The organism is Alteromonas antoniana, assembly GCF_019249295.1.
Lineage (GTDB): Bacteria > Pseudomonadota > Gammaproteobacteria > Enterobacterales > Alteromonadaceae > Alteromonas > Alteromonas antoniana.
Window position 1 is genome coordinate 1 of sequence record NZ_JAESDH010000028.1, and the last position, 54,129, is coordinate 54,129.

At 49.7% G+C, this 54,129-nt stretch carries 43 protein-coding genes; 11 read left to right on the plus strand and 32 right to left on the minus strand.

Annotation, left to right across the window (positions count from 1 at the left end):
* Nucleotides 1–491: 491 nt before the first annotated feature.
* From JKP77_RS18580 to JKP77_RS18610, 7 genes are all read right to left on the minus strand, one after another.
* Entirely contained in the window at nt 492–959 is a 468-nt protein-coding gene (locus JKP77_RS18580; protein WP_218312667.1) for a hypothetical protein, read from the minus strand.
* A 274-nt stretch (nt 960–1,233) separates the two neighbouring features.
* The gene (locus JKP77_RS18585) at nt 1,234–1,842 is read right to left on the minus strand and encodes an EF-hand domain-containing protein (protein WP_218312668.1); all 609 of its coding nucleotides are present in this window, start codon (nt 1,840–1,842) and stop codon (nt 1,234–1,236) included.
* Between the two features lie 598 nt (nt 1,843–2,440).
* Nucleotides 2,441–2,614: a hypothetical protein gene (locus tag JKP77_RS18590; RefSeq protein WP_218312669.1), complete on the minus strand. Its 174-nt coding sequence runs from the start codon at nt 2,612–2,614 to the stop codon at nt 2,441–2,443.
* A 27-nt stretch (nt 2,615–2,641) separates the two neighbouring features.
* Complete coding sequence (locus tag JKP77_RS18595; protein ID WP_218312670.1) at nt 2,642–3,508, minus strand: carbon-nitrogen hydrolase family protein; 867 nt, start codon at nt 3,506–3,508, stop codon at nt 2,642–2,644.
* Nucleotides 3,509–3,735: 227 nt separating this feature from the next.
* Nucleotides 3,736–4,206, minus strand: coding sequence for a SixA phosphatase family protein (locus JKP77_RS18600; protein ID WP_218312671.1), 471 nt, complete (start codon nt 4,204–4,206; stop codon nt 3,736–3,738).
* A 49-nt stretch (nt 4,207–4,255) separates the two neighbouring features.
* Nucleotides 4,256–6,604: a DNA polymerase II gene (locus tag JKP77_RS18605; RefSeq protein WP_218312706.1), complete on the minus strand. Its 2,349-nt coding sequence runs from the start codon at nt 6,602–6,604 to the stop codon at nt 4,256–4,258.
* A gap of 18 nt (nt 6,605–6,622) precedes the next feature.
* Complete coding sequence (locus tag JKP77_RS18610) at nt 6,623–8,527, minus strand: sensor domain-containing diguanylate cyclase (protein ID WP_218312672.1); 1,905 nt, start codon at nt 8,525–8,527, stop codon at nt 6,623–6,625.
* A gap of 183 nt (nt 8,528–8,710) precedes the next feature.
* Here JKP77_RS18610 and JKP77_RS18615 point away from each other — a divergent pair, with 183 nt between their 5' ends.
* Together JKP77_RS18615 and JKP77_RS18620 are read left to right on the plus strand one after the other, a co-directional pair.
* The gene (locus JKP77_RS18615; protein ID WP_218312673.1) at nt 8,711–9,775 is read left to right on the plus strand and encodes an MBL fold metallo-hydrolase; all 1,065 of its coding nucleotides are present in this window, start codon (nt 8,711–8,713) and stop codon (nt 9,773–9,775) included.
* Nucleotides 9,776–9,958: 183 nt separating this feature from the next.
* Nucleotides 9,959–10,990, plus strand: a complete 1,032-nt coding sequence (locus JKP77_RS18620; RefSeq protein WP_218312674.1) for a patatin-like phospholipase family protein — start codon at nt 9,959–9,961, stop codon at nt 10,988–10,990.
* Nucleotides 10,991–11,035: 45 nt separating this feature from the next.
* On the opposite strand, the gene JKP77_RS18625 is transcribed toward JKP77_RS18620, so the two are convergent.
* The 11 genes from JKP77_RS18625 to JKP77_RS18675 all read right to left on the minus strand — a co-directional run bounded on the left by JKP77_RS18625 (nt 11,036) and on the right by JKP77_RS18675 (nt 23,011).
* A complete protein-coding gene (locus JKP77_RS18625; RefSeq protein WP_218312675.1) occupies nt 11,036–12,145 on the minus strand; it encodes a HupE/UreJ family protein in 1,110 nt (369 codons plus the stop codon).
* Between the two features lie 20 nt (nt 12,146–12,165).
* Nucleotides 12,166–13,242, minus strand: a complete 1,077-nt coding sequence (locus tag JKP77_RS18630) for a hypothetical protein (RefSeq protein WP_218312676.1) — start codon at nt 13,240–13,242, stop codon at nt 12,166–12,168.
* Between the two features lie 95 nt (nt 13,243–13,337).
* A complete protein-coding gene (locus tag JKP77_RS18635) occupies nt 13,338–13,838 on the minus strand; it encodes an Ig-like domain-containing protein (RefSeq protein WP_338024897.1) in 501 nt (166 codons plus the stop codon).
* 6 nt (nt 13,839–13,844) lie between these two features.
* Nucleotides 13,845–15,425: a DUF4331 domain-containing protein gene (locus JKP77_RS18640; protein ID WP_218312677.1), complete on the minus strand. Its 1,581-nt coding sequence runs from the start codon at nt 15,423–15,425 to the stop codon at nt 13,845–13,847.
* A 201-nt stretch (nt 15,426–15,626) separates the two neighbouring features.
* Nucleotides 15,627–16,328, minus strand: a complete 702-nt coding sequence (locus JKP77_RS18645) for an anti-sigma factor (protein WP_218312678.1) — start codon at nt 16,326–16,328, stop codon at nt 15,627–15,629.
* Complete coding sequence (locus JKP77_RS18650; protein WP_218312679.1) at nt 16,325–16,858, minus strand: sigma-70 family RNA polymerase sigma factor; 534 nt, start codon at nt 16,856–16,858, stop codon at nt 16,325–16,327. The genes JKP77_RS18645 and JKP77_RS18650 overlap by 4 nt, the downstream gene beginning before the upstream one ends.
* A gap of 146 nt (nt 16,859–17,004) precedes the next feature.
* Complete coding sequence (locus JKP77_RS18655; RefSeq protein ID WP_218312680.1) at nt 17,005–18,315, minus strand: ATP-binding protein; 1,311 nt, start codon at nt 18,313–18,315, stop codon at nt 17,005–17,007.
* Nucleotides 18,315–18,899: a chemotaxis protein CheX gene (locus JKP77_RS18660; RefSeq protein WP_218312681.1), complete on the minus strand. Its 585-nt coding sequence runs from the start codon at nt 18,897–18,899 to the stop codon at nt 18,315–18,317. Before JKP77_RS18660 ends, JKP77_RS18655 begins: the two co-directional genes overlap by 1 nt.
* Complete coding sequence (locus JKP77_RS18665) at nt 18,896–19,261, minus strand: response regulator (protein ID WP_218312682.1); 366 nt, start codon at nt 19,259–19,261, stop codon at nt 18,896–18,898. The genes JKP77_RS18660 and JKP77_RS18665 overlap by 4 nt, the downstream gene beginning before the upstream one ends.
* An 871-nt stretch (nt 19,262–20,132) precedes the next feature.
* Nucleotides 20,133–20,837, minus strand: a complete 705-nt coding sequence (locus JKP77_RS18670) for an endonuclease/exonuclease/phosphatase family protein (protein ID WP_218312683.1) — start codon at nt 20,835–20,837, stop codon at nt 20,133–20,135.
* Nucleotides 20,825–23,011 carry a VTT domain-containing protein gene (locus JKP77_RS18675; RefSeq protein WP_218312684.1) on the minus strand — a complete coding sequence of 729 codons (2,187 nt, stop codon included), beginning with the start codon at nt 23,009–23,011 and terminating at the stop codon, nt 20,825–20,827. Before JKP77_RS18675 ends, JKP77_RS18670 begins: the two co-directional genes overlap by 13 nt.
* 460 nt (nt 23,012–23,471) lie before the next feature.
* Between JKP77_RS18675 and JKP77_RS18680 the strand changes: the two genes are divergently transcribed.
* The gene (locus JKP77_RS18680) at nt 23,472–25,151 is read left to right on the plus strand and encodes a PAS domain S-box protein (protein ID WP_420840078.1); all 1,680 of its coding nucleotides are present in this window, start codon (nt 23,472–23,474) and stop codon (nt 25,149–25,151) included.
* Nucleotides 25,152–25,214: 63 nt separating this feature from the next.
* On the opposite strand, the gene JKP77_RS18685 is transcribed toward JKP77_RS18680, so the two are convergent.
* The 4 genes from JKP77_RS18685 to JKP77_RS18700 form a co-directional block, all read right to left on the minus strand.
* The gene (locus JKP77_RS18685; RefSeq protein WP_218312685.1) at nt 25,215–26,387 is read right to left on the minus strand and encodes a GGDEF domain-containing protein; all 1,173 of its coding nucleotides are present in this window, start codon (nt 26,385–26,387) and stop codon (nt 25,215–25,217) included.
* Between the two features lie 284 nt (nt 26,388–26,671).
* Nucleotides 26,672–28,516 carry a monovalent cation:proton antiporter-2 (CPA2) family protein gene (locus JKP77_RS18690; RefSeq protein WP_218312686.1) on the minus strand — a complete coding sequence of 615 codons (1,845 nt, stop codon included), beginning with the start codon at nt 28,514–28,516 and terminating at the stop codon, nt 26,672–26,674.
* Between the two features lie 141 nt (nt 28,517–28,657).
* Nucleotides 28,658–29,236 (minus strand): porin family protein, encoded by a 579-nt coding sequence (locus JKP77_RS18695; protein WP_218312687.1) that lies wholly within the window; start codon nt 29,234–29,236, stop codon nt 28,658–28,660.
* Between the two features lie 263 nt (nt 29,237–29,499).
* Nucleotides 29,500–31,560, minus strand: a complete 2,061-nt coding sequence (locus JKP77_RS18700; protein ID WP_218312688.1) for a TonB-dependent siderophore receptor — start codon at nt 31,558–31,560, stop codon at nt 29,500–29,502.
* A 225-nt stretch (nt 31,561–31,785) separates the two neighbouring features.
* Here JKP77_RS18700 and JKP77_RS18705 point away from each other — a divergent pair, with 225 nt between their 5' ends.
* From JKP77_RS18705 to katG, 3 genes are all read left to right on the plus strand, one after another.
* Nucleotides 31,786–32,946, plus strand: a complete 1,161-nt coding sequence (locus tag JKP77_RS18705; RefSeq protein WP_218312689.1) for a PepSY-associated TM helix domain-containing protein — start codon at nt 31,786–31,788, stop codon at nt 32,944–32,946.
* The gene (locus tag JKP77_RS18710) at nt 32,946–33,395 is read left to right on the plus strand and encodes a hypothetical protein (protein WP_218312690.1); all 450 of its coding nucleotides are present in this window, start codon (nt 32,946–32,948) and stop codon (nt 33,393–33,395) included. The genes JKP77_RS18705 and JKP77_RS18710 overlap by 1 nt, the downstream gene beginning before the upstream one ends.
* 652 nt (nt 33,396–34,047) lie before the next feature.
* A complete protein-coding gene (gene katG / locus JKP77_RS18715) occupies nt 34,048–36,348 on the plus strand; it encodes a catalase/peroxidase HPI (RefSeq protein ID WP_218312691.1) in 2,301 nt (766 codons plus the stop codon).
* A gap of 163 nt (nt 36,349–36,511) precedes the next feature.
* On the opposite strand, the gene JKP77_RS22700 is transcribed toward katG, so the two are convergent.
* The 7 genes from JKP77_RS22700 to JKP77_RS18750 form a co-directional block, all read right to left on the minus strand.
* Nucleotides 36,512–37,657, minus strand: coding sequence for a GGDEF domain-containing protein (locus JKP77_RS22700; RefSeq protein ID WP_218312692.1), 1,146 nt, complete (start codon nt 37,655–37,657; stop codon nt 36,512–36,514).
* 315 nt (nt 37,658–37,972) lie between these two features.
* Nucleotides 37,973–39,793: a DUF885 domain-containing protein gene (locus JKP77_RS18725; RefSeq protein WP_338024898.1), complete on the minus strand. Its 1,821-nt coding sequence runs from the start codon at nt 39,791–39,793 to the stop codon at nt 37,973–37,975.
* Nucleotides 39,794–40,056: 263 nt separating this feature from the next.
* Entirely contained in the window at nt 40,057–41,385 is a 1,329-nt protein-coding gene (locus JKP77_RS18730; RefSeq protein ID WP_218312693.1) for a mechanosensitive ion channel family protein, read from the minus strand.
* Between the two features lie 273 nt (nt 41,386–41,658).
* Nucleotides 41,659–42,897 carry an ATP-binding protein gene (locus tag JKP77_RS22705; RefSeq protein ID WP_218312694.1) on the minus strand — a complete coding sequence of 413 codons (1,239 nt, stop codon included), beginning with the start codon at nt 42,895–42,897 and terminating at the stop codon, nt 41,659–41,661.
* Nucleotides 42,894–43,610 (minus strand): winged helix-turn-helix domain-containing protein, encoded by a 717-nt coding sequence (locus JKP77_RS18740; protein WP_218312695.1) that lies wholly within the window; start codon nt 43,608–43,610, stop codon nt 42,894–42,896. The genes JKP77_RS22705 and JKP77_RS18740 overlap by 4 nt, the downstream gene beginning before the upstream one ends.
* 1 nt (nt 43,611) lies before the next feature.
* Nucleotides 43,612–43,980 carry a DUF3019 domain-containing protein gene (locus JKP77_RS18745; protein WP_218312696.1) on the minus strand — a complete coding sequence of 123 codons (369 nt, stop codon included), beginning with the start codon at nt 43,978–43,980 and terminating at the stop codon, nt 43,612–43,614.
* Between the two features lie 14 nt (nt 43,981–43,994).
* Nucleotides 43,995–44,939, minus strand: coding sequence for a MipA/OmpV family protein (locus JKP77_RS18750; protein WP_218312697.1), 945 nt, complete (start codon nt 44,937–44,939; stop codon nt 43,995–43,997).
* Between the two features lie 104 nt (nt 44,940–45,043).
* Here JKP77_RS18750 and JKP77_RS18755 point away from each other — a divergent pair, with 104 nt between their 5' ends.
* Both JKP77_RS18755 and JKP77_RS18760 read left to right on the plus strand, forming a co-directional pair.
* Complete coding sequence (locus JKP77_RS18755; protein ID WP_218312698.1) at nt 45,044–45,376, plus strand: hypothetical protein; 333 nt, start codon at nt 45,044–45,046, stop codon at nt 45,374–45,376.
* 352 nt (nt 45,377–45,728) lie between these two features.
* Nucleotides 45,729–46,805: a hypothetical protein gene (locus JKP77_RS18760; RefSeq protein WP_218312699.1), complete on the plus strand. Its 1,077-nt coding sequence runs from the start codon at nt 45,729–45,731 to the stop codon at nt 46,803–46,805.
* Here the strand turns inward: JKP77_RS18760 and JKP77_RS18765 are convergent.
* From JKP77_RS18765 to JKP77_RS18775, 3 genes are all read right to left on the minus strand, one after another.
* Nucleotides 46,768–47,757, minus strand: a complete 990-nt coding sequence (locus JKP77_RS18765) for a M28 family peptidase (RefSeq protein ID WP_218312700.1) — start codon at nt 47,755–47,757, stop codon at nt 46,768–46,770. The genes JKP77_RS18760 and JKP77_RS18765 overlap by 38 nt on opposite strands.
* Nucleotides 47,744–48,523, minus strand: a complete 780-nt coding sequence (locus JKP77_RS18770; protein WP_218312701.1) for a substrate-binding periplasmic protein — start codon at nt 48,521–48,523, stop codon at nt 47,744–47,746. The genes JKP77_RS18765 and JKP77_RS18770 overlap by 14 nt, the downstream gene beginning before the upstream one ends.
* Nucleotides 48,524–48,738: 215 nt before the next feature.
* Nucleotides 48,739–49,224, minus strand: coding sequence for a tetratricopeptide repeat protein (locus JKP77_RS18775; protein WP_218312702.1), 486 nt, complete (start codon nt 49,222–49,224; stop codon nt 48,739–48,741).
* A gap of 382 nt (nt 49,225–49,606) precedes the next feature.
* Between JKP77_RS18775 and JKP77_RS18780 the strand changes: the two genes are divergently transcribed.
* The 3 genes from JKP77_RS18780 to JKP77_RS18790 all read left to right on the plus strand — a co-directional run bounded on the left by JKP77_RS18780 (nt 49,607) and on the right by JKP77_RS18790 (nt 54,010).
* Complete coding sequence (locus JKP77_RS18780) at nt 49,607–51,955, plus strand: tetratricopeptide repeat protein (RefSeq protein ID WP_218312703.1); 2,349 nt, start codon at nt 49,607–49,609, stop codon at nt 51,953–51,955.
* A gap of 339 nt (nt 51,956–52,294) precedes the next feature.
* Nucleotides 52,295–52,504 carry a transcription antiterminator/RNA stability regulator CspE gene (cspE, locus tag JKP77_RS18785; RefSeq protein ID WP_218312704.1) on the plus strand — a complete coding sequence of 70 codons (210 nt, stop codon included), beginning with the start codon at nt 52,295–52,297 and terminating at the stop codon, nt 52,502–52,504.
* Nucleotides 52,505–52,645: 141 nt separating this feature from the next.
* A complete protein-coding gene (locus tag JKP77_RS18790) occupies nt 52,646–54,010 on the plus strand; it encodes a DEAD/DEAH box helicase (RefSeq protein ID WP_218312705.1) in 1,365 nt (454 codons plus the stop codon).
* Nucleotides 54,011–54,129: the final 119 nt, after the last annotated feature.

Here is a 54,129-nt window from a genome sequence, read left to right on the forward strand (position 1 = left end):
TAGCGGCGATGGTAGTGTGGGGTCTCCCCATGTGAGAGTAGCACACCGCCAAGCTCCCAATTCGAAAAGCCCGCTCAGATGAGCGGGCTTTTTTCGTTGTGTGACGAAGAAATCCAATCTAGCTTTACATTCACCGGCTCCTACGGGAAAGCGGCTCGTAGAACGCAATAAAGGAACGAGAACCGCAAACCGCTATTCGAAGATACTCTGTGCAAAGACCCGGCATAAAACCCGCAGCAACACGGGAAAAGTTCTATATCAATAAAATAGTTATCTTCTGGCATCGGCACAATGAGTTTATAGTACCTACCCGTTACAGATTCACTACGTCGTGGAAACGTCAGATAAGGCATATGCGAGACCAATTCTGATCATGCTTTTACATTAGTAAGCGGGGGGCAACGCAGGACTCACTCTATGGTGGTAATGAAATGATAAGCAGTCGTTTGATATTGTGACAAGAAGATATGCGGATACAGAACTTCGGTTACTCACCGGAACGCATTTTGTTCAAAGAAGTGCTTTATATTCGGCGAGTCCACCTCAAAGCCTGCGTTTTGTAGCATGTTCAATGCGCTATCAATATCGTTAAAAAACTCATGATCAATATTTGCAGAGCCGTAAGCAGTGGTCAGCTGCCGCTTAATTGTTGATGCGATATCAGATTCAAGTATTACGATAGCTAAAACGGACAGCCCTAAGCTTTTACGTACAGCAGTTTGTTTTACAAAATAATTATAAACAGAGGGCTGCATCAGGCTTTCACCGAATAAGCAGCTTATCTGACACCAGGGCTTAGTAAGGTCGAGGTTGTTGATAACTTCGCCCATCTCGCGGGAGCCACGCCTGAGTGTTTCGTCATTCCACGGTCCGCGTGCAGAAAAAGAAAGTACCTGCTTAAAACTGGCAACTTCGAAACGCCCATGCTCTGTGCCTGGACGACTGCGCAGTGTATACATTCGCGTCTTACCAAGTATCTGTGGTTATTTGGTAAGACTATAGCCGCGGATACCTCGTAAAACCACCTTAAATACCCCAAAGCAGCTTTTAAGTCGATGATATGTGTAAGGCGGGAGTGACAGCTACGCTTAATGTCAGCTCTGAAATTTGATACAGAAACGCTGGTTTCTATAATAGAAATATCGCAAGTGTAACACTGCTATATACCAGTATATTCAGGCAGCACATATAAAAAAAGCCGCACGAAGCGGCTTCTATACAATGAACGCTGACTTACTCTTCAGAGTTATCAGCCATAGTACGCTGGTACTGCGAGTATTCCACTCGGGTAATCAGCTCGTTACCGTTCATGTCAATTTCATCAAAGTTCTGAATAACACCGCTGCGCGACGCCTCTGCTTTAGTAAGCTCGCCGTCATTGTCAGCATCCATCAGGTCAAATTCGCTCTCAGCCACGACCGTTTTTTTGACTTTCACTTCTTTTTCAAACATTTTGCCGGCTGACTCAGCTTTCGTTTTTGCGTGCATGGTTGCGTCCATTTTATGGTCATTACCTGCCGCAGATACAGTTTTCGGGTCGACCTCTTCAACACTGTTACTCATCTTCTGTACGGACGCTACCACATCACCGTGAAAATGATCTGGGTTATTTGTCACGTGCGTGTTGAATTCCTTTATCGATAAACGCATGTCATTGTTCATATCAATATTGGAGAAATGCTCATAGATATCGTCATCATCGGCTTCTTCACGAGAGATATACCCATTGTCGTTGTTGTCCAGATCGGCAAATGTACTATCAATTTTATCCTTGTCCTCGCCTGCAACTGCACCAGCTGACAATGCCGCACTGATCAATGTTACTAATGTTAACTTTTTCATATCTGACTCCTTGGTTTTGCCTCCATACTGCATAAAACGGAGGAGAAAATTCACAGTGGACCATTCAGGGAGCGTGCCAGAACCTTTTTAATTAAATAAAAACAATACGTTGCGATAAAGTTGGCAAGCGGTTCGAGTTATTTCAATATGTGATATCTATAGAACTTTTTGCAAAACTTACGTATTTACCTTCAGCGTCCACAGAGCGATATCGCATTTATTTTTCGCATTCGTGTATCAGGTAAGCGTTGATAATGAAGCGACTCAATTTTCGGTAACTACTGGTATTGGCGATTGCATTAAGGTAGTTGGCGAGCTTAAATCCGGCTTCCCTGTCGTGGTGCTGAAAGGTTCAGCTACAGGGACGGTCACGTACGTAGATGCTGTTCAGATGCTTACCGTGAGAATATTTTAGGGCGCGACGCTGCACGCGACTGTCGCACAAAAATGCCATTTTTTTGCTTTACCGGTGAACGCCAGGCAATTCATGACTAGAGCTTTGCGGCCTTGTCGGTTATTTCGCATATACGACATCGCAAGCTATCTGACTTCTCGCCTATATTTTCCGGTTCTGTCTGATTATCAGCAGGCGGATTGCTTATTCCCGGTTTGGCATAAACGCCATAATTTCCAGTGAGACAAACGCGACTATCGCTGCCGCAATGACGTCAGGCTTTTCGATGATGCCGGTAAGCATAAACAACAGGCTGGTCGCCAGCGCGAAAAGTAACAGCCCGCCATGAAAGCGGATGAATTTTGCAGGTTCTTTCATTAGTTCACTCTGGGTTAATGTCTGTGTTTATGGGCCCGTGATCAGCCACTGCCTTGGCCAGTCGGCATAGGTAGTTACCTGACCCTGCTCGCGTAGCGTTTGCGTGACTGCAAGATCAATATCCGCGGTAAGCAGGCCTGCCACCTCGTCGGTTTTTTGTGTCCAAATCCCCGAATCTGAAATCTTGCTGTCTGGCGGGCAATAGACAGCCGACTTTCCGGTATTTCTGAAAACGGCTGGATTCTTATCGGCGTCACCCACCAGTGCCGCGTGTAATACAAAGCACTGGTTTTCCAGCGCACGGGCTCTCGCTCCGGTTCTGACACGCTGATACCCCGCCTGTGTGTCTGTGCAACTGGGAACCAGTATGACATCCGCACCAGCCTCAGCCTGTCGCCTGGCCAGCATAGGAAATTCACTGTCATAGCAAATATTGATACCAATATTGCCAATGTCTGTTTTGAATACGGAAAGCTGATCACCCGGGCTGATACGCCATCGCTCTCGTTCAAATCGCGTCATTATTAACTTATCCTGAAAGCCTATTAAGCCTGAAGGGCCAAAAAATGATGCGCGGTTTCTGTATTCCTTTTCGTCAGTCAAAACAGGATAAGAGCCAGCAAGGATATAGAGTGAGTATTGTCTCGCCAATTGTTCGAATAATGCAATATACCCAGCATAGAATTTTTGAAGATAAACAAGTTGTTCGTTAAGTTTTACTTGAATATCCTGCGGCAGCAATCCCACCAGCTCCATGCTGGCATACTCAGGAAACATTAGCAGCGAGGCGTTTTTTTCACTGGCGCTTTTAACCCAGGTACGGATGTTATCAGCGAAATCATCCCAGTTATCCAGCCGTGATACGGGATATTGTGCCAGAGCGACTGAAATCATATTCACTTCCTGTTTTGTTTTTACTGAAATCAACCGGCCGGCAACGAAAATGCTACGTCAGCATAACTGTTCTGCGTATAACACGACGTTTACGGTTTTGAATATTCAGGTACGCTCAGAAAGGCCGCTTAGCTCAGCGGATCTTAATTATGAGGCCTGTTGATGTGGCACAGCTGACAGATTTAACAGAAGACGTAAGGCATTGTCTGTCGATGCACTGCCTCCCATTACTGTTTTGGCACTCGCTGCAGCGTCACGTTAGTCTGTCCGTCGACAAATTCCAGGATGAAAAGTGTGCCGTAGTCCTGCTCAGTGATAGAAAATGCCGGACCGCCCAGATAGCGTATCAGCTCAGGCGTGGTGTTGCTGTGGCCGGCTATTACAGCAGTCTCGTTATTCTTCTGAAGCGTACGGGCGAGGGCTTTTAGCTTCTTCGGATCATAAGTCGAGATCTCAACCGACGTCGCTTTTGATAACGGCATGACGGTCTCTTGCGTCCGTTTATACGGCGTCGCGTAAATAGCGCTGATTGGCTTGTCGGCCAGCAATGTCGCCAGTTGCTCTGCTCGGGATTGCCCTTGCGATGTCAGTGACGGATCGTCGCCAGCGGCTTTTTCAAAGTGGCGTGTCAGATAAAGCGTGGCCGCATCCGTTGAGAATATGAAAAGTAGCAACACCAGAGCAATTGCAGATTTCACAAGGAATCCCTATTAATTATCAAGTACGTTAAGCATGACATAAAGGTGGCTAAAATAAACCCATTTGCTCGTTTACGATTGTATCAAAACGTAATCCAATTAACGGCAGGATGCTCTCAGCGATGGGTTTGATTTGCTTCTCTACGTAATGATCGTAATCGAGTGGTGCAGTCTGACATTCGGTGGTCTGCGGCCCCTGCACAGTCATAACATACCGTATTTGTGACTTATTCTGATAGCGTAATGGCTGACCCTCTTGCGCATGCTTTTCGTCAGCCAGACGGGCAGCACGGACGTGGGGGGGGACTGAGCGCGTATATTCTGAGAGCGGCTTGCGCAATCGTTTACTGTAAACCAGCGCCTCGTCATGGCGACCGGCCCGAAGCGCATCGACAGTATTGCGAATAAACCCCTCGACGGGCTGGCCGGTAAACACATTCATGTACAGGGTTTCCTGGAAGGTTTTAGCCAGCGCTGTCCAGTCTGATCGCACACTCTCCAGGCCTTTAAACACCAGTTCCTGATTCCCGTTTCTGGTAGTTAATCCGGCATAACGTTTTTTACTGCCAGTCTCGGCGCCGCGAATGGTAGGCATAAAGAACGTGTCAAAATGGGTTTCAAATTCAATCTCAAGATAACAGTCGAGATTGAACTTTTCCCGTAAGGTTGTCTGCCATTGCTGGTTAATGTGTTCTTCCAGCTTTTTACCAACGGCGTTTGCCTCGGCTGCATTATTAATGTCTGGCAAATGGACGAAGGTAGAGTCTGTATCACCGTAAATCACATCGTAACCAAGTTCTGTTATCCAGCGAGCAGTGGTTTGCATGATGTCATGCCCCCTAAGCGTGATGGAGCTGGCCAGTCTGGGGTCGTAAAACGGGCATCCGCCACTGCCAAGAACTCCATAAAAAGAGTTCATCAAAATCTTAATTGCCTGCGATCGCGGTGCATCTTTTTCGCGCTTAGCTTCGTCGCGCTGCGCCCACAAACTGGCAATAATGTCTGGAAGAAAATGGCGCTCTCTTGAAAAAACTGCATTTTTGTATCCGGGAATGGCGGTGTCAGGATTGGCCAGCCCTTCTGCCAGTCCCATAGGATCAATTTTAAAAGTACGGATAATCGAGGGGTACAGGCTTTTAAAGTCTAATACTAAAACATGCTGGTACAGGCCAGGCTTTGAGCTCATTACATAGCCGCCAGGGCTTGCCAGTCCGCCGTTTTGAGGACGAACGCCGCTGACATAGTGATGACGGTGTAGCTTTGGCAGATACACATTGATGAACGCCGCAACGGAGCCACCAGGTCGTCCCAAATCGAGACCGGTGAGCGTGGCGCGAAGAACTAGAAAATCGATAAACCGGGTCGTTTCTGCAATACGGTTAACCAGCACGGTATCCTGAAAGTTATACCGTGCTAGTGCGACCGGATCCTGCCGGTAAAGCTTTTTTATCGCCCCTAAGCGATCGCTGTCCTGAATCAGCTTCCTTTCATCCAACAGCGCTTCCGCCACGGCGTCAAGCGCAAACGACTCAAAGTAGTACGTCATGGTTTTAAGCGCCTCAATCCCATCAATGACACATCGTCCCGGGATCTCAACAATAACCTGTCCGTCAGACCAGGTTTTTAATGTCATAGCATGACGCTGCCTGCCTATATGTAACGATCGTCCATAGCGGGTTGCGCATTGCTGCAAAACCGCAAAGTCGAATTGTTTCACATTCCAGCCTAGTAAAAGATCCGGATCGGCGGTGGCGATACTGGTTTCCAGTTTCACCAGCAGGTCCTGTTCATCTTTTGCCAGGGTCAGGGTAAAAGGAAGCGCGTTATCATTGAGAGTGGTGCTGTTGTCGGGAGGGATCAGGATGACCTCTTGCCACGACACGGAAGACAGAGCAACTGAATATAGCTGACCATGCTCATCGCACTCAATATCAATACTCAGACTGGTGAGTGATGGCGTATATCTGCCTGGTTTTACCCGCGCGTTAATCAGCGCATTGCGGTCCTGACTCTGACTCCCCTGAAAAATCAGTGACCCGTATATAAAACGCTCCATCAGATAGCGATCTGGCAGGCGAATGTCTGCTTCGTACGCCGTGATGCTATGGGCTCGTAACGCTTTTCTCAGGCGTTGCATCTGGTATTCGGTCTGCGTACGCAACAGGGTAACCGGCTCTTGGGAGAGGGTTTTAAAATCTCCCGGCATTACCGTGACGGGCATGGATCCTAAGAGCTGATGGTAATGTTCGGCATCTTGCCTGGTGATAAAGCAAACGCAGGTCTGTGCTGGCGAACGCAAACAGACCGGTCCACTATCAGAGGCTACCCAAAGCTCTACAAACGACTGCTGTCCCTGAGTGAGAGTTCGCCGGGACAGTATAAGTCCTTGTCCTGACAATAACGGTGAGATTGCCACTTAATCCGAGGGCTGATGCCTGACAATGCGATCGCGCCCTGCATCTTTTGCATCATAAAGGGCTTCATCTGCCAATGCTGTCAGTTCACTGGTTGTGCGTGCCACGCTGGCATCTACCAAGCCGATAGAAACACTGATCCGGCACTGGTTGTTGCCGATGGTAAACGGGATGTCCCGTACTGACTCTGCGAACTTTTTCAGCAGGCTTTCTGCTTTTACTGCCGGGGTATGAGGGAAGGCAAATAAAAACTCTTCGCCGCCAATGCGGCCAAGAATATCGGTGCTGCGGAAGGTCTTTCTGGCGAGTTTACCAAACGCCCGCAGTACGTCGTCACCGGTTTGATGACCAAACTTATCATTTATCTGTTTGAAATAGTCCAGGTCGAGAACTGCGATGGCGAGAGGATCATCATGACGAATTGCCAGGTGAAGTTGATTATCGACAACATCAAGAGTTTTACGCCGTGTAAGCAATCCGGTCAGTTCATCTTCGTTGGCAAGTAACTCAAGACGTCGCTGGTGCCGCTTTCCGTTGACATACAGGAACAACAGCAACAGGCAGATGATCACCAGCAGGAACGCGACAGCAACAACATATTTCTGCAGGCTCTGTTCGTTCATTATCTGCGTCTGCTGACGTAGATTCTGCTCTTTCAGCAGCGCATTCTGGGCTTCCTGCTGTTCAACTTCAAAAGCAGTACGCAACTCGAGTAACCGGCGGGAGTTTTGCTCCCGCTCCAGGTCATTCTGCAAATTACGAAGGATCAGCATTAACTGATAGGCTTTTTCATACTCTCCAAATGACGCATACAGCCCCGATTTCTCCAGACCTATCTGGATTTTTTGGGTCAGAAATGCGCTGCCATCCGCCATATCATCAGCTCTGTCGAGCATTTTCATGGCATTCTCAAACTGATCTTTCTTTTGCTCGACTTTCGCCAGGCTGATGAGTGCCTGAATTTGCATATAGGGGTTTTCAGCGGCTTCAAAAATACTCAGCGCTTCAGTAAGAAAGGATTCGGCATCGATGTACTTTCCCTGATTGATCAGATGATTAGCCATAATGGCATAGCTGTACGCTGCGCCCTGCAGGTCACCAATTTCCAGCGCCAGGTTAGCTGAATCCCGCAGGTAGACCATAGACTTTTGGATTTGTCCGGTTTCAAAATAGGCTTTCCCGAGTCCGAACAGGGTGTTCGCGAGCTCAAGTGAAGCGTTGGTTTCCCGATAGTACGCCTCCGCTCTTTCATAGTACGGAATCGCTTGCTGCCATTCCTCACGATACTCATAAACCAGTGCAATCATACTGGCAAAGTCTTCTGGTTTTAGCAGTGTGTTGTGTTCCTGAGCCAGCCGATAGCCTTCCTGAAAAAAAGACAGCGCATCATCGGTGGTACTTAGTGCCAGATGTATGTAACCCTGAATACTGAGTGCATAAGTAAGTAGATCGAAGTGTTCGGTTGACTTTGCCCAGGCTATGGCCGACTGGGTATACGTTAGCCCTTGTTGGGCTTCGCCGGCGGTATCCAGGGCTTCAGCCTTAGCGACGGTTAAGTTGTAATACAGCCATGGCTGATTCGCCGGACTCACCAGTTCGAGACCGAGATTGACGTGTTCTATCGCCTTTTTGTGAAGCAACAGGGCAGAATAGGCGCGACTTAATAACGCATGAACTGCAGCCTTATCCTCATCGCTCTGGGTCAATGCAAAGGTGCGTTGCAGGTCGGAGATGGTGGCATCCGGGGTCTTTCTTACCTCACTGACAAGACCTTGTACGGCGTCAGGCCACTGGCGAACATAGTCTGACTGAGCCTGCACTGACAAACTGAATAACGATAAAAAAAGCAAAGTCGCTAGTCTGTGAAGCAGTGTCTGGCTGACAACAGTAAACAACGGCCACGTCATGAAAATCCCTCTGGAGAACACGTCTGCCAACAATACACGAAGGCGTGAGTAAACGCCTACATTAACACGAAAATAACGTGCCATATTAATTTATCAAATAGTTGCTTATCAGTCAGATGCGTTGGTAATTTGTTTTCTGTGGAGCGCACAATACATCATGTGAAAAACCAATAGAGTGTCCCTATGGATTATCCCGATTTCCCCTTGCCGCAGAATGGCTGCACCACTGAAATTATGCCGGGCGTGTTGTGGCTTCGAATGGGGTTGCCTTTCGACCTAGACCATATCAATTTGTATCTGCTTGAAGACACCGATGGCTGGTTTGTTGTGGATACTGGCTTGGGTACGGATACAACAAAATCGGCATGGGACCAGATTTTCGCTAATCTCGATAAGCCAGTTAAGGGCGTTATTGTTACGCACATGCACCCCGATCATATTGGGCTTGCCGGTTGGATCACCGAGAAGTTCCGTGTCCCCCTGTACATGACGAACAGTGAATATTACACCGCCAGGGCGTTACTGAATGTGCCGCAGGGTGGCTCTCGCTGGAATGATCGGGAATACTTTACCCGTGCTGGTCTGGATAACGAGACCGTAGAGAAAATCGTATCATCAAGCAAAGGGTTCGCCAGTGTCGTGTCAGCTATACCATTGGCTTACCAGCGGCTGCGGGATGGCGATGTTCTTACGATAAATGGAAAGCGGTGGGAGATTATGATTGGGCGAGGCCACTCTCCGGAACATGCCTGCCTGTTTTGTCACGAACAGCATGTGCTACTCTCCGGTGATCATATTCTCCCGAAAATCTCTCCGAACATCGGTGTTTATTCGACCGAGCCAGAGGGTAATGCGCTTAAAGAGTACCTCGCCACGCTGCTGCCATTTTTGTCGTTGCCGGAATCCACCCTGGTTCTGCCGGCGCACAACACCCCGTTTACCGGATTACAGGACCGCGTCAACGGACTAAGGAATCATCACAAACGTCATCTTAACGCCTTACTTCAGGCATGCCAGACGCCTCAATCGGTGGTGGATTGCCTGCCGGTAATGTTTAAACGCAAATTGTCAGGCAGAAATACGGTGTTTGCCGTCGCCGAATGCCTGTCACACCTGAACTACCTGATGTTTGATAAACAACTGTCGCGTACTCTCAATGCACACGGTGTTTATCAATATACCGCGATTGATACCCCTGATGATGACGTGGATATCGCTCAGCCGGATATGGATTTCACTACGGTGTAGCTGGACGTTTATGTCTTTCCCCGCCACACTCTTTAGACGGTAACTATCCTTGCTTAGGTAGCGGTTTATTACTACCGAACAGAAGGCTTGCGACAAACAAACGGTATCCGCCAGCCAGACTGTTGACCGCAAGGCAGATGTTAACAGTGCGTCGGGATTACATCACGTTCAGAGGACCTTCTTATGTCTAAACTTATTCTGTCGCTCGATGGCGGCGGTATTCGCGGAGCCGCTACGACGCAGTTTCTGTCGCGCGTTGAAAACGCACTGCTGGCCGAACACAACCTTCACCTGAGAGACTGCGTCGATTTTTATGCAGGTACCAGCACGGGAAGCATTATCGCGCTGGCTCTGGCGACAACATCGCTGTCTTTAAGTGAAATTAATGGTCTGTACAACCCGGAAAATGCCAGGGTTATTTTTGCCGAGAACCGTGGCTTTATGGAATTGGACGGTATCAATGCTCCCAAATACGAAGCAACAGGCAAGTCCAGGCTGTTGGCTGATAATTTCAAAGACGCCAGCCTGGCAGATGCGGTAACCAATGATAAGCATGTACTGGCTGTGACTTACGGTATTGAGGACAGAAAACCCTATGTCCTGAAAACCACTGTGCCGGAGCATTTATCGTTAAAAAGCCGTGATGTGGCAGATGCCTCAAGTGCAGCGCCAACCTATTTTCCCACTCATGGCATGGAAATTCCTGAAGGCGGAGAGCAATGCTGGTTAATTGATGGGGGAGTAACGGCAAATAATCCGACGATGTGTGCTATTGCAGAAGCACGCAGGTTGTGGGCCGCGGATCCCTGGGAGTCGCTGCGTATTTTGTCGGTAGGCACAGGATATCAAACGCGGAAAATCAATGGGCCTGAGTCGCGAAAGTGGGGCGCGCTGGGGTGGATGTCCAAAGGCCAGATCATCGATGTGCTCTCCGATGAGCGGGTGGTGGCGTATCAGGCCATCACTATGGCATCACCTGGGAACTATATTCGTGTTAACGCACAAATGGAGGTTCAGGATGGCATGCCTTCGCCGCCGGACGATGCCATGGATGACATCAGTGAATCGAATATCAGAAAGCTGAAGCTAATGGGAGACTTCTGGTTCGAACGCTACGGTGATGCTGTGGTAGCGCTACTGGCCGGGAATTACAGCGGACCGTCGCTGGATCGTATTGATTCTAAAACCGGACTGCCCCGGCCTCTTGTTGTCTGACTTTTCTGACCGGCGGGCCTGAGGCCCGCCAAGACTTACCCGTTCCTATATTCGCTGGATAGCCCAGTTCAGTGCCACAATAGCAATTGCTGAGGAAGCAAGCGGCATCAGTGTTTTTGGATACCACCGCCATTTTCTGACGGCGATAAGTAAAGGCAACACAGCCAGAACAATTACTAGCTGACCGATTTCCACACCAATATTAAATGACGCGACGGTAACCAGAGTGCTGTTACTGTTAGACTGCAACTCTGCAAACACGCTGGCAAAGCCCATTCCATGCAGCAAACCAAATGCAAACGTTATCCAGGTAAGCCGGGTTACCACGGGCCAGATATTATTCATTGCCGTGAGTAATACCGAAACGGCAATACCGACTTCTACCCATCGGCTACTTGGTGCGATCCATCCCAGCGCGGTAATAGTCAGGGTAATGGAGTGGGCGACCGTGAAGGCCGTTACCAGGTAGACCGTCTCTTTAAGAATAGGTGCAATAGTGGGATGTCCGACCCAACTCTCCTGTCGGCGGATCAGGTTGACAGTCAGTAGCAGTGCCATGAGAAATAAGATGTGATCGATGCCAATCCAGATATGAATAATACCTTCATAAACAAAGCTGCGAACACCATCCCAGAAACCGGTGTTATTCCTGGTGAATTCATGTGTAGAAGATTGTTGCGACAGCACGATGGAGGTCGGCATACCGGTGTCAGAAAATGTGGTGAGTACCTTGTGCGTAGGATCAAAATCAAATATGCCGCTGTAACCGACCGTAAGTGATTCGCCAGGCGGACAGGTGGCGGTAAAGGGAACCGTGATAAGGTTCTCACCAGACACAACCGATAACTTGGGCGTACCGGACGTCAGTTCGCATGCCTCGTTGCTGCGTGTTAAGGTTAAATGGGATTGCACGTAGCTGCCGATTTCATTTTGGGCAAGCATCACTTCTCCCCAGGAAAGCTGGCCGTTGGCGTCGTTATCGACAGCCACGACATGTGCAAGATCGTAGGGCTTCAGCGAGAGTTCGCCTGTGATGTCGCTACTACCTTCACTTTCGATTGTCAGATAGCCCGAGCTGATTTCATGAGACTGCGCCTGCCAGGCAGCAGTTGCCAGTAAAAGAAGCGATATAACGCGCAATATCCTGTTTCTCATAACAATACAAATATCCAGAGTTATTGATTAAAAGCATCAGTCGCACGGGCTACCAGCGCGGCGTCTGTCGCTGTCTTTGAATGTTCAAAGTGCAGGGAAGCGAAGTGCAGTGCTTTGTCCTTATCAGGCGCTACATCCAGGTAATATCGCGCCAGCTGTGCGGCGTGCTCATTGTCTTCACGCCATTCGCGAATGGCGACTCGCTGCTGCATGCGTTGTTGCCATGTTTTATCTTCACCTGCCTGCGCTTCGGCAATGGCAAGTCGCAGCAAAATGGCGTCATCAAGACTGCTTTGGTCAGCAACCATCGGCGCTATACGATTGAATATCGCCGAAGGGTTTTGCTCGACAAGGTATGTATCCATCCACAGCGCAATCAGACTAACAGGCGCGGACGATAATTCGATAGTTTTCAGATGGTTTCTGGCTAATTCGGGCTCATTTACCTGAAGTGCCATTGCCGCAAGGGTTTCATGGATCCACAGCATTTGTTCTGCTGGTGCGGTTGCCTGCGTCGCGGTCAAAGCGGCCAGCCTGGAGTATGTTGAGCGCGAGGGTGATGACTGGAAATCCGCATCTAACGTGCAGGTAAGTGTAACGATAAGTGCAACCTGGCCGAATAAGTCACTACACGTATCTCTTGCCTGCTCAAATTGCCCCATCTGCACTTGTATATTTGCCAGCAGCAACAGCGCGCTGGCTGAGTGAGCTGGTGATTTTGCCACATCGTTAAGTACTGCCGAAGCGGCATCAAATTGATGATATAGCTGCAACATTCTGGCTTTTACCAGCTTATGCGCGGGATCGAGCTTACCACGCGCTTCCTGCTCTTCAAGGTAGTGTTTTACCTGGCCAACGGCAGTGACGGATTGGTTAAGTTTACGGGATGCCAGTAACACATCCATCGCTTCCCCGGCTGAACGAATTGTGCTGGCGCTTGCCGGCCAGCTGGCTATCACGGTATCAGGCGAGGGGGGCTTTTCCATTGCATTTGCTTTGCCTGGTAGCGTCAGCCACATGATGATGGTAAGTATCAACGCCACGCCAATACCGGTTAGCGGGATCATTGTTTTATAGTCAAACGATTTCAGTTTCATGGTTGTGCACCTGTCTTTGGTGAACTGGGCTTGCATGATGTGGTTTATCATTATTCTGGTAATAGAAAAAAGCCGTCCCTGGCTTTGACGGTTGACTACTGATCTATCAGCAAGTCGTCAAAAGCGTCAGGATCTTCCGCATCCTGAATAAACTCCCTGCCATTAACTGGCAGTGGCGCATCAGTGGGATCCTGCGCAAACGCGTCACGCGTGAACTCGGACACTGACACTTCAAGCACTTCGATAGTGACGGTGACGGTGCCAGTAGCACTGGCTTTGCCATCCGACACGGTAAAGACAAAACTGTCCTCACCGGTTACCTGTGCGTTTGGCGTATAAGTAAAACTGCCGTCGTCCATCACCTCAACCGTGCCTAACATGGCTTCGGTATCCAGTGCATAAGTCAGCATGTCACCGTCCGCGTCAGAGGCACTCAGCATGTCACTGAATGGGGTATCAGTTTGCGTGATAAATGTCTCTGAAATCGCTTCCGGCGCGGTATTCATTACCGGCTTTTCTTTATCGTCATCGTCGTCATCAAAGCACCCGGTGAGTGCCAGACTGACTACGGAAAGTAGTAATAATTTACGCATCATTTACTCCTATTCTGAGCCCGCTTTAGGCGTTGCAAGATAGGGGAATGCCGTATCGATCATTGAGGCATCCAGCGGCGCACCATCGGTAAAGGGGACATTGCCCACGCTGGCATCATCCGGCGTACACAGGCCTAAATCGGTGTCTTCACCATTAACCGGAATGGGGTAGCACAAACGACCCATCACCACGCGTAGCGCAATATCTACCACGTCATCGCCCGGGCGGCGTCCATTCGGGAAGCCGGCAAGGTCATCGCCTGCTACACCAAATGCAGATTGTTCTGCGGCCGGTGTTGCCGGGATGCCGGTATTCAGACGTAACATTTCAGACGGGGTGACTGTGGCTTGTTGATTTACGCCTTCAAAGCCGGTTAAAAATGCAGTAACCAAGTCCATTCGCGGGAAGTTAGTGGGGGCGAGTGTTTCAATCGACGCACCCAGTGTGGTGTTCACTGCATCTCTGAACAGAATATTCAGAAGTTCAGGAAGTACCGGGTTGGTAACGTAATCTGCGAACTGCCCATCACTGCTTGGGTGAGAGGTAGAGAATTTGTCTTTATCGCCAATACCAATTACCAGCTCATTTACCAGTGGGTTACCCAGACGTGATACCTGCGTCATTGCGCCGCCATTCACTTCCGGCTTCTCAAATGTCGCATCCGGGTTGAGGATCCTGGCCTGTGGCAGACTCGCTGTTGTCCAGCTACCAATCACGCCGTTGCCGTCACCGGTAACACACGCTGCAGGCACTTCTACCGCAATGGATGTGACGTTTTTGTCCGCCAGGTCGTCGTTATCTGCATTTTGCGTGATACCGCCTGGGAAACCATTGCCATCACCAGCACCTGGCGCACTGTCACCTTCTACCGGCACATAGTTCACCAGGTCAAAGGTTTCTCCCAGGTTGACAACAAAGGGGTCTTTCCGCTGACCGACAAACACACGTCCCATATCATCACAGCCTGGAATGCTGAAGTTATACACGAACTGAGCGGCATAGCGCTCGTACTCTTCCATGCTGGTGAACGTTTTGTTACCGATGTAATCCAGTGGTTTCCCGAACATATCGCCCGATGCTGGCATTAGCACAGTGCGCTCGCCGGTGCGGGCAGGTCCGGTTACCATTGTCATCTCATACATTTCTGAGAAGTTTGCCGCACTGGCATCGTCAGCACTGATAGGGCCGACGTTTTTCAGTGGCACCTTAATCATTTTCTGATCACCTTCCGGGCCAACTGGCAGGGCAATACCCTGATTTTCCGCAGCCAGCATGGAGGTGAAGTTAAACGTGAAGCTGATGTCTTCAACGGCGTCACCATCGTTATCGATGTGAATGGCATATTCAGCTGCTGGATCCATTGCAAAGTAGTTTGGACCACCGTATGCATCCTGAAGAGGGATATAGTTGGCAATCATGGTGACGTAGCCCTCACGGCCCTGTTCATAACTATTAAACGCATAGTAATCGGTCGAGTCCAGCGTGGGCATACGCGTAATGTTTGGCGCTTCGCGATGGCTGGATGCAAAGGCTGCAGTTGTGATAATGACACCGGATAGTGCCAGTACTGTTGGCTTGAGTTTGAACATTATTATTCCCTTCGGGTTGTGTATTCACAAAGCCAAACGATTGAGGACTCAGAGTGGATGCAAAATAATCACAATTTTTTACTCTTTTTTTAACCTTATTATCAGAAAGCTTTTAGTGGCGGTGGCTGCAGCGATTTTGAAAGCAAAAAAAAACCGGCAATATTACAGCCGGTTTTTTGATTTTTCTCAGCTCTCGGCAACTTAAACAGACACCAGTGGTGAAATATAAAGTACCTCGCTTGGCGCACCGGTAGGCGATCCCCCCGGTGGCTCGAGGCTGACTGCCAGTGCGGCGATAGCAGGCTGGAGTAAAATGGCGGGAGTATTCCGCTCCCATCGTCCACCTTCAGGCAGCAACCCTAATGAAATAGGCGCTTCACCGTTCGCGGGCACCATCCATAGCTCATAATCTTTATCGGCTCTGGCTTGCAACACATCGGTAGAGCGTACCGTCAGCATTTGCTCAGACACCTCAATTAACCACAATGGTTTGGCTTCTTCGTCGTTGACGACGGCGACATGTGTCGGCGCAATCACTTCAGGCGGGATGCTGGTGCCCCACAATACGGCGATGACCAGGGCTGCAGCTGCAGCCACACCGGAAAACGTCCGCCAGACTTTTGAGCGACGACGATACAGAGAGACGACGTTGTCGTCTGTCGCTGGCGCGTCTATAAAGCCCAGCTTTTGCTCAATGAGGCTCCAGACCTTTTGTGGCGGCTTTACCGGGGGCACGGTTTGTCCCAGACCATTTAAGTATTGCTCCCACATCCAGGTGGTTTCGCTTATCGTCTGGCTCTCCATCATCAGTTTCTGGTAGCGAAGTCGGGCCTTACCTCGCAATGTACCCAGTACATATTCTGCGGCCAGGGCATTTCTGAGTTCTTCTTTTAAATAATTCATATCGACAGGCACCGTTGCAAACTTTGCAGACCGCGGCGGATCCAGCTTTTAATTGTACCAAGTGGTGAGGACAGGTGTTTCACGACTTCGTGATGAGACAGCCCGTTAAAGTAGGCGAGGTGAATAGCCTGACGTTGCTGTTGATCCAGCTCATCCATGCACTCATCCAGTTTCTTTTGCTCACTTGTTGGCAAAGATGCCTCGCCAGCATCGCCGGGCGGTCCGCTTTCGTCCTCGAGTACCACTTCATTTCGAATTGAGTGATAGCGCATCAAATCCAATGCCCGGTATCTGGCAATGCTCACCATCCACGTAAGTACGGTGCCCTTATTGCGCTGGTAACTACCAGCGTTATGCCAGATTTTAATAAACGCATCTTGCGTTGCTTCTTCCGCAAGCTCTTTGCGTTTGAGCATCTTCAGCACTACCGCATAGATTTGTGGGCTGGTGATCTCATAAAGCTCTGCAAATGCCTCACGTTTGCCGTCAGCGGTCTGACAAAGTAAGGGAAAAAGCTGCTCTTGTTCCATGGCCGTTCCTCATTATAGTTTTTAGAAAATGCGTGTCAGACTCAAGCACACGGCCAGTCGTCGTTGCTCTGAGCAGGAAAACTGCAAAAGGATGTGCTCCAGACGGTCGTCTGAATATTGACCCACAGAGTAGACTCGCTTCTTATTTAGCCAAACGATTCACCCGGAGATTCGGATGCAAATTCCTGTGGTGAATTTTTATCCTGACGCAAAGGTAGCCTGATTACAACCACCGTCCCACGGCCAGGGCTACTGTTGATATGAATGTTCCCATTGTGTCGCTCTATTGCTGTGTAAGCCACTGAGAGACCCAGCCCCTGACCCTGGCCTTCTGGTTTGGTGGTAAAAAACGGCGTAAAAATCTTTTTCATGTTCTCCTGAGAAATCCCGCAGCCGTTGTCCATTATTTTGATAGTCACCATGTCATCCTGCTCTGCAAGCTGAACGTTGACCCAACCCGAACCAGAAACGGATTGCGCTGCATTCATTACCACGTTCATCAGCGCCTGTTTGACGGCGCCGGGGTCGCATTGCAACCGTATCGGCTCAGAGGCGCATTGAACACGATAGGTAGGTGTCTTGTATTGTGCGCTGATAAGCTGCATGAGCTGGTGGGTCGCTTCGCTAATATCCAGGGTCTGCAACCCGGTTTTCTCTTCCAGCGCAAACTGCTTGAGATTCTGAACAATATCGTGCACGCGTTTCAGGCCATCCTCTGATTCGCTAATTAAATCACCCATATCCTCGCGCAGCAGGTCATAATGATGCTCGTCGCGCAGTGCCGATATAAAGTCTTTTAATTCGTCCCGCTCATCCTGTAGCCGGGTGTTGATAGCATCACAGAGTTGTAAAAGATGTTCGCTGTATTGCTGTAGCGTATTCAGGTTAGCCTGAACGAAGCCAATCGGATTATTAATTTCGTGCGCAATGCCGGCAGCAAGCTGGCCTGTAGAGGCCATTTTTTCCGCCTGAATAAGCTGGCTTTGTGCAGAGTCGAGCTTACGGATCAGCTGCTGTTGCGCTTTGTGTTCGCGTTTCAGTGCCTCAGAGAGTTTTTGTTGTGTTTTGAAGTAGCTGGCCTGGGCGGTGACATCCTGAAGAAAAATACAAGCCAGGCGGCGGCCATTGGTTTTCTCTTTGATCGGAACGATTTCCATGTTCTGATACATTTGCGTTTCTTCACCGGTAATAGGACGCGAACTTCGAAACGGAAAGATATGCGGGCGTTGCTCCCAGTAGCTGAAACTGGGATGCTGCAATACAAACACCGATTTTATCCGACGTTTTAAAAACTTTGCCTGTTCAGGAAATAGCGTTTCCAGCAACTCACCCGGATAGCTTTTTCGCCATTCTGCCTGCATGCGGTCGATAAAAAACGCGTTTAAGTAAACCAGGCGGTATTCCTCGTCTACCACACAGATGCCAACCGGCAGTTTTTCGACCAATTGCTCGAACATTATCCTAGTAGCTCATCCAGGGTTTGCGTCAGCCTGTTAAACGAGTCGTGATCAAGACAAAACACCACGCGCATGGAAAATGAAGAGAATTCAATATCAAACTGTACTTCCATCACCAGACTGTTTTCCCACTGTAAATCGGAGAATGTTGCTTTGTGAGGGGCAAACAATGTGGGCATGTTGAGGTTCGTATTTAACTCAAGTTGCTCAGACAGCCCGGCTAAACAGGCGCCTGCCAGAATATTGGAAAGCTCGAGTATGGTTTCCTGAACGTCTTCTTTTGATAAAGGCTCTTCGTATTCAAGTAGCTTGGCAACTTCCTTTAAGCCTTTTCTGGATAACACTGACATCACCTCACCGTGCACATCACCCAAAAAAGATTGCCGGGTATAAAAGGCCTGGTCGTTTTGCTGAATTAAACCGAACAATTCATTGGGAGTGACAGAGGCGATTTTGGGGATTGAAATGCCGATTTGGGTTTCAATTAAATGGGCAAGCGAGTTTGCAGCCTGACCCATCGAAATATTCAGGAGTTCCTGTAGCGCGTCGCGCTGGTCTTCAGTGAGTGGAATTACGCTGCTCATAAGTAACCCAACTCAAACAGTGTCATGGCTAATTCCTCGCTATCGAGAGGTTTTCGCAAGAATTTTTTTGCTCCTAATGCCATAACGGTACGTTGTTTTTCTGGTTGAAAGTCAGCGCTGATGACCACGACATCCGGCCCGTCGCCTTGATTTCTCAGGTGTTCTAACACGCCTACACCATCTACTTCAGGCATTGTCAGATCCAGTAGCAGTAGCTGATAGCGACTGTCCTGAATATGGGCTATCGCTTCCTTGCCATTAGCGGCTTCGGTTATGTCGAACTCAATTTCAGGGGGCAGTGATTTGATCACACTGCGCCTGCTAAGCTTTGAGTCATCGGCTACCAACAAAGAAATGGCCATTTATATCTCCTGAAATAATGTCTGGGGAGGATGCGAACAAGTCTATAGTCACTCAGCGAGCCCTGAAACAGGCAGTTTCAAGACAGGGGGCGCAGGCTGTGGCAATGTCCTTGCCAGGAAACCTTACGCCGTACCTGTCTGCTTTATGGCTTGGCCTTTGGGGCCTGCAGCCAAGCGCCTATTCGTTGATGGTCTTTTTGACTTAACTCGTCAGGCCAGCAACAGACCGCCTTGATGGGTCACTTGGCTGCATGCCTGAGCGACCATAGACTTGTTCGCATCCTCCTTAGGGAAAGTATTTGCGATATTCCTGTTCCTGCAAGCACAATTCGCAATTATTCCGATAAAACCTGCGCCTGAAATATCTTAATTCCCGTGTCTGGCAGCATTCACACTTTATGATCTCCAGTTCAGCGCAATAGCAGTTTATTCCAGACAGCCTACTTACAGGTTTTATGGTATGACAAAAGTGACATTAGTGCACTCTATGTTTGCGCTTGGCAGCATAGACATTGGTCGATAAATGGGTATGAAGTGAAATACGGCGTGATAGTTTTTTATACTATTGTGCTTGCGAGGAAAGCGGGGAGCTGAGAAAAAACAATCTGTGTTTTGCAGACTATGGTCATTGTGTCAGGTATCAGAACTGGCTGCGCAATAGGCTTACTGGCTAGTATGCAGTCGATAACTTGTGTAGCCACTATCCTTGCGTGCAACCTGCCGCTGTAGGGCAGTCATTGAATAACAACTCGAGCAGAGAAAACGGCAAAATAGGCAGGGCACCCCAACGGGTAGCCCTTTAACAAAGGACAAACCGAAGCCCGCGCGTTATCTCGCCATAATGCAAGCATGCCACGGTGCATGCCACTGCTTACACTGGCAACCGAAGATCAATCTGAACCGGCAAGTGATCCGAGAACAGTCTTGCCCGGCGGTCTTTCAGCTTTTTGCAGCGTAATACCCGGATGTCTGTACTTGTCCAGACGCGGTCCAGTGAAAACAACGGAAACTGACTGGGAAACGTCGCACCCACAGTGTGCTGTGCAAGCGTGTCGTTCATCGCTTTAAACGCCGTTGTGAAAAACTGCCACTCATTAAAGTCACCGGCAACCACAACTGGCGAGGGACGCTCCTTGAGCCTATTCTGAATATACTCATGTAGCATGGCAAACTGTGAACGCCGTTCACGCTTTTTCAATCCTTTGTGGGTGTTGATGACAGTGAGCGGCCCTCTGGGCGTTTCAACTTCTACTGTCTGTATATTACGAGGTTGCCGTCCCTCCTGACTCACATCCAGTGTCTCGTTGCTTATGACAGGGTAGCGGGACAGCACAGCATTGCCATACCAGCCATCAGACTCCTCCAGGGCGGGAGACTTAACCAGGGTAAATACCTGACCCGCACAGATATCGCGAATATCACGCTCGGTGCTTCGCTCAGAGGGTCGGGTATCCATCTCCTGTAGTAGCACGATGTCGGCACCCGCATCGGCTAAAAAATTTCCTATTCTTCTGTAGTCCTGTTTCTTATCTCTGCCAATACCGCTATGAATGTTATAACTGACTATACGACACATTCTTCAGCTTCTGCCTTATTACGTTGTTTGCGTTCCTGATAATAACGGGCAAACTTCTGTGACCCCCAAATCATCAGGCCCCAAAGTACAATCCCACCAATCAGGTAACTAATGGTTTCGGGCGACGGGTTACGGAAAATCTGGGTTATCGAATCACCTACCAGACCTTTCGCTATCATAGGTGGAAACATGCCCAGAAAGGTGCCCACAAGAAACTGTACCAGCCCAATAGAGGATATGCCGGCCACCAGATTCACCAGGCTAAACGGAGCAATAGGCAGCATTCTTATCGCCGCAACGCCCACAATGCCGCTGGTTTTGAGTTTTTCATCCAGTGCTTCGACTTTCGGTCCGCCAACTTTTTTCAGACCTGCATTGCCAAGCACTTTGCCGATACCGAACGTAGTTGCAGAGCTGAGTAATGCTCCCATAATCCCGTAAATAGGCCCCCAGATCGGACCGAATATAGCCGCCACTGCAAGTGAGAGAACGGTAACAGGAAAGAACAGTAAGCCTCCGATGACATACACCATAAGAACGGTAGGCAGTGCAAAATAAGTACCGCGACTCTTCTCTAAAAATGCATTTATATTGTCTGAACTCAGCCATTCTATAGAGTAGCTAGCCCAGACCAGCAGGCCGGCAATGATGGCAACGATGAGCGTGCCAATAGCAATCATAATGGTGCGCCTGCGCGGATTGCGCGCCGGCGTTGCGCTGCCATCCATGGTCGGCAGCGAAATCAGCGGCTCTTCCGGGTCTGACAGTGAGCGGAAAATGTTGGTATTAGATTGTTCAGTAAATACCTGGTCGTTCACTTCCGTTAACACATAACCATGCGCCAACTGCCCTTCAAGCAATGCTGATACTGGATTATCCTGGTTTAACAGCTGCGCTGTTTCCTCTACCTCTCTGCCAGTATGCTCTGCCAGCAAGTCATCGCGGATCCGTGCTACCTGCTTACGATTATTTTCGGTATTGCCATGCAAAACCGTATCGATTTCTGTATCCAGTGACATCGAGCGGTTGCTTAAATTCGATGACCCAATCACTGCGTATTTATCATCTATGGTCATCACCTTTGAATGAATACGCTTGTAAGCCTTGCGACCTTTCAAATCCTCGCAGGAGGAGTAGGTCATGGTGACGCGATCACTTTCTACGCCATTTTCCAGAATATCCTTAAACTCGATTCTGCTTGCCCAGAACGCTTCCTGCTCAAATTTCCCTTTCGGCTCATAAGAGCTGACAATGATCACATGTAGCGAAGGACACTCTTTTAATCTGCGGTTGAGCGCTTCTGCAATCTCCTGACGGGTCGTAAACTGATTCTCGATGTAAATCAGATTCTCCGCCTGGCTGATAAGGTCAAGCAACATGTGGCGAACTTCCTGCACAGGCTCCACTTCGTCCATAAAGGGGATTGTCCGGGCCAGAGCACACTCCACATTTTCAAACCACGGCTCTACACTTTCCGGCCATGACTCAGGTTTTGGTGCGTCAGGCCCGTTTAATGCTTCTTCCCGAATATCAATGGGCTGGTCTTCTGCAACCCGTAGCCAGCGCCAGCGCACCAGGTCAGCAAAGTCTTTTACAACCGGGCCTGATGACACCATTTGCACATCGTGTAAGGGGCCATACTCTCCGTCAGGGCCCATTCTTTCATCACTAACCACTGGGTGGTCACGCGTATCCCAGCGATTTGTCGATACATCCATGCCGCCTGAGAAAACCAGTTCATCATCAATGACGACGATTTTCTGGTGCTGGCTGCCGCCCATTGGAATAGTGTCGTCCAGCTCTGTTTTTACATTGTCAGGCGTTTTCTCATCCCAGACTTCTTTGGCCCACATCTCACGTTGTGCAAAAAAGGCTAGCGATGAATCCCAGCGCAGCAGATAAATCTTCATATCCGGATTTTGCTCTGCCTTCCAGGCCAGCAGGTCGCTGACCACAGAGGGGGCTTCGGATTGCGCCTCTTCTTCGCCACGTAACAGGCGGATACGGCTATCAATATCCCAGCCGACGATGAAAATGCTGTGTTTCGCTTTAACGATAGAAGAATGCAGGGCGCGGTAATAATTTGCACAGTCGATCAATGGGGATGCAAATGTTGCGGTGTTCGTCACCCAGCAATTCTCTCCTTGTTTAAAAATTGAGCCTGACGCAGACATTTTTGCCTCCTATGTCTTTGAGTACGCAACAAAATGAAAAAAATAATAGTGAGGTGTTGCACAAAGCGTTCCATCAGAAGATAACAATAAATAAAAGCCTAACGCGTTGTTTTATATGATGTTGGCATAGTGTTTATGAAGGTGGTGTGTAATTTTGACAGGGTGGGACGGGAAAGATTAGTAGGTGGGTCTGTAATATTTTCCGTTATAGCGCGGGGAGGCGCACCCTGACGCTTTACTCAGCGTTATTCTTTAAATTATCTTGAATGAACACTCTGATTAGCAAGAAATTATTTTTCGAAATACCCTGTTGATTACAAGTTGTACTACGCTGAAGTTAATGCGGTGAATCATATAGCCCGGTGAACTGCACATTTTGTTTAGAAAGTAATCAAAGCATGTCGTTTTTTCCAGAAATACTGCCGCAGAGCAGGCCCTGAAACAATCCATTATTGCCATTGTGACAATAGATGAGAAAAACAATATTACGTTTTTTAACGATGCCGCAAGTGCACTTTGGGGATATTCCGCCAATGAGGTTTTAGGAAAGAATATCCGGATGCTGGTGCCAGTGGAGCATCAGCAAAACCACGACAGTTATGTGAATTCCCACCGTCAGAGTGGCATTGATAAAATTGTGGGTAGCTCCCGGGAAGTGGAACTGGAAAAAAAGTGCGGCGAGCGGATATGGGTTCAACTTTCACTTTCGCAGATCATTGTCGGAGGTAAAAAACATTACACTGCCTTTGTTCGTGATGTCAGTGAAGAGCGCGAATCCCGCGAAATTGTAGAGCAAACGCTGGAGCAGGCACTGGACGCTGTTGTCTGTATTGATGAAAACAACAATGTCACCTTATTTAATGCCGCGGCGGAGGTGCTCTGGGGGTACAAGCGCGAAGCGGTAATTGGTAAAAACGTAAAAATGTTAGTGCCGCAAGCCATTCAGGCCAATCACGATAACTACGTAAACGCTAACCGGACAACCGGCGAGGATAAGATAGTCGGCACCAGCCGGGAAGTGAAAGTAGAGCGCCGTGATGGTCAGGTTCTCTGGGGCAGGTTATCGTTATCAAAAGTTCGGCTTGCCGGTCGAACGCTGTATACCGCATTCGTCAGAGATGTCACTGAGGAAGTAGAGCAAAGGGAAATGCAGCGAATGCTATCGCTGGTGGCCAACGAGACAGATAACGGCGTGATCATCACCGACGCTGAAGGCCGAATCGAATACGTGAATAATGGTTTCGAGCGATTGACTGGTTGGGGCCTCGAGGAAGTCAGGGGTAAAAAGCCAGGAACCTTTCTGCAGGGTGAAGAAACGTCCCCTGAAACCGTTACAGAAATCAGAAAACGGCTGGATGCACGTCAGCCGTTCTATGATGAAATACTGAATTACCGGAAGAATGGCGAAGCGTACTGGACTTCGTTGTCGATAAACCCGGTGTTCGAGCAGGGAAAACTGGTCAACTTCATTGCGGTGCAGGCGGATGTGACGCGAGTAAAGCAGATGGCGCTGGATTTTACCCGCAAATTGGACGCCATCGGAAGTGCGCTGGTTTTACTGGAAATCGATACCAATGGCAATGTCACTGACGCAAACGCGCTACTTAAAACAAAGCTGCAGGGTAAGCTGTCGACTGAAGACATGGCGAATAAGTTATTTCGTTCACTGGATAAAAACGAAATCGACGCGATGTCTTCCTCCGGGGCAGTGGAAAAAGTGTTTGAGGTAGGAGAGGGCGACAACTACCTTGCTTTTGACTCAAGAATCAGTGCATTGCGCAACTTCTCCGGTGAAATTACCCGGTATGTCTTCTTTGGTGTCGACGTCAGCTCGCGTAAGAAAGCAGTAAACGAAACTCAGCATTCAATGCGTGAACTGGTCACAACAAGCCAGACCATCAGTAACATTGTGGGGACAATAAATACAATCTCAGAGCAAACCAATCTTCTGGCACTTAACGCCGCTATTGAGGCCGCGCGGGCCGGAGAGTCAGGTCGGGGCTTTGCTGTGGTGGCGGATGAAGTGAGAACACTGGCAGGTAACTCGCGGGAAGCCAGTAACGAGATAGATAATCTGGTTCGCAGCACGGTATCGCGCATTGAGTCAGTGGCAAAACTGATACAACTGATAGACAGTTAGTGTTAAGAGATAGTGCAGGTGAGGTTCGTCCTGCATGCTCAGGCGGATTGCCCTTCGTATTGCCTACATGGACTGCGAGGGCGTGGCCTGGCCAAACATAAATACCAGGTTTCGGCCCTCGCGCTTGGCACTGTAAAGCGCCTTGTCGGCATTCTCCAGTAGCGCATCCCAGCTGTCTAGTACGTCTGTGGATGCCGCGATCCCAATGCTGATGGTGACGTTAATAACGTTGTCGTTAAACCACAGTTCGTTATCCGCAACGGTCTGTAGCAGCCGGTTAGCGACCACATGAGCCCGGTCAACCGGAAGCCCGGGCATCAGAATAGCGAACTCTTCGCCACCCAGACGTCCTATAACGTCAGTTTCTCTGATGCCACTATTGAGCGTTTTCGCTACCTGACGGAGCACATCATCACCGAGTTGGTGACCATAGGTGTCATTGATAGATTTGAAATGATCAATATCAACCATGAGCAGGGAATGTGTCTCAATTTTCGGATTTGCGATTGATTTATAAGCTTTTTCTATAAATGTGCGCCGACTCAACAGTCCGGTTAAATCGTCACAACTTGCTATTTTCTCCCAGTGACGACGTTGTCTTAGTACATGCAGAACGGGTAACAGCAGTGCAGTGGCTACAGTTAGAATCAGGTGAGTGAGTAACGTGGTTTCAAACAACTGAATAATGGCGGAATCATTACCTGATGCCATCATCACGACAATAACCACGCCTTGCAAAAACAGAATAAACGCATGCAGCAGCAACACTGCCCTCAGCACTGCATAGGCAGTTTGGTAAGGTGAGCGGCGGTGATAGAAGAATCCCTCGGTGATCAGGAACATAATGGCCATGCACACCGATGTGGTTGCATTCACAACCGGTCCGTAAAGGCTGGCTACCAGGATGGCGGCGGCACCGGCGAAAAATAACGTTTGTGCTTTTCTTAACAGTCGGGCTGAGGTGCGTGTCAGCTCAAATGCATTCAAACCGTGAAAGAGTCCGTAAGTCGCGCTGTAGAGGATCAAGCAGGCCATTGTATTCAGGATTTGAACATCCCCTAACGTGTGAGAGCCGACCGTTGCGGCGATACCAAGCGCAAACAGCGCACAGGAGCCCGCCCAGTACAAATACGACTGGTGTTCACGCTGCTCTTTGTACAAAGCAAAGAAGTAAATGCTAACCAGCAAGTTAATAGCAAACGCCATTACAATGCCGATAGGAAGGCTAAGCGACATGCCTGGTGAACTCTCCGTCGGGCAGAACTGATGCGAAAAAAAGCGAGACGATTACGTCACAATTATTAGACGAAAGTATACCAGTTTATTCTTAACCCACTGTCTGGCTAGAGTATAGATCGCTTATACAGGGTATGCATTTTAATACGTTGTGGTGGCATGGATTGCCGTGAGGGCACGTGGCGCGCATTTGTACTGGCGGTGTGTCCGCGATTAAGAGCCTTTCACACGCCAGAGTCAGTGTGATCTAGCGTTGAAGCGGCAGATGAATGTACTCGTATCAGTTACTGACTGTCGTCCGACTTGACGGTTTCGTCACATGCGTTAAGCCGGGAACGTGCCTGAGTGTCTTTTGCCAGTACCTGCTTCAGATCTTCCATTCTCTGGCGAACGGCAACGCCATAAGATGCATCGTCACCCCACAAATCTGCCAGTTGTTTCATCGATTCGATATCGTGCTCACGGAAAATTCGGCCGGCCCGGTTTGCATCCTCCTCAGTGTTGCCTAAAAGTTTTAATGCCTCGGTACCCAGCACAATCGCAGAATCGAACGTTTCGCGGTTAAGGGCATTCACTTTCATTTTCAGAAGCTGGTAGGCGTGACGTCTGTCCCGGGCTCTCGCGGCGATAGCCAGATTGGGGTAATGCTTTTGTGCCAGCTTTACGATTTCAAGGGTTTTATCGGCGTTGTCGATGGCAATCACCAGGAGTCTGGCGTTGTTCGCGCCGGCTGCATCTAACAGCTCCTTTCTTGCCGCATCGCCGTAATAAACGGTATTGCCAAACCGCCTGAGCAAGTCGATTTGGCTTGGGCTGTGGTCCAGTACACTGACTTCATAACCCTGAGCATGAAGCAGGCGCCCGATAATCTGGCCAAAGCGTCCATAGCCAGCAATGATCACATGTTTCGACTCACCGATATCGGCCGGTGCGTCAAAGGCCGGGCGCTTGTCAGAGGATTTGCGCTGACGGCGATCATAGAGCATCAGCAACAGTGGCGTAATTAGCATGGATATGGCGACGACCAGCGTGATCAGGTTGACCTGATCAGGCGTCAGTATTGAAAGCTGTCTGGAAAATGTCAGCAGAACAAAGGCGAATTCGCCGCCCTGTGCCAGTGCCAGTGTAAACAGCAGCTGTTGCTGATGATTTATACTGAATAATTTTGCCAGTGCGAACAGTACGAACGCTTTAACCGCAATTAACGATGCCACCAATGCCAATACCAGCAACACATTGTCGCTAAACAGGGCAAAGTCGATGGAGGCGCCGACGGCAACAAAAAACAAACCCAGCAATAACCCCTTGAAAGGCTCAATATCGGCTTCCAGCTCGTGTCGGAATTCACTTTCTGCCAACACCACGCCCGCGAGGAATGTGCCAAGTGCCGGCGATAACCCAATTGCCTGCATTAATAACGCGATCGCGACTACCAGAAACAGCGCGAATACGGTAAAAATTTCGCGCAACCGGGTTTGGGCAATATAGCGAATTATGGGAGACGACACGTATTTTCCGGCCAGAATAATGCCAAGGATGACGGCTGTGGAGATTAACACCTGTGCGTAAATGGGCCAGTCATGAACCAGCGAATGACTGGCGGCCTCCATGGTAGAAGCGGGCTGAAAAGACAGCAGTGGCAACATTGCCAGCATGGGGATAACGGCAATGTCCTGAAATAATAATACCGAAAAGCTGTTTTGTCCGGCGTCCAGATTCAGCCAGCCTTTTTCTTCCAGGCTCTGAATAACAATTGCGGTAGAAGACAGCGCCAGCATGAGACCCACAGCAAGCGCCGGTTGCCATGCAAGGTTGAGGGCGAAAAAACTGATAAGAAAAATCAGCAGCGCAGACACGGTAACCTGCAAGCCACCGAGGCCGAGAATAGAGTGTCGTAATTTCCACAGCCGGGAGGGATGTAATTCAAGGCCGATGAGAAACAGCATCATCACCACACCGAATTCGGCAAAGTGCATGACTTCTGTTTGATCGCCAACAAGCGACAGCACAAACGGGCCAATCAATATACCCGCCAGCAAATAGCCAAGCACTGAGCCAAGTCCGAGACGCTTTGCGATAGGAACAGCAATCAATGCTGCCCCCAGATAAATAAGGGCTTGTTGGAACATGACCACAACTGAAAATCACACGGTTAGCTTGAGTATATCAGCTGGCTGCTAAGCCGGCTGATAAAAAAATGCCGGGCAAAGCCCGGCACCATCGGAACGTGCACCATTCGTAAAGAATGGTCACATGCAGCAAGTTACCAATTAGAAACGGTACTCAACACCCAGACTGGCCTGTTTCAGATCAGTTTCAAAATTTGTGTCGTCGATATCATCTACTGCGCTTTCTGCGTCCAACTCAGCATCGTAGACTGTATATTCTGCGTTAATCAGAAAATTCGGCGTGACCGCATAGCTCAGACCACCACCGACAAACAGACTTTCATCGTCATAATCGTTGCTGAAGGTGCCCACATTGTATTCTGTTTCAGACCACAACTGTCCCAGTTTACCGTAGATTGAGAGGCGCTCTGTGATGGGGAAAGAGCCTTTCAGCGCTGCGGTATAACCATCGGTAGATGCGCCCGCGACGTCGTTGCCGTAGTCACCAAAATCAATAATACTTCCCTCAAGCGCAAAGTATTCATTGAAACGGTAGCCTAATAGTCCCTGCCATACATCTTTGTCATCATCGAAGTCGTCTTCACCTTCTACCCGCAGATAACCATAGTTACCGCCTACGTAAAAACCACTTTCATCAATATTCTCATCATACGACTGCGCGTTTGCGCCAAATGCAGTTAGTGCGATGATTCCTGCCAGTGTTGTTTTCATGTGCTTCATAATGACTTCCTTCTTACATTGAATTAAGCCCCGATGAAAAAGAAACGGGGCACAAATGTCACAGAAGCTGTTTCAATTGCCGTGCCACCTCCCAAACCCGGTAAAAAGCGGAAAAAGTCGGAAAGACTTTCAGGATTGGGTAAAAAATCTGCGTAAAAACAACAGGTAGTGAAATTTTGAAGAAAAAGCCGTAGGTGAAAATTCCCTGCCGGTATGAATCCTTTTCACACCGGCAGGATGCGCTGTTTAAAAACCACTCTGAATTAAAAGCGCGTTTTCAGTGTCAGTGTCGCATTGCGCGGCGCACCGTATCGGTACTGGTCGAAAAAGCCAATCTGGCTATAGTATTTCTCGTCAGTCACATTATCCACATTCAGCTGCAGTGAGGTGGCATCAGAAATATCATAACGCGCCATCAGGTTAACCAGGGCATAGGATGACTGCGCCAGTTTGATGTCTCCATTGACAGAATAGGTGTCGTCCTGCCAGTTAACGCCACCGCCTATGGTGAGCTCAGGTAATAAGTCGACTAACTGATAGGTAGTGAACAGTTTAAGCTGTTTACGTGGCTGATCAGTATTCACTTCGTTTCCATCAGCATCCTCGGCGGTAAACTGAGAATATCCGGCAGTAATATGCCAGCCTTCTAAAGGCTGTCCGACGACCTCCAGTTCAAACCCCTCAGACACTGTACCCTGTGCCTCAAATTGAGCAATGGTGTTTACTGTCCCGGGAACGATAAAACCAACATCGTCCTGCGCAAGATTATCCTGCTCTATGCGAAACACGGCGATAGAGGTGTGCAGCGTATCATCGAGGTATGTACTTTTCAGACCAGCTTCCGCGCTTTGCCCCACTAAGGGGGCAAGATAGTCACCATTGCGATCCTGCGCATTCTGGGGCTGAAATATTTCGGTGTAGCTGGCATACACACGATGCTGCTCGGTGATGTTGTACAGCAGGCCGGCGTAAGGAATAACCACATTGTCGTCACCGAAGTCAGTAGTTACGCCGTAGCTTACGCCATCACGTTCCCAACTTGCCAGACGGCCGCCGGCAATGACTTTCAGGTTGTCCGTGATGTGCAGGCGAGTGGCTCCATAGAAACCGGTTTGCTCAGTATCCATGTCCTGAGCCACATTGCCTTGAGTGCTCCATTCAGGCTCGGGGAAATTACCGTCCCAGCCATAGAAGTTGCCCACCGGAAGAAATGCGTTGTCTCCCATGGCACTGAACTCAAGCGTATCGGCTGATTGCTCACTGCGCAGTGCGCCCAGTACAAACTCATGATCACGACCGGCAAGTGAGTATTGACCGCTTAGCTGAATATCTACACTATCCTGCTCACTGGTACCTTCAGACTGATACGGCCAGGATGACAGGCCCACGCCGCTTTCTTTATCCAGCGTACCAAACAGATACAGTAGCTTCGATTCCTGCTCGTAGCGCAGTTTGTTGTAATTCAGCTTTACTTCCCAACCATTGCTCAATACGTGATGCAGGTTAGCGAACAGGTTCGTCCCCGTGGTATCCCAGCGCGTCCAGGTAGCAGCCGTAGTCTGTGAAACATCCCAGTCAGTTTCGGTGCCGTCGCTAAAAAACGTGGGTAACGCGCCCCAGGTGGGCGAGGTGGGCGTGTTTTTCTGATAGCTTGCGCCTGCGCGCAGCAAAGTATTATTGGTGATGTTAGCTTCCAGCACGCCGTAAAGCACCGTGGTTTCATCTTCGTACAGATCCAGGTATGAGTCGCCTTCCTCATACTTTGCCACAATGCGCCCGCGAACAGAGCCTGAGCGGTTAAGGCCAGTACCGATATCTGCTACCACTTCGCGATTATTCCAGCTCCCCAGCGCAGCAGATGCATAACCACGGGTATCCGTTGCTGTTGCGTGTTTGCGAACCAGATTGATTGAGGCAGAGGGATCGCCGGCGCCTGTCAGTAATCCGGTAGCGCCGCGCACAAATTCTACGCGTTCGTACAACACAACATCCGCAATGGTTTCGCCGGAGTCACCAGCCAGACTCCAGGAAAGTGGCACACCATCTACCTGATAATTTGTGATATCGAAGCCGCGGGCCTGGAACGTATTACGCACGTTGTCGACTTCCTTTGAAGAGACACCAACCGCATTCAGTACGGTGTCGGTGAGTGTATCCAGTGCCTGATCTTGAATTCGCAGGTCTGTGATCACGCTGACAGATTGCGGTGTTTCCTGCAGCGTCAGCCCCAGTCCGGTGGCGGTATCAATGACTTCACTAACAGTATAACTACCTGAAACCGTGATCTTTTCAATATCGTCAGTGGCAGGTGCTTGTTGTGACATAGCAGGTGCTGACAAGGCAGATGTGACTGCCAGTGCGACAGACAGGGGGCGAAAGGAGCGCAAAAACAAGATACAATCCTCGTGTTGGTGATGCAATGAGTAATGATAACTATTATCAATTGAATTCGTAGCGCTGGCAAGTCATAATTGTATGATAATGACAGTGCACAAACAGTCGCCCTTGTCCTCACCAGAAAGAGCGATAAAAGACAGAGTCTGATTTTCATGGGAAAAAAAGTAAGCAATAAGCGTTGGTTTCAACTGCACGGCTGGTTCACGTTGCCGGTGTGGGTGCTATTTTGTTTTATTTGTCTGACAGGCACGCTGGCGGTAGTCAGTCATGAAATCACCTGGCTGGTAAATGAAAATGCCCGTGCGGATAACCCTGAATCAGTGGCTGCTCTGCCGATGGACGATATTACCCGCGCGTTAACCTCGCAATATCCTACTGCGGACATCACCGGTATTACTGTAAGAGAACCTTATCTGACGTATGCGGTGATGTTCACCGATGTCGATAAACCGTATGCCATTGCTTATATTAATCAGTACACCGGTGAGGTTCAGGAAATAAACGATGGCCAGACCTTTATCGACTTTATGCGTTCGTTGCATGGTTGGCTGCTGTTTCCCTGGCAGCAGGGCTACAGCATAGGCTATTACCTTGTCAGCCTGCTAAGTGTATTTGTGCTGGGCGCGGTCATTACCGGGATGATGGTGTATAAAAAATTCTGGCGCGCCTTTACCCGGCCAACCCTCCGTTTTACACACGGCACAAAGACACTGCTGGCAGATCTTCACAAAACCACCGGTGCATGGTCTATCTGGTTCTTACTTATTATGGGAATTACCGGCCTGTGGTATCTGATTCAGGGCGTGCTATGGCATAACGAGGTCGAAATTGAGCCCTGGCCAGCTTCTCTGTCAGCGCAGGCAATGCCGGATGGTGCTGATTCGGGCGAGATCAAGCGGGTATCACTGAATCAGGCTATGGCCACCGCAAGGCAGCGATATCCCGATTTGCAGCCCAGTTTTATCATGCTGCCTGAACATAACCGGGATACATATAAAATTTCCGGCGATCAGGGAGAAGTCTTTTACGATCAGTACAGTTATCGCGTGGCTGTTAATCCTTACACAGGGGAAGTGACCGACACCTATTCGCCGACGTCAATGGCGCCGCTGCAAACCGTTATGCATCTGGCTGACCGGCTTCACTTTGGCACCGTCGGTGGCATTGTGACGAAAGCTATCTGGTTTGTGTTCGGTTTACTTATCACCGGTATGTCGATCACCGGGTTCTGGATGTGGCGCCGTAAACTGGTAAGTCAGGCAACATCGGCACCGTCGGGCTCAACCACCACACAGACAGCAGGAGCGAACTGATGGCCAGAAAAATTGCTACCCCATGGCGGAAAGTGAAATTTCTTCTGAGTGCGCTGATACTGACTTTACCCCCATGGTTTTATTATCAATCGCAAAACCCGGTTTTTCCCGATGCGCTGGACAATAAGTCGGCTTTTGGCTTTGAATTTACGCCCATGCCTTATGATGAGAAACCGCCTTATCAACATGACGGCAAATACGTAAAAGATTTTCTGGTGATGGTAAATGAAGGTGAGGTCAGTGATATTCGTCAGGCGTACCTGAATATAGGCCCAGTGCCTCTGCCACTGGATTCATTGCAAGAGGAAGAGCTGGGGATCCTGCACGGCACACGTCACGGACAGCATGTGCATGCGCTAGCTGATGCCAGAATTAACGCGCGGGATAAATTGTGGCTAACGGTACAGACCTGGGATGGTAAGACGTTCCATGTTGACTGGACCCTCTGATGTGTGGAAACGATTAAAAACTTCTCATTGCATCCTGAATCACCAGTCTGGCTTGCGGGTAGTCAACTTTGTAAGTGACAACCCGGTTACCTGAAAGCGTAGCGCCAGCTCTCGATTGCGTTCGCGCGGTATCATAAACCACAGGCTTATCTGCAGGTAGCCGCGGTAACGCAAAGCAAATTGCCTGACCCTGCAACCGTGAAGCGCTTAGCACAGTGTGCGCGAGGTCAGGTGATGGTCGCGAGTCTGACTCTTATGGCCGAACGCGAGTAACGCTCCCTACCCAACATCAAGCGAAATGTGCCACTGGTCATACAATATCAGAGCATAGCCAGCTATCTGCGGCCTGCATGTTTTGCATTTTGCCGTATCAGAGATACCACAGCACGGTGCGGGGCATACTAGAAATGCCGCCATAGTAAGCCTCAGAGGTGAATAAAGACTGTCTGTTTTTTTGTGTGTAAACAGAATGCTACTTTATTCACCCGCACTTCGCTTAATCAGCTTTTTCAATTACCTGTATTTGTTTTATCGCTTATGCGATTTGTCAATTCTTGACTATCTTATCTGTACGCCGAACTAACGGTTAACAACTATTTAACGTGCGTGCTCGGGGCACGCCTTGAGTAAAACAACAATACAGGTGAAAACTATGGCGATTTTAAGGTTCAAACGGACAGCATTGTCTGGTCTTGTCGCTCTGGCGCTAACAAGCCCAATGGCGCTGGCTGATGACCATAAGACAATGAGTAAACCCGAGGGAGCGAAAGGCAACGGTGTCGCACAGCCCTTTGCACCTAAGTCAAATAACTTCTGGTGGCCTGATCAGCTTGATTTAACTGCACTGCGCAGCCACGACGCACGATCAAACCCTTATGGCGAAGACTTTAACTATGCTGAAGAGTTCAGCAAGCTCGATCTCGATCAGGTTATGGCTGATGTAGACGCGTTGTTAACCAACTCACAGGATTGGTGGCCTGCCGACTGGGGCAACTATGGTCCGTTCTTTATTCGTCTGTCCTGGCACAGTGCCGGTACCTACCGCACGCTGGACGGCCGTGGTGGCGGTGAAGGCGGGCAAATGCGTTTCGATCCGCTGAACAGCTGGCCGGATAACGGTAACCTTGATAAGGCCCGCCGTTTGCTGTGGCCGATAAAACAGAAATATGGCCGTGCGCTGTCGTGGGGAGATCTAATGATCCTCGCCGGTACCGTTGGCATGAAAAACATGGGCTTTGACATTTACGGTTATGCTGGTGGCCGTACCGATGACTGGGAGCCGGATTTAGTATACTGGGGACCTGAAGTCGAAATGCTGGCAAGCGATCGCGAAGAGCGCAATGGTAAGCTGCAGCGTCCGCTTGGTGCTACGCACATGGGGCTTATTTACGTTAACCCTGAAGGCCCGAAAGGCAAGCCTGACCCAATGGGGTCGGCTAAAAATATTCGCACGGCCTTTGGTCGCATGGCAATGAATGACGAAGAAACAGTGGCGCTTATCGCCGGCGGGCATACCTTCGGTAAAATGCATGGCGCGCACAAGGCCGGCGAGTGTCTGGATGCAGAACCCGGCGCGGCAGGTCTCGAAGAGCAGGGGCTGGGCTGGAAAAACAAATGTGGTAAAGGCAATGCTGAAGATACTGTGACCAGTGGCCTGGAAGGCGCATGGACACAAGCGCCAACGCGCTGGACGACGCTATATCTGTCGAACTTGCTAAACAATGAGTGGGAGCAAACCCGCAGTCCGGGCGGCGCAATTATCTGGGTACCGAAAGACAAGGCGATGCACAATGCCGTACCGGATGCGCATGTGGAAGGTAAGAAGAACCCACCGGTTATGACAACCGCTGATCTGGCTTTGAAATATGACCCTGAGTACAGAAAAATCGCCGAGCGCTTTCTGGCTAATCCGGATGAATACCAGCAAGCGTTTGCAAAAGCCTGGTTTAAACTCACGCACCGTGACATGGGGCCTAAAACCCGCTATTTAGGTAACCACGTGCCAGACGAGAATTTTATCTGGCAGGATCCGGTGCAGGAAATCAACTATGACCTGGTGACAGATGCCGATGTGGCGTCGCTGAAAAAAGCGATCCTGGACACCGAACTGAGTGTTTCTGCTCTGGTGAAAACTGCCTGGGGAGCGGCGTCAAGCTTCCGGGCATCGGATATGCGTGGTGGAGCTACCGGTGGTCGAATCCGCCTGCAACCACAAGCCAGCTGGGAAGTGAATGATCCGCAAGAACTCGATAACGTCCTGATGGAGTTGGACAAGATCCAGAAACGCTTCAACGGCAATGCCGGCGGTAAGAAAATCTCCATGGGTGACCTTGTCGTTCTGGCTGGCGCAGCAGCAATAGAGAAAGCGGCTGCCGATGCAGGCTACGATGTTACCGTTCCGTTCATTCCGGGACGTGGTGATGCGACGCAAGAGCAAACAGATGTTGAGTCGTTCTCGCTGCTGGAGCCAACGGCAGATGCATTCCGTAACTATTTCAACGTCGAGGAAAGCTATCGGGGGCCTACCGAAATGCTGGTGGATAAAGCCGATCAGCTTAATCTGACGGTTCCGGAGATGACAGTGCTTGTGGGTGGCATGCGTGCGCTTGGCGCGAATGCGGGTAACAGTCGTCACGGTGTGCTTACTGATAAGCCGGGGCAACTTACTAACGACTTTTTCGTTAACCTGACTGACATGGGGCTCATGTGGCGCAAGACGGATGATGAGTCAGTCTATGAAGGGGTAGACCGGAATTCAGGCAATGTGTTGTATACCGCAACACCGGTTGACCTGATATTCGGTTCAAACTCTGAGTTGCGTGCGATAAGCGAGGTGTACGCGTTTGATGATTCAAGCGAGAAGTTTGTGAATGACTTTGTCGATGCCTGGACTAAGGTGATGCGCCTTGACCGTTTCGACCTGCGTCATGACCTGACTGCGGACATCAACTAACACGTAGCGCAAGATGCTATGTCAGCAAAACGCCAGCCACCGTGCTGGCGTTTTTTTGTCCTCCAAAGTGTGGTTTCATATTAGAGGGCGCTGAAGGTAGAACACGGCAGTCAATTCGGGCCTTTTATTGAAGCGTTAGGCGAACGCAGTCATTGCTTACAGATTAACGCAACCGGGCAATGCCAATCTGGTTTCTTCCCTGTTGTTTAGCAGCATAAACGGCGGCATCGGTGAGCTCATACAGGGTGTTAACGTCCTGTGCGCCTGTTTTTGCGACGCTTCCGACGCCGATACTGGCGGTAATATTCGCTGTTGCCTCCTGAATCTCCGGAACGGTCAGCTCCTGAAAGCGCTGGTGAATGTGAATCGCCAACTTATGGGCATCATCAATGGATGTACCCGGCAGGATGATGGCAAATTCTTCTCCGCCAATGCGGGCGACGATATCCAGCTCACGTCGGCAGGTGTCGTTAAGCACGCTGGCTACCGCCTTAATACACAAATCACCTATAGCGTGCCCATGCGTATCGTTAAGTAATTTGAAATGGTCTAAATCTAACAGGATCAAACTGAAGTCCGTGTTGTGACGCTTTGACAGAGAGAAATTTCTCTGCATTTCGGCGTCGTAAACGCGCCGGTTAGCGAGTCCCGTCAGTGGATCCGTTCGCGCCAAGCTATCCAGCTCGCGCTGTGTCTCTATCAGTGTTAATTCGATATCGAGCTTTCTGAAAAATTCGGCATGCGCGTTTTTTATCGTCGAGATCAAATACAGGCAATAAAATCCGAATGCATACAAAATCGCAACCAGCTCAGGGCGATACAAAACAATGACAACGGAGGCCCAGATAAAACACAGCAGGCTGCAAGCCATGGCATTGCGCTTGTCGATACAGAACTGGTGCGCGATAGCAGTGGAGAAGTTCACAGTACAAATCAGGCTAACGATAAATGCGCTGGTCCAGTCAGGATGCATGGATATCCAGCCAAACCATGCGCCCCATATTAGTACGCAGCCGTAGACCAGTAGCCAGTGACGTGCCCGCCACGACGCGTACTGATCTTTTGACGGCACTTTGCCTGCGAGGCGAATACCGGCTATTGCCAGTAAAGGCACTAAAAAAGTGAATACATAAGCCGTGTGGGTTTGAAAAAGTCCCTGTGGAAGGGCGCTGAACACCACCGCCAGGCTATAAAACACCGGGCCGATTTTGGAGCGTGCAAACAGGGTTTCGACAGTTCGACGGGAAAGATATTGCTCAGGTTTTTCTTCAATCAGTGGCAAGGAGGTCTTTGCAGCTTCGGCTCTCACTTATGCGCTCTTTTTATTCTGCAGGGGTTGATACACACGAATAGCGGAAAGCATAATTATTCCGGCAGATTGGTGCGATCACCGCTATCAACAACTATTCTGAGTGTAGTCAAGACGCTACGTTTTGTATACAAAAAGGGAGGAAGTTGAGACTAAGGTATAGGATGCGGTTTTCTGAACGGAGTTTGTTGAAATTGTCGCTGCCGGACTACACGATTACGCCAAACGCTTTCAGTACCATGAAAGTAAAACAGGCGAATACCCTTTCGGTATCCGCCTGTTTATTCACTTTTAATCAGAGACTGTGACTGAGGCTTAGCTCTGTGATGCTATCCAGCGGTCAATTTTTTGCTCCAGAATAGGAAGTGGCAACGCACCGGTTCCCAACACCTGGGCGTGGAAGGCTTTGATATCAAAGTCGTCACCCAGCGCCTCTTCTGCTTTTTTGCGCAGCTCCTGGATTTTCAGGGCGCCCACTTTGTAAGCCAGTGCCTGTGAAGGGATTGCAATGTAACGCTCAACTTCGGCAACGACTTCGGTGCGGGTCATACCGGAGTTGGCCAGCATGAAATCAATGGCCTGCTCGCGGGTCCAGCCTTTGGCATGAATACCGGTATCGACGACCAGGCGCATGGCGCGCAACTGCTCATCCTGTAATGTGCCGTAGCGGTTCCACGGATCATCGAAGAAGCCCATTTCATAACCCAGCGTTTCTGAATACAGAGCCCAGCCTTCAACATAAGCGGTGTTACCACCGAAGCGCATAAACGCCGGTAGTGCCTCATTTTCCTGTGCCAGACTGATTTGGAAATGGTGACCTGGTGCCCCTTCGTGAAGGTACAGCGTCACATTACCGGTGGTCAGACGGCTCGGCAGATCATAGGCGTTAAAGTAGAACGTGCCGGGGCGTGACCCATCAGGCGTGCCGCTTTGATACGAACCGCCCGCACTGAATTGCTCGATTGCCGGATCGTAGGGTTTAATTTCAAGCTCTGACTTTGGCAGCAGTGAGAAGTAGTCATCGATTTTCTCGTCTACTTCACGACCGATACGATAATAATCCTGAGTCAGTGCTTCACGGCTTTCAGGTTTGAATTGCGCATCGGTACGCACGTAATCAAAGAACTCATTCAACGTGCCTTCAAATTCAACTTCTTCCATGATCTCAAGCATGCCGTCTTTGATCCGTTTGACTTCGCTTAAGCCCAGCTCATGCAGGTAGTCTGCCGTCAACGGTAACGTGGTGGTGCTTTCGATAAGTTGCTTATAGAGCTTTTCACCACCTTTCATGTCGCTCAGACCAATAGATTCACGAGCGACAGGGAGGTATTCATCACGTAAGAAATTACGCATCCGTTCAGTAGACGCATAAATTGCTTTGGTAGCTTCTTCATACTCTTTAGTCAGTCGGGCTTTGTCTTCATCAGAGAAACTGTCCGGCATCATCGCAACCGGACCCCAGTACTGTGACTCTTTCATTGGAATAGAAAGTTGCTTATCAAACTGCTTAATCACTCTGTCGATGGTCAGTTTTGTTTCAAAAACACCGGACTCCATTCCCTGACGGAAACGTTCGATAGCACGCTCACTAATGTCGATATAGTCCTGGTGGCGGGAAAGGTTGTTTTCGTAATCTTCAACCGTTTTAAAAGGTGCCGCGCCTTTGCCGCTGGCAAACGTGGGATAAAAGGTATGGAAGCCGCTGAAGTGATTTACAGGACGTACAATCGTCAGAGCCCGGATTTCATCCGTCATACTTTTCAGGCTTTGCTCCTGATTGTACTTAAACACATCATAAGACAGCTTGTCGGTATCGTTAAGTTTACTACGATCAATCTGGTCTAGCTTCGCCAGATTCAGCAACGTATCGGTGCGCGAGGCAAGAAACTGTGCATCTGTAAGGTAGTCACCCAGGCGGTCCGCGCGGCGCATATCGCCCCGGAAAAGGCCTGAAATCGGGTTTAGTGCCAGCTGACGCTCATCCGACTCAGCGAACAAGGCAAACAGACGGTCGTGCTCACTTTGTTGTTTTTCGGCGACGGTTGCTGTGCTGTTTGACTGAGTATCTGCCATGACTGGCAGGGCCGTATGCGCCATCACGGCACTGCTGATTAATAAAGTGCGAAGTAAACTCACTGGATGTGTCTCCCTATACGCTCAGGTTGTTGATGTGCGTTAAAAAATTGATGTTAGCCTATTGATATCATGGAGTCGATTTAATGGCTGTGTTTGCCGGGCAATGCATTGTAAAGAGATATTTCAAAGTGCCGGGAAAACGGCGGCGGGTTTATAACCGCAGCAGAACGGCATGCCCTGCTGCGGTGCTGATTTTTCACCTGGTGTCAGTGGATTATTCAAATTTGCCGGTTTGCCAGGCTCCCAGTGGTTAAAGAAGCGATTTATTCCGGCGTGGTGTTTTTAAAGGAAACCGGCTCTTCATTAATCACCCTCACTTCACGTTGCGGGAACGGGATCTCAATATTGTGTTCGCGAAGTGTTTCAAATACCAGCAGCAGTAAGTCGCCGCCGACGCGGTTTTTGCCATCATCGATGCCTTCCATCCAGAATTCCACGAACATATTGACGCCGGAGTCACCGAAGCTGTCAATTTCACAGTCAGGGCGCTCCTCAAAGGGAATGTGATCGCCGCTGATAACCTGGGGGTGTTGCGCGACGGCGTCGCGAATAATGTCGCACATGGCGCGGATATCGGTTTTGTAGGCAACCGAAAAATCGATGCGGTAACGTTGCTTGGGATCTTTGTGCGTCCAGTTAATCAGCAGTGAGCTAATGAATTTCTCGTTAGGCACTAAGATGTCTTTGCCATCATAGGTTTCCAGTACGGCGTAGCGCATCTTAAACTCGCGCACAAAACCTTTGCTGCCATCATCCAGTTCAACGTAATCGCCAACGGTCAAAGAGCGATCCAGTAAGATGATAATGCCTGAAATAAAATTTGACGCGATAGATTGTAAACCCAGACCAAGACCTACACCGACAGCACCACCAAACACTGCCAGCGCGGTCAGATTGATGCCCATGATGTTTAACAGCAGCAGGAAGCCAATACAGAACAGCGCCACTTCAAACAATTTGACAAAGACTTCTTTGGTTGTGATATCCAGCGTCTTGTGACGCCGGATAATATCTTGACCGACATTATTGGAGGCGCGACCAAGCCAGAAGAGCAGCATGCCGAAAATGATGACGCGTGCTACGCCGTAAGCGGAAATATCTACGTTGCCGACAGATAATGAGACTGACTTAAGCGCATCAACGACGGCGGGAAGCACCCCCACCAGATGTAAAAACACCAGTGGCAGACCAACCCATCGCATAAACATCGCCACGGTGTCGCTGGTGACAAAGGCACGAATGAAGGATGCCAGAAATAGCATCACCGCGATCACCAGCGCCACTTCCAGCAGCCAGGCGTTGAACTGATATTCATTGCCCAGCACTGTGGTTAGCTTCAGCAACGTAATGGCAAGTACCGGAAACAGGAGTCCACCGAGCTTCCAACCCAGCCAGTGCAGTGAATGCGCGCCTTCTCCCGGCCTGGCCCGGGTAAACGGGATACGGCTTCTTAACGTGACTGCCATCAGATAGGCAATCAGGTAGATACCGGCAATCAGACATATCTGAACCAGAAACTGCGTGCTGACAATCGCGTCATTGGCAGAGTGCAGAAATGCATTCCACTTTTGCTGCAGTGAAGAAAAATCCATCAAAATACCTTTCACTCCCGATGGAGCCTGTAGACCTGAGAACGCCGTTGTAACCTGTATTAGTCGTTCCGTAAAACAAAATTCGCTTCTCGTGAACGTAAAAAATAACACGATTGTTGTCGAAGTGGTGAGATAAAGTCACAGCAAATGAGTGGCTGTAGGCCGTACCAAAACAATCACAACGAGCCGCCTCAGCCAGGGTAGTACACGTGAGTACTGCAGCGATTGGTAGAGTGACGGGCCTGGGTGACAGGCGCAGGAAAGAAACCTTCGCTAATTACCTGGTGAGGAATGGGCAGGGAAGTGTAGCGTAATTCTTGCGCCACCTGATGCGCTGTCGCTGGCTGTGCAGGAACCACCGTGCCAGTGCATGATGCGTTTGACGATGGCAAGGCCAAGGCCTGCACCCCCTTGATGCCGGCTGCGCGCGCTGTCAGGACGAAAAAACGCATCAAATACCGTCTCTTTGAACGCATCGTCAATGCCATCGCCATCATCATCAACGTGCAGGCTGATGCCTGATGAGGTTTGTTCAATAATGATGTTTACGTTTTGATGAGCGTGGCGAACCGCATTGGCAAGCAGGTTGTCGGTGGCACGGGCCAGCAGATGACTATCACCAATCAGCTCGATGGCTTCGCCGCTCACTGACAGCGTTTTATCGCTGTGAGAGGCTATCATCGACACCCGTTGCTGACAGAAAGGCACAAGCGGAATACTTTCCATCAACAGTTCAGGTTTATGGGCGTTTAGTCGGGTAAAGTCCAACATTTCCTGAACCAGCTTGTCCAGTTCATCAATGTCATTGCGGGCCTCGGTCACTTCTGCTTCGCTCATGCCATTCTCTGTGGCCATCGCAAACTTCAACCGTGCCAGTGGCGTTTTGAATTCGTGCGTCACCGCGCCAGCCAACTCGCGCTGATTATTTAGCAACAGCTTCACATTGCGACTGAGATCATCCAGCGCCCGCGCAATGTTGCTTAGCGGTGAGTTGGTGGACAATGTCGGAACGGACATCCCCCCATCCGGGCCCAGATTACGCGTTGCGCTCACCAGCCTGCTCAAATCCCGCCACAGCGGATAAATCCAGATAGCGATGGCAACGCCGAGCAGGATAAAAAAGATGCTGCTATACAGCCACCAGTTTCCTGGACGGGGGGCATATTCAGAAAATGTCACGATGGCCACTTTGGCATCAGACGTGGGAACGTAGATTTTCCATTCCTCATTGTAGAAACCCTGCACCAGTTCCTGCTGTGCCAGCTGACTGGCAACGCTCTGACTGACCGCCAGCGCGTTGTTGTCGATGATGTCGAAACTCAGGTTGGCGTTAGCCAATACCCTTGCGAGTTTGGTGCTGTCGCTCTGGTGTTGTTTTAGCAGCGTCAGCCAGGCCTGTTGTGACTCGGTAAGGGCGGGGCTGTTTACCGGGAAAAACTGCTCAAGGCCCACCGTCAGCGTTACCAGACTCAGCGCAATAAAAAGGTAAAGGCTGAAAAATAGCCGTGTCACCGCGCGCTACTCTGTGACCAGGCATCGGCGACAAAAAAGAAGCCTTTTCCCCAAATCGTCTTTATCCGATACGGGTTTTGCGCATCGTCATTCAGTTTTTTTCGCAATCGGGAGATTCGCACATCTGCGGAACGATCCAGCCCGTCATAGTCGCGTCCAATGATCTGCTGGTAAATTTGCTCGCGATGCACCACTGAACCTGCATGCTCGGCAAGCATACAGAGTAAATCAAATTCGTGACTGGTTAGCGCAACTGACGTGCCATCGAGCACAACCCGGCGCGCTTCTTTATCAATCTGCAGTCCACCGAACGTGAGTGACGCGCTGGTGGGAGTAGCCGGAGTAGTAACACGTCTCAGCAGCGCCTGAATGCGTGCCAGTAGCAGTCTTGGCTCTACCGGCTTGGTGACGTAATCATCGGCACCGATTTCCAGTCCCAGAATCTCGTCCAGGGCTTCGTTTTTCGCAGACATAAACAGCAGCGGGCCTTTGTATTGCTCGCGTATCTTGCGGCACAGTGTCAGGCCGTCTTCACCGGGAAGCATGATATCCAGCACGATCACGGAGGGAGGGTGTCGGGTGACTGTTTCTTTAAGCGTGCTGCCGTCTGGTAGCGCAATCACTGTAAACAGGTTTTTGCTGAGGTAGTCGGCGACCAGCTTTCGCAGACGCGCATCGTCCTCTACCAGAATCACGGTAGGTTGGTTATTCATATCAGAACACACTCCAGGGCAATCTCACCCGACGTCGTTTAGGACGTGAATCAATGACTTTGTGCTCAAGGAGGAAAGAGTCGAGACGCGCGCCATCGCGGGTGGTGAGTTGAAACATCATGTCCTGTGCAATACGCACATCAACCTGCATCTGCTGGGTAGTAAAACAATCATAAAATTGCTCATCGATGTTAAGACAGGTAGATAACGGCGTAAAAGCAGGTGATGTCAGTGTAACCGCGACGCGGGCATCACAAAATTCGTCCTCGGCGGACACCACACATTCACCGGGCTTTACCTCCCAGTCTATCGCGTAAACCGGCGCAAAAAAAAGCAGGCCGATCACCACAGTAAAAGTTCTAAGTAACATCCCTGACAACGATCCTAAAAACGATAAGCCACACCGGCAAAGGCAGAATACACCATGTTATCTTCCACAACCGGGCTGTCCGTCATACCTTTATGGAGTCTGGTTGCACCCAGTCGGGTTAACACATGCCATGCTTTCGTCAACGGATAGCTGGCATGTACGCTAATGCCTGGCTGGAAGCCTCCGTTAGCGTCGTACTGCAGACTCTCACTGGCAGCGTCCTGGGATCGAACCCCATAATAATAATCGGTAAGCGCGCGACTCTTCCAGGCCAGTTGTGGCGCCACGGTTACCTGCCAGTCTCCGACATTTGTGTAGTATCGATATTCAAGTGCGGCGTGAAATCCATCGTACACGCTGCTGATGTCTCTTGCCAACATTAGCCGGATATGGTGATTGTCCTGATACCACTGCCAGCGAATACCGGCGTCCAGTGCCCATTTGCGGCTTTCAATGTCATCGACAGACAGTCGGCGGTCTTCAGGCTCTACATCCTGCTGATCGCCTATCATCTGAAAAGGAGGCGTTGATGACGTGTTCAGGTAAGACGCAGCAGGAACCAGTAAGTTACTGACGTGCCAGAAGCTGAAGTTGGCCTTTTCAAAATTCGGAACGACAAACGCTTCCACACTGGTGCTTGATGTAGGCTGCCACTGATAGCCAAGTTCGCCGTTGTCAAAATAGGCAGAATCGCCATACCAGGCAATGTCTGGAAGCAGAATAAAGGGAATAGTATCGCCATCGACAAGCGGGTTTGTGCGTCCGCCAATACCGATTGCCACGCCGACTTGCCAGCTGTTTGATTCGATACAGGCTGAACGTGCGTCACATTCGTCAGATGCGCTAACGGTGCCAGAAACCATCATCAACAGTGCTGAGAAAAAGAGAATAGAAAATTTCATAATATCTGAGCGGAATAAGCCAGATGCAAGGTTAGCAAATCCGGTTACCTGTGGCATGTGTCGATTACAAATAATCACAAAAATGTGCAAGTTCTCACGTTTTTTCTCCGCTGATTTGGTTAGGCTTTAGGCGTCAGAAAAAGCACACGGAGAGAATGTGTATGGCCGAACCTAACTCAACTATTACCAACGTGCTGGCAGTTGCCATTGCACTGACCGCGATCGGGACAGGCGGTGAACCGCAATCTGATGCGCGTCAGGGTAAGCGAGTTGAAAGGAGTGTTAATACACCTGTGCTATCTGAGCAATCTGTGTCGGCAAAGAAGCAGTACGCCTCGCTACTGTCCAGTGCATACGGCGGCATTGAGCGCCACTATTCCCAAGCGCCCTCGGAACCGCACAATGAGATGCCGGAGTCATTACGAGTTATCTCCGGGCGGGCGATACCGGATGAAGCCGAAGATTATGGCTTTATCTCTGCTTTAGGCGAATAGAAAGGGTTTGTTCGAAATACGGTAAGTTTTATTGTCCAGGGCCTTCCCCGTTCCTGTCTGTGTTCGTTTTATCATCCTCTGTTACTGGAAAACGTTCACTTGTTTGGAGAGCATTGCGCTCTCCTTTTTTTTATCCCGCGGTTAATAAGGCATCCCAGGCATCGCTGCCACGCTTTTTGTCAATCTTGTGCAGGTCTCTGGCGTGCACCTCGCGACAGTGGTTGTTGAAATCGCGTCGTTCTCGTCACGTTATTACTGGAGTTCGTGGACACTCGCTTTTGAAGCGCGTTTATCGGTAAGATAGGAACTGGCATCGCCGATGCCGTCTGTTATGTTGCATAAGTAAAGGGATTTGGAATTGCAGGTAAACCAACAGGAAATCGACGCAGTAGAAGCGAAACTTCAGCGACAACATGGAATAAAGGCGGCTATTGCAGGGGCGTTTTGGGCGATACCTGTACTGGTGCTTTGGTATGTGTCTTATCAGATAAATGACAGTTTTGCACCGCTGATGCTTGCCATCAGTGGGATCCTGGTTGGCTTTGCCGTTCGTTTCCACGGCCAGGGTTACACGCCCTCATTCGGGATCATCGCCTTTCTCACGCATCTTGCTGTTGTTATTGCCGCGTTTCTGTTTGGGATGAGTCTCGGGGAAGGGCAAACGGTGCTTGCTGTGATGCTTGCCGGATTCTATGTTGCCGGGGCATGGGCGGCAGTTTATATCGGCAGAGCGCGCATACCGTTTACCCAGCACAGAGCGTTTTATCTGTTGACGGAGCAGACGCCGCACCCCAGCCACAAGCGCCTGCGAAATCGTTGGTTTTTAACGGTTCCTGTCAGCGTGATCCTCACTTGCGTGACCCTTTCCGCTTCACTGTTTACGCTGGCCAGCATTGATTTCATTAATGCTTCCGTGTCTCACGCTCAGCGTGAGAGTGAGCAGCGGGATGCTCTTGAGCAAAAAGCAATAGACGTCACCTCAGAGCATCTGGCTACTCTGACCAATGACGAGGCAATGCGTCACGCCTATGCGTTCTTTCATGGTTTTCTTCCCAGCAAAAAGGGCGCTCGCTACAGTCGCTACCCAAAGTCCGAATATAAATCTAAACGTATTTTGTCCTTCTTAGCGCAGGAAAGAGAAGATGCCCGTGCGCAGTTCATACTCGGACGGTTAACCTATGCTGAGGAAGGGGGCGCACTAATTCAGCAGGCTGCTGACAACGGCGATAGTTTTGCCAAAATTCATCAGGCCACGGAATTTGGCTGTTTTGGCAATACCCGACGCGCAACAGAGCTACTGAATCTGTTGGCGAAAACAGTGACAGAGGCCAGTGCAAAACAGGAAAATGATTCGATTCTGCATACAGGGTTTGACAGCGTGTGTGCCGAATTCAGCAGGCCTGACTTTGCGATGATGTACATTCGCTGATAGTGGTCTGAGTCTTCCCTAGCAGCGTGGTCATATTTGCATCTGCATACTCAGCCACCAGGATTGCTGCTTTGACAGCGTCTGCTGCGAACTGTGGGCGGATGGTCTCGATAGTGTCTGAATGCTGATGGTAGTGCGAGTGTATGTCTGAGGCAAAAAACAAATAGGGAATACCTGCTTTATCGAAGGCTCCGTGATCGCTGGCTTGCTGCCAGTCCTGTCGGTGATGACGCCTGCCATTTTCCCGGTAAAGCCTGCGCGGGTTGGTGGAGAGGCGAGCGCTAAGCATGTCCAGCTGTGGTATCGCAGCCAGGTGATCATCGATAGCATCAGGGAGCCCGTGGGCAAGAATAAACAGGATTTGTTTTCTGCCACCATTTCCCAACATATCCAGATTTATATTCAGCAGAAGTGTCTGGTTATTGATAACGGGATCGTCAAACAACGCATGAGCGCCATGTAAGCCGCTTTCTTCTGCATCGGTGGCGACAAACAGCAATGAATGGTGCGGAGGGTTGGCGTTAAAATACGCAGCAATAGCCAGCATGACAGCAACCCCTGATGCGTTGTCATCGGCACCGTTAAATATGCGGCGACCCTGTCGACCAAGATGGTCGTAGTGCGCCGTAAACACAATATATTGCTCCGGATAATCAGCGCCGCTTATCTTTCCGATGATATTGATGCCGCGTTTTTGCACCATGTTTTGGGTAAACGTAAAGGGATGAGAAAACTGATTTTGCAGCGGTTGCAAAGCCAGCGATGTAAAACGATGACGAAGATAGTCTGCGGCTTTATCGTGTCCCGGCGTATCTGGCTCTCTGCCTGCTTTGTCGCCGGCCGAAAGATTTCGGATATCTTCTAAAAGCTGAGCCTGATGTGAAGCTGCATGAGCATGGTAGCTAAGCAGTATTGCGGTCACTGCAATCGCGAGCGCATTACGGCCTTTCATAACACTGCATATTGGTTTCACTGGGCTGCGATAGCACGTTTGACAGATGATGGTTGAAGGACTCTACGTAGGCCTTATCAACGGTTAAACGGCTGAACAGAAAAAATACCTCATTGTCGTGAAGAATTTCATCGGAAAGCACCAGATCTGAGTCCTCCTCGCTAAGCGAGGACAGGCTTGTCACTCGCAACCCTTTCATTTGATGGCACAATGCGCCGCGATCATCTACAACGGCATCAACTTTACCCTGTGATAACATTGCAATGCGCTCAGGTAGGCTAAAGCCGTGAACAAACTGTTTGGGATACTGTGCTTTTAGCGCTTCAACCAAATCGCCAAAGTAACCTGATATATTGATACCAACAATCCCTCCCTGTTCAAGCACTTCTCGCAACTGTGTGTGGCGATTATGAGCAGCATTGTTGAAGAACATGACGCCAATCACTTCCTGCCGATAGGGCAGTGAATAATAAAACTGCTCCGCCCGCTCAGGGGGGTAGGAAGCGCCAATAGAAATGTCGAAACTGCCTTTTCCCAACTCTATGATAGACCGGGCCTCCGTCATCGGCAGCACATCGACCTTACAACCCATAGCGGTGACAACACGATTTAACAGCGTGAAGTCAATACCCTCATACAGGTCATTACCAAACTGGTAGAAGTACGGCTTCCAGTCACCGTTATATGAAACCACTAGTTCAGACTGGCATTCCTTAGCCATAGCACTGTAGGAAAAAAGCATCAAAAAAGCGATGAGGGTGCGCATTCAACGTATCCATACTGACGTAAACGTTTTTAGTTTATGCGAGCATCTTTACGGAGAAAAGAACAAATATCAAACAATGAAAGCAAAAACGGGAGGTGTTTTAGCAATTCGAGAGGGCAGACCATACTGCAAAGAAAGCAGAATATACAAAAGGGCAGCAGGTACCTGACAGGTTGGGTTAATGTCAGATGCCTGCTACCGCAAAGGTCGGCGGTTTAGTTTCGGGCCAGTAAGTTCTGTTCAGAAGCCGCTTCAAGGTTGTGCTCAATCAGCGGGTTACGCGCGTTGAGCTGCTTTGCTCTCTCTAAATCAGCTTTGCATGCCTGCGGCTGTGATGTCAGGCAGTTGAGCACGGCGCGGTTGTTGTAGGCAATCGCGCTGCCGTGTGCTGCCGATACCGCATCGTCACACGACTGTTTCGCGGTTGTCATATTGCCGGAAGCAATATGCGCTACGCACAAGTTGTTTAGCAGGGGGGCTCGTAGTGAGGTTACCGAAGACAGATTGAGCGCCGCCATAGTCTTGCGGATCCCTTTTTCGTAATCGCCGGACTCAATCTCTCTCACACCGTTTACGTCCTGAACGCTGGTTTTCAATTTCAGCGACTGGCCCTGATAAGTTTCTGCAACAGCGTTTGATGCAGTAAATGTCAGGCCTGCAAACAGGGTGAGAAGCAATGATGTTGAACGTAAAGTAGCCATAACAAATCCTTAGAACAGGGTCAGTACAAAAGTGTCGTAAAAGCGTTTCCCAAATTGCCTGTGCCTGTCTTTTTCGTGACGATTTGAGAGTTGCCTTTCGAGCGAGTATGGTTAGCGTCGTGCGGAATAGCCTGATGATCTCATAAAAAAAAGCTGATGATTTTCTAATGGTTGTATAAGCTTTTGAAAAGTGTTTGTTTTTTTATATTTATTAAGTGACTTTTTTCCGGGTGGTTAACACAATTTTTCATCACTAAAAGTGGGGAAAGCACCAGAGAAGACTGTTTAGATACACAGAAAAATAAGAGACGGTGAAGATACTGACTTTACCAGTGAGAGCACAAACGAAGAGTGATGGCCTGGCGCCAGAGGCAGAAGACAATTGACAACTAACCAGCAAATGCAGACAGATCGATTCAGAATTGGCGATTTTATCATTGATGCTGATGACAACACGGTATCTGGCCGTACGCAGCAGCGGCACATTGAGCCCAAAGCCATGCAGGTATTACTGGAGCTGGTGTCCTGCGCCAATAAAACGGCTGATCGCAAAGCGCTTCTGCAGAATGTGTGGGGAGACCGCGTGGTGGTAGATGAAGCGTTGACCCGGGTGATTTCTCAATTGCGAATTGCGTTTGATGACACAAAATCCCGTAGTCTGATTCAGACGGTACCAAAAAAAGGTTATCGCCTGAATGCACAGGTAGAATGGCTGCACGACGACGCTGGTGACCCTCAGTCGCAGCGGGACGGGTTGGATCGGGCAACGATTTCCGGACAACCCGTTATTGATGCTGGCAGCACGCCCGACTCATCGACAGGCTCACAGCAAGATGTGCAGGGCTTATTCTCCTCGCCGGTTTCCACCTATGTGCCCAAAAGTATGTTGCGCCGGCGTTTGCAGGGGAGCAGCTTTTTCTTTGGTATTGTGCTGATTGTTGCCGTTGTGACCTGGCTGGTGGACTCATCCGATTCTGCGCTCATTGACGATGCGCCATCTGTCGCGGTGCTTCCCTTAACAGCCGTCAGTGATAATACGCAGTCTCAATATTTAGCGGAAGGACTGGCTGAGGAGCTGATGACTGTGCTTGGGAATACGCCCGCACTGAATGTGCCCTCGCGTTATTCCACGTTTGCTTTTGCGCAGCAGTTCCAGCGGTTAAAGGATATCGCCAGCGCGCTGGATGTACGATATCTGATTGTAGGCACAGTAAGAAACGGTGAGGGCAGTTATACCATTGTTATTCGTCTTATTGACGCAAAGCAGGATAAAACCCTGTGGTCGTCAACCTATGAAGATGACGAAACCCGTCTGGCAGGCGTGTCCGACACGATTGCTGCAGATGTCATTAAGCAACTGTTACCGGAAACCAGCAGCGCTTTTTCGAGTACTGGCAGGATACATAACATCGAAGCGTATCAGGCTTATCTGAGGGGCACCTACTGGCTGATGAACGGAAAAACCAGCGAATGGTATCTGCAGGCGGAACAGGCATTTAACGAGGCCATTCAGGCTGACCCTTCCTATGCAGAAGCTTACGGCAGCCTGGCGTACGTCTATGCCCGGTTTAACTACCATGACACCTATCTTCCTCAACAAGAAGCAACACAAAAGGCAGAAGATGCCATCAGCACTGCACTGTCGCTGAACCCTGATAATGTGCAGGCGCATCTTGCAAGAGCTATTATTGCTACATCAGGGCAGGCATTCGATGTCGCCGAAGACGCATTGGACGCTGCACTTGCAATCACACCGCAACATGCAACGGCGTTGTATCTGTATTCAGAGTTACGGCTTGCGCAGAATGATTTTGACAGTGCACTTGAGTATGCGAAGCAAGCGAAAACACAAGACCCACTCTCGCCCTGGGTGAACGTAAACCTGGCAATTGTGCATTACTGGCGAGGTGAAATGGAGGCAGCGTTACGCGCAGCAGATGCCGCTATTGCGATCGATGATGACTATACCTGGGCCTACGTCTGGAAGGCCAAAGCCCTGCATCAGCAAGGCCGTCTGGCAGAAGCGATTTCGGCGATGCAGGCGTGCCTTGACATTGATGCATCGTCACCCGTAAACAACGCCTATACCGGCATCCTGTATCTGGAAGCCGGATTGCCAGAACGCGCAGCAACGCTGTTTACCACCACCGCAGCATTGTTTGGTGACTCAACCGATGCACGGTTTTGGAAAGGGGTTGTTCGTTTCGCTTACGAGCAGCAAAACAGCGAAGTGGGTATTGCCATGCTTGAAGAGTTAACACTACTGGATAATCGCATATTTTCACTGATACCTGTGCTATCGGCGTTATATCTTCAGAATGACCAGAGCGAAGCGGGTGGCCGTTTTTTGTCGCAATACATAAGGTTACCTGATGGCACCATGCCCAAGGTGAATTATCTGAATATGCACGCTGCAGCTGGACTGCGTGTGTTGCGCCAGAACAGCGATACGCAGAGCCATACCCCCGCAACTGATTCTGCAGTGCTGGATGAACAGCTACTGCCTGAATTTGGTGAGGTATTCTGGTTACTGCAAAACGATGCGCTAAATCAAAAGCAACAGAAGCAGCTTAAAGAAACCCTGCTTTCAGGCTGGCCAGAATACCTCTGGGCAGTAAAAGAAACTGAGGGGGGATTGCAAGTATCTGGCAATATTCAGCCTGCGACCCTGGCAACAATGAAAGCACGTCGTCAAAAGCAAGCTGAGGCGCTTGTGAAGCAAGAACAGTGACGTTGTGTTCACAATCATGCCGGGCATGGCAAGCCTCCCTATGTTTTGCAGCAATGCAAGGGGGGCTTTTGCAAGACGCTTACGGCGAAATAAATGCAAAATAACCCGATTGCGCAAAATTTATGCTGGCTAACACTGAATTAGGGTGTTACTATGCGTCCGCCTTTCGAAGGTTCTATTTACATTTGATATAAGCTACATCCGTTAGTCCCTTGTTTGTCCACTTGTGCGATTCTCATTACGACCTCTACTGATTTAGACCTGTTACAAAGCGATAGCCCTTCAGCGCAACCGGGTTGTTTTTTGCACCCATCATTTTTATTTATTAAGGAGTTATCCATGTCTACAGTGACTGGTACCGTTAAGTGGTTCGACGAAACTAAAGGTTTTGGTTTTATTTCTCAGGCAGACGGCGGCAAAGATGTATTCGTACATTTCCGTGCAATCAAATCAGACGGTTTCCGTACTCTGACTGAAGGCCAACAAGTTCAATTCGTAGTTGAACAAGGTCAAAAAGGTCCTCAGGCTTCTGACGTAGAAGTACTGTAAATACCTTCAAACAGGCGGGCGCAGTCATTGTGCCCGTTTGTGAATTTCCTTCCTGAATTATCTTATGCCTGATTACCTTTGCTGTTTTCACACAGACATCAAAGATCATCAGGCCCCCATTCAATACCATTTGAGGTGTACATGCCTTTTACCAAGTTGGGCTTATCAGCTCCGCTACTTCGCGCTATTTCTGCGCAAAAATACACAAAACCTTCTCCTATTCAGGAGCAGGCTATTCCTGCCATTTTATCTGGCAATGACGTTCTGGCTGCCGCACAAACGGGAACCGGAAAAACCGCAGGCTTTGCACTGCCACTGTTACAGCGCCTTTCTGAAGGCAAAAAGCCCGGTGCAAATCACATTCGCGCACTTGTTCTTACGCCAACCCGCGAGCTGGCTGCACAGGTAGAGCAGAGCGTTCGTGATTACAGCACGGAATTGTCGCTTTCCAGTGCAGTAGTATTCGGTGGCGTGGGTATTAACCCACAAATGAAGCGCCTTCGTGGTGGTGTGGATGTGCTGGTGGCGACGCCAGGCCGGTTACTGGATTTGTATCAGCAAAATGCAGTGAAATTCAGTCAGCTTGAAGTACTGGTGCTGGATGAAGCCGACCGCATGCTGGACATGGGCTTCATTCACGACATTAAACGCATTCTGAAATTGTTGCCACAACAACGCCAGACCTTATTATTTTCTGCGACTTTCTCGCCAACCGTTACCGCGTTTGCTGAGACCATTACCAAGCAGCCAGTAAAAATATCTACAGCGCCGGAAAATTCCACTGTCGATATCATTGAGCAGAAGTTGGTACCGCTTGATAAGAACCGCAAAATTCCGGCGCTTATCAGTATGATCAAGCAGAATAACTGGACTCAGACACTGGTCTTTAGCCGCACAAAACATGGTGCCAACCGGATTGCCAAAAAGCTGGAATCAGCGGGGATCCCCAGTGCTGCTATTCACGGTAACAAAAGTCAGGGTGCGCGTACCAAAGCGCTCGCTGATTTCAAATCCGGTGAAATTGATGTGATGGTAGCGACTGATATTGCCGCACGCGGTATTGATATCAGCCAGTTGCCGGTAGTGATCAACCTGGACTTACCGAATACACCAGCCGACTATGTGCACCGCATTGGTCGTACAGGACGCGCCGGTGCTGAAGGGCAGGCATGGTCGCTGGTAAGCGCAGATGAACTGCAGCAGTTAAAAGACATTGAAACACTGATCCAGAAACTGCTTCCACGTCAGCCGCTGGCGGGCTTCGAGCCATCATTATCGCTGCCGCAAACCACACTGTCAGCGCCCAAGAAGCCAAAAAAGCCGAAGAAGCCAAAGCAGCATAGTGACGGAAATAGTCAGGGCAATGGCGGCGGTCAGGCAAAAGCCAGACGTCCTCAACAACGTAGCGGTGGTGGCCAGAATAAATCGAATATTGATAACCGGTCACGTCGGAGCAATAACGCGCCTCGTCGTGCCAGCGAGTCAGGCCGACACGCCTCGATGTAATCCAACGCTTTTGCTAAATGCACAAAAAAGGCACCTTTAGGGTAATGCCGATCAGTTAAGAGATTGACATTGGCTGTAAGAGGATCAAAATCCGATGATCGTAAGGTCATCGGATTTTT

Coding starts and splice junctions, on each gene's coding strand:
- JKP77_RS18625 (WP_218312675.1), bottom strand. CDS start 12,145: ATGAGAAACAGGATATTGCGCGTTATATCGCTTCTTTTACTGGCAACT.
- JKP77_RS18620 (WP_218312674.1), top strand. CDS start 9,959: ATGTCTAAACTTATTCTGTCGCTCGATGGCGGCGGTATTCGCGGAGCC.
- JKP77_RS18590 (WP_218312669.1), bottom strand. CDS start 2,614: ATGAAAGAACCTGCAAAATTCATCCGCTTTCATGGCGGGCTGTTACTT.
- JKP77_RS18635 (WP_338024897.1), bottom strand. CDS start 13,838: ATGATGCGTAAATTATTACTACTTTCCGTAGTCAGTCTGGCACTCACC.
- JKP77_RS18655 (WP_218312680.1), bottom strand. CDS start 18,315: ATGTTCGAGCAATTGGTCGAAAAACTGCCGGTTGGCATCTGTGTGGTA.
- JKP77_RS18695 (WP_218312687.1), bottom strand. CDS start 29,236: ATGAAGCACATGAAAACAACACTGGCAGGAATCATCGCACTAACTGCA.
- JKP77_RS18610 (WP_218312672.1), bottom strand. CDS start 8,527: ATGACGTGGCCGTTGTTTACTGTTGTCAGCCAGACACTGCTTCACAGA.
- JKP77_RS18675 (WP_218312684.1), bottom strand. CDS start 23,011: ATGTCTGCGTCAGGCTCAATTTTTAAACAAGGAGAGAATTGCTGGGTG.
- JKP77_RS18640 (WP_218312677.1), bottom strand. CDS start 15,425: ATGTTCAAACTCAAGCCAACAGTACTGGCACTATCCGGTGTCATTATC.
- JKP77_RS18665 (WP_218312682.1), bottom strand. CDS start 19,261: ATGGCCATTTCTTTGTTGGTAGCCGATGACTCAAAGCTTAGCAGGCGC.
- JKP77_RS18790 (WP_218312705.1), top strand. CDS start 52,646: ATGCCTTTTACCAAGTTGGGCTTATCAGCTCCGCTACTTCGCGCTATT.
- JKP77_RS18740 (WP_218312695.1), bottom strand. CDS start 43,610: ATGAATAACCAACCTACCGTGATTCTGGTAGAGGACGATGCGCGTCTG.
- JKP77_RS18705 (WP_218312689.1), top strand. CDS start 31,786: ATGGGAAAAAAAGTAAGCAATAAGCGTTGGTTTCAACTGCACGGCTGG.
- JKP77_RS18580 (WP_218312667.1), bottom strand. CDS start 959: ATGTATACACTGCGCAGTCGTCCAGGCACAGAGCATGGGCGTTTCGAA.
- JKP77_RS18770 (WP_218312701.1), bottom strand. CDS start 48,523: ATGCGCACCCTCATCGCTTTTTTGATGCTTTTTTCCTACAGTGCTATG.
- JKP77_RS18765 (WP_218312700.1), bottom strand. CDS start 47,757: ATGAAAGGCCGTAATGCGCTCGCGATTGCAGTGACCGCAATACTGCTT.
- JKP77_RS18585 (WP_218312668.1), bottom strand. CDS start 1,842: ATGAAAAAGTTAACATTAGTAACATTGATCAGTGCGGCATTGTCAGCT.
- cspE (WP_218312704.1), top strand. CDS start 52,295: ATGTCTACAGTGACTGGTACCGTTAAGTGGTTCGACGAAACTAAAGGT.
- JKP77_RS18700 (WP_218312688.1), bottom strand. CDS start 31,560: ATGTCACAACAAGCACCTGCCACTGACGATATTGAAAAGATCACGGTT.
- JKP77_RS18690 (WP_218312686.1), bottom strand. CDS start 28,516: ATGTTCCAACAAGCCCTTATTTATCTGGGGGCAGCATTGATTGCTGTT.
- JKP77_RS18745 (WP_218312696.1), bottom strand. CDS start 43,980: ATGTTACTTAGAACTTTTACTGTGGTGATCGGCCTGCTTTTTTTTGCG.
- JKP77_RS18650 (WP_218312679.1), bottom strand. CDS start 16,858: ATGGAACAAGAGCAGCTTTTTCCCTTACTTTGTCAGACCGCTGACGGC.
- JKP77_RS18750 (WP_218312697.1), bottom strand. CDS start 44,939: ATGCCACAGGTAACCGGATTTGCTAACCTTGCATCTGGCTTATTCCGC.
- JKP77_RS18615 (WP_218312673.1), top strand. CDS start 8,711: ATGGATTATCCCGATTTCCCCTTGCCGCAGAATGGCTGCACCACTGAA.
- JKP77_RS18660 (WP_218312681.1), bottom strand. CDS start 18,899: ATGAGCAGCGTAATTCCACTCACTGAAGACCAGCGCGACGCGCTACAG.
- JKP77_RS18670 (WP_218312683.1), bottom strand. CDS start 20,837: ATGTGTCGTATAGTCAGTTATAACATTCATAGCGGTATTGGCAGAGAT.
- JKP77_RS18710 (WP_218312690.1), top strand. CDS start 32,946: ATGGCCAGAAAAATTGCTACCCCATGGCGGAAAGTGAAATTTCTTCTG.
- JKP77_RS18595 (WP_218312670.1), bottom strand. CDS start 3,508: ATGATTTCAGTCGCTCTGGCACAATATCCCGTATCACGGCTGGATAAC.
- JKP77_RS18645 (WP_218312678.1), bottom strand. CDS start 16,328: ATGAATTATTTAAAAGAAGAACTCAGAAATGCCCTGGCCGCAGAATAT.
- JKP77_RS18630 (WP_218312676.1), bottom strand. CDS start 13,242: ATGAAACTGAAATCGTTTGACTATAAAACAATGATCCCGCTAACCGGT.
- JKP77_RS18730 (WP_218312693.1), bottom strand. CDS start 41,385: ATGGATTTTTCTTCACTGCAGCAAAAGTGGAATGCATTTCTGCACTCT.
- JKP77_RS18755 (WP_218312698.1), top strand. CDS start 45,044: ATGGCCGAACCTAACTCAACTATTACCAACGTGCTGGCAGTTGCCATT.
- katG (WP_218312691.1), top strand. CDS start 34,048: ATGGCGATTTTAAGGTTCAAACGGACAGCATTGTCTGGTCTTGTCGCT.
- JKP77_RS18775 (WP_218312702.1), bottom strand. CDS start 49,224: ATGGCTACTTTACGTTCAACATCATTGCTTCTCACCCTGTTTGCAGGC.
- JKP77_RS18685 (WP_218312685.1), bottom strand. CDS start 26,387: ATGTCGCTTAGCCTTCCTATCGGCATTGTAATGGCGTTTGCTATTAAC.